20 protein-coding genes and 1 pseudogene are annotated in these 40,987 nt (G+C 74.6%); 8 read left to right on the plus strand and 13 right to left on the minus strand.

Annotated features, from left to right (window positions below; genetic code table 11):
• From AC559T_RS28255 to AC559T_RS28275, 5 genes are all read left to right on the plus strand, one after another.
• On the plus strand, positions 1 to 2,660 hold a 2,660-nt coding region (locus AC559T_RS28255; protein ID WP_498870649.1), incomplete at its 5' end, for an SDR family NAD(P)-dependent oxidoreductase.
• Positions 2,657 to 12,007, plus strand: a complete 9,351-nt coding sequence (locus AC559T_RS28260) for a type I polyketide synthase (RefSeq protein ID WP_498870650.1) — start codon at positions 2,657 to 2,659, stop codon at positions 12,005 to 12,007. The genes AC559T_RS28255 and AC559T_RS28260, both read left to right, overlap by 4 nt.
• Positions 12,007 to 16,425 (plus strand): type I polyketide synthase, encoded by a 4,419-nt coding sequence (locus tag AC559T_RS28265; RefSeq protein WP_498870651.1) that lies wholly within the window; start codon positions 12,007 to 12,009, stop codon positions 16,423 to 16,425. Before AC559T_RS28260 ends, AC559T_RS28265 begins: the two co-directional genes overlap by 1 nt.
• A gap of 95 nt (positions 16,426 to 16,520) precedes the next feature.
• Positions 16,521 to 17,744, plus strand: coding sequence for a crotonyl-CoA carboxylase/reductase (gene ccrA / locus AC559T_RS28270; RefSeq protein WP_498870652.1), 1,224 nt, complete (start codon positions 16,521 to 16,523; stop codon positions 17,742 to 17,744).
• A gap of 88 nt (positions 17,745 to 17,832) precedes the next feature.
• Complete coding sequence (locus AC559T_RS28275; protein ID WP_368951990.1) at positions 17,833 to 18,714, plus strand: TIGR03621 family F420-dependent LLM class oxidoreductase; 882 nt, start codon at positions 17,833 to 17,835, stop codon at positions 18,712 to 18,714.
• A 125-nt stretch (positions 18,715 to 18,839) separates the two neighbouring features.
• Here the strand turns inward: AC559T_RS28275 and AC559T_RS28280 are convergent, their stop codons facing one another.
• Complete coding sequence (locus tag AC559T_RS28280; protein WP_498870653.1) at positions 18,840 to 19,736, minus strand: TetR/AcrR family transcriptional regulator; 897 nt, start codon at positions 19,734 to 19,736, stop codon at positions 18,840 to 18,842.
• A 135-nt stretch (positions 19,737 to 19,871) separates the two neighbouring features.
• On the opposite strand from AC559T_RS28280, the gene AC559T_RS28285 reads away from it, so the two are divergent.
• Entirely contained in the window at positions 19,872 to 21,371 is a 1,500-nt protein-coding gene (locus AC559T_RS28285; RefSeq protein ID WP_498870654.1) for an MFS transporter, read from the plus strand.
• 52 nt (positions 21,372 to 21,423) lie between these two features.
• On the opposite strand, the gene AC559T_RS28290 is transcribed toward AC559T_RS28285, so the two are convergent.
• The 7 genes from AC559T_RS28290 to AC559T_RS28320 all read right to left on the minus strand — a co-directional run bounded on the left by AC559T_RS28290 (position 21,424) and on the right by AC559T_RS28320 (position 33,010).
• A complete protein-coding gene (locus tag AC559T_RS28290) occupies positions 21,424 to 24,402 on the minus strand; it encodes a helix-turn-helix transcriptional regulator (RefSeq protein WP_498870655.1) in 2,979 nt (992 codons plus the stop codon).
• A 484-nt stretch (positions 24,403 to 24,886) separates the two neighbouring features.
• A complete protein-coding gene (locus AC559T_RS28295) occupies positions 24,887 to 26,830 on the minus strand; it encodes a dipeptide ABC transporter ATP-binding protein (protein WP_498870656.1) in 1,944 nt (647 codons plus the stop codon).
• Positions 26,827 to 27,708 (minus strand): ABC transporter permease, encoded by an 882-nt coding sequence (locus tag AC559T_RS28300; protein WP_235013545.1) that lies wholly within the window; start codon positions 27,706 to 27,708, stop codon positions 26,827 to 26,829. The genes AC559T_RS28295 and AC559T_RS28300 overlap by 4 nt, the downstream gene beginning before the upstream one ends.
• Positions 27,709 to 27,733: 25 nt before the next feature.
• Complete coding sequence (locus AC559T_RS28305; protein ID WP_112104591.1) at positions 27,734 to 28,681, minus strand: ABC transporter permease; 948 nt, start codon at positions 28,679 to 28,681, stop codon at positions 27,734 to 27,736.
• Between the two features lie 2 nt (positions 28,682 to 28,683).
• Positions 28,684 to 30,204: an ABC transporter substrate-binding protein gene (locus tag AC559T_RS28310; protein ID WP_498870657.1), complete on the minus strand. Its 1,521-nt coding sequence runs from the start codon at positions 30,202 to 30,204 to the stop codon at positions 28,684 to 28,686.
• A 234-nt stretch (positions 30,205 to 30,438) separates the two neighbouring features.
• Complete coding sequence (locus AC559T_RS28315) at positions 30,439 to 31,728, minus strand: LLM class flavin-dependent oxidoreductase (RefSeq protein ID WP_498870658.1); 1,290 nt, start codon at positions 31,726 to 31,728, stop codon at positions 30,439 to 30,441.
• 37 nt (positions 31,729 to 31,765) lie between these two features.
• Entirely contained in the window at positions 31,766 to 33,010 is a 1,245-nt protein-coding gene (locus AC559T_RS28320) for an LLM class flavin-dependent oxidoreductase (protein WP_498870659.1), read from the minus strand.
• A 286-nt stretch (positions 33,011 to 33,296) separates the two neighbouring features.
• Between AC559T_RS28320 and AC559T_RS28325 the strand changes: the two genes are divergently transcribed.
• Positions 33,297 to 34,160 carry an alpha/beta fold hydrolase gene (locus tag AC559T_RS28325; RefSeq protein WP_498870660.1) on the plus strand — a complete coding sequence of 288 codons (864 nt, stop codon included), beginning with the start codon at positions 33,297 to 33,299 and terminating at the stop codon, positions 34,158 to 34,160.
• Between the two features lie 31 nt (positions 34,161 to 34,191).
• On the opposite strand, the gene AC559T_RS28330 is transcribed toward AC559T_RS28325, so the two are convergent.
• The 5 genes and pseudogenes from AC559T_RS28330 to AC559T_RS28350 all read right to left on the minus strand — a co-directional run bounded on the left by AC559T_RS28330 (position 34,192) and on the right by AC559T_RS28350 (position 39,617).
• Positions 34,192 to 34,830 carry a GntR family transcriptional regulator gene (locus tag AC559T_RS28330; RefSeq protein ID WP_498870661.1) on the minus strand — a complete coding sequence of 213 codons (639 nt, stop codon included), beginning with the start codon at positions 34,828 to 34,830 and terminating at the stop codon, positions 34,192 to 34,194.
• Between the two features lie 286 nt (positions 34,831 to 35,116).
• Positions 35,117 to 35,491 (minus strand): annotated as a pseudogene (locus AC559T_RS28335) (LLM class oxidoreductase); the annotation flags it as partial.
• 38 nt (positions 35,492 to 35,529) lie between these two features.
• A complete protein-coding gene (locus tag AC559T_RS28340; RefSeq protein WP_498870662.1) occupies positions 35,530 to 37,182 on the minus strand; it encodes an IS1182 family transposase in 1,653 nt (550 codons plus the stop codon).
• Between the two features lie 32 nt (positions 37,183 to 37,214).
• Positions 37,215 to 38,702: a thiamine pyrophosphate-binding protein gene (locus tag AC559T_RS28345; RefSeq protein WP_498870663.1), complete on the minus strand. Its 1,488-nt coding sequence runs from the start codon at positions 38,700 to 38,702 to the stop codon at positions 37,215 to 37,217.
• 171 nt (positions 38,703 to 38,873) lie between these two features.
• On the minus strand, positions 38,874 to 39,617 hold the full coding sequence (locus AC559T_RS28350) for an NIPSNAP family containing protein (RefSeq protein WP_498870664.1): 744 nt from the start codon (positions 39,615 to 39,617) through the stop codon (positions 38,874 to 38,876).
• 213 nt (positions 39,618 to 39,830) lie between these two features.
• Here AC559T_RS28350 and AC559T_RS28355 point away from each other — a divergent pair, with 213 nt between their 5' ends.
• Positions 39,831 to 40,940: an acyl-CoA dehydrogenase family protein gene (locus AC559T_RS28355; RefSeq protein WP_498870665.1), complete on the plus strand. Its 1,110-nt coding sequence runs from the start codon at positions 39,831 to 39,833 to the stop codon at positions 40,938 to 40,940.
• Positions 40,941 to 40,987: the final 47 nt, after the last annotated feature.

Raw genomic sequence — 40,987 nt, forward strand, 5'->3', positions numbered from 1 at the left:
GTGCGGGCCATCCGGACGGCCCCCGGGACGGCGCGGGAACCGACCCCGACGAGGAGCGCACGGCCGCCGCCCCGGTGGTGATCCCGCTCCTGCGCCGGGACCGCTCCGGCACCACGACCTTCGCGACCGCGCTGGCCACCCTGCACGCCCACGGCCACCCGGTCGACTGGAACCTTCACCCGGCGCCCGCCGAAACGACCGCCGCCGACGCGGACGCCGCCTCCGGTGCCGACACGGGCGAGGCGACGCCCACGGCTGACGCCGCGTTCCCCGCGCCGCCGGTGGCCCTGCCCACCTACCCCTTCCAACGCCAGCGGTACTGGGTGAGCACACCGACGACCGCCGCGGACGCCGGCGCGGCCGCGGATGGCCCGGCGGGTGACAGCGGAACCTTCTGGGCGGCCGTCGAACGCGGCGACCTGACCGGCCTCACCGACGAACTGGGTCTCGACGCGCCCGAACGGGCCGCGGCGCTGGAGGCCGTCCTGCCGGACCTCGCCACCTGGTGGACGAACCACAAGACCACCGCGACCGCCGACTCCTGGCGGTACCGGTCGGTGTGGCGCCCGCTCGCGAGCGACCAGGGTGCCCGGCCGGCGAACCGTTCCCTCGCCGCGGCGGACACGGCGAGCGGCCGGTGGCTGGTGGCCGTACCCGCCGGCGCGGACCTCGACCGGCATCGCCCCGCCTGGCTCGACGCGGTACTCGCGGAGCTGCGCGCCCGCGGTGCCGACACCACGCTGGTCGAGGTCGACCGGAGCGCGGCGGAACGCGGTCGTCTCACCGACCTGCTGCGAACAGCGGTGTCCGGCGGGCCGTCCCCGCTCAGCGGGGTGCTCTCGCTGCTCGCCCTGACCCGCGGCGCGACACATCCCGACCACGGCTCACTGCCGTGGGGTCTGGGCGCCACGACCGCGCTCGTCCAGGCCCTGGGCGAGGCCGAGGTGGACGCGCCGTTGTGGTGCGTCACCCGCGGCGCGGTGTCGACCGGGTCGGGCGATCCGGTGGCCGACCCGGACGGCGCGCTGGTCTGGGGTCTCGGCACAATCGTCGCCGCCGAGCACCCGGGCCGCTGGGGCGGCCTGGTCGACGTGCCCGAGACGGCCGGTGACGCCGTCGCGGCGCGGCTCGTCGCAGCGCTGCACGGCGGCGGGGAGTCGCCGGGCGAGTCGGAGCTCGCCGTGCGCGGATCCGGGCTGCTCGCCCGGCGGCTGGTGCGGGCCCCGCGGATCCCCGCCCAGCCGAGGACCGAATCCGCGGCCGCGACGCGGGGTTGGCAGCCTGGCACCGAGACGGGCACGGTGCTCGTCACCGGCGGGACGGGTGCCCTGGCCGGCCATGTCGCCGGCTGGCTGGCCCGCCGCGGCGTGCGCCACCTGCTGCTGGTCAGCCGGCGCGGTGCGGACGCGCCGGGGGCCGCGGCGCTGGCCACGCGGCTCGGCGAGCTGGGGGCACGGGTGAGTTTCGCGGCGTGCGACGTCGCCGACCGGGCCGCCCTGGCCGAGGTCCTCGCCACCATCCCCGACGACCTCCCCCTGAGCGCGGTGGTGCACACGGCGGCGGTGCTCGACGACGCCCTGCTGGCGAACCTGACGCCCGCCCAGCAGGACCGGGTGCTGCGCGTCAAGGTCGACGGGGCGCGACACCTGCACGAGCTCACCGCCGGCGTGGCGCTCGAGGCCTTCGTGCTGTTCTCCTCGGTGGCGGGCCTCGTCGGCATAGCCGGGCAGGGTAACTACGCCCCCGGCAACGCCTACCTGGACGCGCTGGCCGCGCACCGGCACGCCGCGGGACTGCCCGCCACCTCGATCGCCTGGGGCCACTGGGCCGGCGACGGGATCGCCGAGCCGAGGCTGGCCAGCCAGGGGCGGCGGCACGGTTTCGCGCCGATGGATCCCCAGGTCTGCGTCGCCGCGTTGGAGCGGATCCTCGAACAGGAGGAGACACAGCTCGTCGTGGTCGACGCCGACTGGCCCACCATCCGCCGCGCCCGGCCGTACCGGCTGCTCGACGAACTCGTCCAGGTCCGGGAGGCCGGTGCCGGCTCGGGCGGTACGCCCGGCGCCGGCGGTGCGCCGGGTACCGCCGGGGAGGCGCCCGGTGCGGCGCTGGTCCGGAGCCTGTCCGAGGCGAACGCGGCGGAACGCCGGCGCATCCTGCTCCGCCTGGTCCGCACCGAGGTCGCGGCCGTGCAGGGACATGCGACACCCGACGCGGTGGACACCGCGCGCGGCTTCCGCGAGCAGGGGTTCGACTCGCTCACCGCGGTGGAGCTGCGCAACCGGCTGAACGCGGCGAGTGGGCTGCGGCTGCCAGCCAGCCTGATCTTCGACTATCCGACCCCACGGGTCCTGGCCGACCACCTGGGCGAGCACCTCGTGGCACAGGCGGACGCCGCGGGCGCGGCGAGCACCACGGACACCACGGACACCACGGACACGGCGAACACCACGGTCCTGGCGGACCTCGACCGACTGGAGGCCCGGCTCTCCCGCCTGCCGGCGGGCGGAGACGAGCACCGCCGGGCGGGCGAGCGGATCGCGGCGCTGGCGGCCGCGTGGAGCCGCTCCGAGCCGGGGAACCCGGGCGCGGCGGAGCTCGCCGACGCCTCCGACGACGAACTCATCGACTTCATCGGCAAGGAGCTCGGGATCTCATGAGCGACGACCAGATCCGGCGCCTGCTGAAGCGGGTGACCGCCGAACTGCACGAGACCCGCGGCCGGCTGCGCGACGCCGACGAGGCCGACCGCGAACCGATCGCGATCATCGGGATGGCCTGCCGGTTCCCGGGGGGCGTCGCCTCCCCGGAGGACCTGTGGCGCCTCGTGGCCGACGGTACCGACGCGGTCGGCGACCTCCCCGCCGACCGCGGCTGGGACCTCGACGGTCTGTACCACCCCGACCCGGACCACCACCGCACCTCGTACACCCGTCGAGGTGCCTTCCTGGACGACCCGGGGATGTTCGACGCGGACTTCTTCGGGATCTCGCCGCGGGAGGCGCTGGCCACCGACCCGCAGCACCGGCTGGTGCTGGAGACGGCGTGGGAGGCGTTCGAACGCGCCGGGGTCGACCCCGCCGGGCTGCGCGGCAGCGCCACCGGGGTGTTCGTCGGCACGAACGGCTCCGGATACACCGAGTTCCTCTCCCACGCGCCGCGGGAGGTGGCCGGCTACCTCGGCATCGGCAGCGCCGCCAGCGTGCTCTCCGGCCGGGTGTCCTACTCCTTCGGGTTCGAGGGCCCGGCGGTGACCCTGGACACCGCCTGCTCGTCGTCCCTGGTCGCGCTGCACCTGGCCGCACGGTCGCTGCGCAGTGGCGAGAGCACGCTGGCACTGGCCGGCGGGGTGACGGTGATGACCTCACCGGCGGTGTTCGTCGAGTTCGCCCGCCAGCGCGGGCTGTCGGTGGACGGCCGCTGCAAGGCCTTCGCCGACGCGGCGGACGGCGTCGGCTGGTCCGAGGGCGTGGGCCTGCTCCTGCTCGAGCGCCTGCGCGACGCCCGCCGCCTGGGCCATCCGGTGCTGGCCGTCGTGCGGGGTTCCGCGGTGAACTCCGACGGTGCCTCGAACGGGCTCACCGCCCCGAACGGGCCCTCCCAGCAACGGGTGATCCGGGCGGCGCTCGCCGACGCCCGGATCTCCCCCGACGAGGTCGACGCGGTCGAGGCGCACGGGACGGGGACCCGGCTCGGTGACCCCATCGAGGCCCAGGCGCTGCTCGCCGTCTACGGCCAGGACCGGCCCGCCGAACAACCGCTGTGGCTGGGCTCGCTCAAGTCGAACATCGCCCACACGCAGGCCGCGGCGGGCGTCGCCGGGGTCATCAAGACGGTGCTGGCGATCCGCCACGGCGTGCTGCCGCGGACGCTGCACGTCGACGCGCCCACCTCCCAGGTGGACTGGTCGGCCGGCGCGGTGCGGCTGCTCACCGAGGAACGGACCTGGCCTCGCACGGGACGTCCGCGCCGGGCCGGGGTGAGCTCGTTCGGGGTGAGTGGCACCAACGCCCACGTCCTGCTGGAACAGGCCGAGGCGTCGGACGAGGCGTCGGACGGGCCGTCGGACGGGCAGTCGCCCGATCCCCGGGCCGGGACCGGCCCGGCTCGTCCCGTTCCCTGGGTGCTGTCCGCCCGCACGCCCGCCGCGCTGCACGCGCAGGCCGACAACCTCGCCCGGTTCGTCGGTGGCCGCGACGAACCGGCGCCCGCGCTGATCGGGCACGCACTGGCGACCAGCCGCTCGGCGCTGGAGGAACGCGCGGTGCTCGTCGCCACCGGGCGGGCCGAACTGCTGGCCGGCCTGGCCGCCCTGGCCCACGACGAACCCCATCCCGCGCTCGTCCGCCGGCCCCGGGCGCCAGGGGCCGGCCCGACGGCGGCCGGGGGTTCCGACCACCAGGTGGTCTTCGTGTTCCCGGGTCAGGGGTCGCAGTGGGTCGGCATGGCCGGCGACCTGCTGTCCTCGGCGCCGGTGTTCGCCGAGCGGATCGCGGCCTGCGAGCGGGCGCTGGCCCCGCACGTCGACTGGTCGCTGACCGACGTGCTCGCCGGCGCCGAGGGGGCCCCCTCACTGGAACGGGTCGACGTCGTACAGCCGGCGCTGTGGGCGGTGATGGTGTCGCTGGCCGCGCTGTGGCAGGCCCACGGGGTGCATCCGGACGCCGTCGTCGGGCACAGCCAGGGGGAGATCGCCGCCGCCTGCGTCGCCGGAGCACTCTCGCTGGAGGACGGCGCGGCGGTGGTGGCGCTGCGCAGCAGGGCCATCGCGGCGCTGTCCGGGGCCGGCGGCATGCTCTCGGTGGCGGCGACGCCCGCCGAGGTCGAGACCCGCCTGGCCGGCTGGGGAACACGGCTGTCGCTGGCCGCGGTCAACGGCCCGGGGGCGGTCGTGGTCTCGGGCGAGCCCGCCGCGCTGGACGAGCTCGCCGCGGCCTGCCGGGCCGACGAGGTGCGGGTGCGCCGCATCCCGGTGGACTACGCCTCGCACTCGGCGCAGGTGGAGGGCATCCGCGCGCAGGTGCTCGGCGCACTGGCCTCGATCCGGCCGCGGGCCGGTGACGTGCCGCTGGCGTCCACGGTCACCGGCGACTGGCTGGACCCGGCGACGATGGACGCCGAGTACTGGTACACCAACCTGCGCCGGACGGTGCTGTTCGAACCGGCCGTCCAGACGCTGCTCGCGTCCGACCACACCGTGTTCGTCGAGGTCAGCCCGCATCCGGTGCTGACGACGGCGATCACGGAGACGATCGAGGGCCGGGCGCTGTCCGGGGTGGTCACCGGATCGCTGCGCCGCGACGGCGACGGCGTCGAGCAGTTCCTGCGGGGGCTGGCGACGGTGCACGTCTCCGGGGTGACGGTGGACTGGGCCCCGGCGTTCGCCGGCGTCACCGCGCACCGCGTCGACCTTCCCACCTACCCGTTCCAGCGGGAACGCTTCTGGTTGACACCGCCGGCCGTGGGCACCGATCCGCGTGCGCTGGGCCTGACCGGCGCGGCGCATCCGCTGCTCGGCGCGGTCGTGGCCCTGGCCGACGGCGACGGCCTGCTGCTCACCGGGACGCTCTCGGTACGTGACCAGCCGTGGCTCGTCGACCACGCGGTGCGCGGCGTGGTGCTGGTACCCGGCACGGCGTTCGTGGAGCTGGCGATCCGGGCCGGCGACGAGGTCGGCCTGGACGTCCTGGACGAGCTGGTCCTCGAAGCCCCGCTGGCACTGCCCGCCGACGGGGCGGTGACGGTTCAGGTCGTCGTCGGGGGCCCGGAGGGCGAGGACCCCGCCGCGGAGTCCGGCGGCGGGGTCGCGGACGGCGGGGTGACGGACGACCGGGTGACGGACGGCGGGCGACAACGAGCGGTGCAGGTGTTCGCCCGCCCGCTGGACGGCCCCGAGGCGGAGGGCGGCTGGACCCGCCACGCCAGGGGGACACTGCGTCGCTCGGACACCGTGCCGGGCGGGGAGCGCTGGGAGCACGACACCTGGCCTCCGCGGGACGCGCGGCCGGTGGACGTGACGGACCTCTACGACCGGCTCGCCGAGTCCGGTCTGGAGTACGGCCCCGTCTTCGCCGGGCTCCGGGCGGCGTGGCGGCGCGGGCCGGACGGACTCGGCGGGGAGCTGTTCGCCGAGATCGCGCTGCCCGAGGGCGACCACGGCGAGGCGGCGGCGTTCGGGGCGCACCCGGCGCTGCTCGACGCGGCCCTGCACGGCTCGGCGCTGCTGACCGGGCCGGACCCCCAGCCGGACAGGGGTGACCGCGGCGCGGCGCTCCCGTTCGCCTGGACGGGGGTCCGGCTGCACGCCTCCGGTGCGTCCAGCCTGCGGGTGCGGCTCGTCGCCACCGGACGCGACGCGATCTCGGTGCGCGCCCTCGACGGTTCCGGAGCCCCGGTCGCGTCGATCGACTCGGTGGTGGCCCGCCGGATCTCCGCCGACCAGCTGCGCGCCGTGGAGGCGGGCGTGGGTTCGGCCGGAACCTCGGGCACGCCGCGGGACGCCCTGTTCGGGGTGGACTGGATCGAGCTGCCCACCGCGGCGTCCCACGACGAGGTGCGGGCCACGGTGGCGATCCTGGGCGACGACCCGTTCGCGGTCGCGGCCGGGCTGCGCGCGGCCGGACACGCCACCACGGTGGCGCCCGACCTCGCCCGGCTGGGTGGTCCGCCGGACCGGGAGGGGACCGATCCGGCGGAGCTCGGGGACCTCCCCGACCTGGTGCTGCTCTCGGTGCCGTCACCGGCCGCCGCCTCCCCCGGTCCCGGGAGCGACCCGGCGTCGCCGGTGGCCGGTGCCCACGCCCTGGCCGGGCAGGCCCTGGGCTGGGTACAGGAGTGGCTGGGACGGCGCGACCTCGACGGCGCCCGTCTCGTCGTCCTCACCCGCGGGGCGGTGGCCGCCGCGGCGGGCGAGGCCCCGGACCTGGCCGCTTCGGTCGTCTGGGGCCTGTTGCGCACCGCCCAGTCGGAGCATCCCGACCGATTCCTGCTCGTGGACGTCGACGGCGAACCCGCCTCGGGCGCCGCGCTGCCGGGCGTGCTCGCCACGGCCGCCGCCACCGGCGAACCCCAGGTCGCGCTGCGGGGCGGGCACGCCCGGGTACCGCGACTGGTCCGGGTGACAGCCCCTGCCGCACCCCCCGCCCCGGTGCGCGGAGCGGACAGCACGTCCGGACCCGTCAGCACCGCCGGACCCGTCGGCACGGCCGGACCCGTCGGCACGGCCGGACCCGTCGGCACGGCCGGACCCGTCGGCACGGCCGGACCCGTCGGCACGGCCGGACCCGTCGGCACGGCCGGACCCGTCGGCACGGCCGGACCTCTCAGCACGTTCCGACCGGAGGGCACGGTGCTGATCACCGGCGGTCTCGGCCGGCTGGGTGTGCTGGTGGCGCGGCATCTGGTGACCGACCACGGCGTGCGCCACCTGCTCCTGGTCGGACGGCGGGGCAGCGCGACCCCGGGCGCCGAGCAGGTCGCCGGACTGACCGAGCTCGGCGCGCACGTGACGGTGGCGGCGGCCGACGTGACCGACCGGGCGGCGCTCGCGGGCGTCCTGGCCGCGATCCCGGCCGAGCATCCGCTGACCGGGGTGGTGCACGCCGCGGGCGCCCTCGACGACGGGGCGCTCGCCTCGCTCACGCCCGGGCGCCTCGGGCCGGTGCTGCGCCCGAAGGTGGACGCGGCCTGGCACCTGCACGAGCTGACCCGCGGGCTGGACCTGGCCGCGTTCGTGCTGTTCTCCTCGGCCAGCGCCACCTTCGGCAACGCCGGCCAGGCCAACTACGCGGCGGCGAACGCCTTCCTGGACGCACTCGCCGCCCACCGCCAGGCCCGCGGGCTGCCCGCGCAGTCCCTCGCCTGGGGCCTGTGGGCCGACAGCAGTGAGCTCACCGCCCACCTGGGCCAGGCCGATCTCGCCCGCTTCGCCCGCGCCGCGGTCCGCCCCCTCGCCACGACCGAGGGCCTCGCGCTGTTCGACGAGGCCCGCCGGCTGACGCACCCGCTGCTGGTGGCGGTCCCGCTCGACCTGGCCGCGCGGGACGGGCGGATCCCGGTCCTGCTGCGCGGGCTGATCCCGCCAAGGCGGCGCGCCGCCGCGGCGGGAGGCCCGGGCGGGACCGCGGCCACCGGCCGTCCGGCGACCGCGGCGACGGGACTCGCCGCGCGGCTGCGCGCCCTGCCGGTCGATGAGCGGCTGGGCGCGGTCACCCAGCTCGTCGGCACTGAGGCGGCCACCGTGCTCGGCCGCACCGGGCCCGGAGGCGTCGACCCGAACCGGGCTTTCAAGGACCTCGGGTTCGACTCGCTGACCTCGGTCGACCTGCGCAACCGGGTGGCCGAGGCAGCCGGGCTCCGCCTGCCGGCGACGGTGGTGTTCGACTTCCCGAGCCCGGCGGCACTCGCCGCGCACCTGTTGGCCGAGATCATCGGCACGGACGGCGACGAGGCGACCGGACGGACCTCTCCGGCGGCGGGCCACACCGCCCGATCGGGGTATGCCTCCGGCGCCGGGACCACCGACGACCCGATCGTGATCATCGGGATGGCCTGCCGGTTCCCCGGCGGGGTGACGACGCCTGAGCAGCTGTGGGAACTGGTCGCCGACGGCCGCGACGCGGTGGGCGCCTGGCCCGACAACCGCGGCTGGGACGTCGACGGGCTCTACGACCCCGACCCGGACCAGCCGGGCAAGTCCTCGACCCGGCACGGCGGGTTCCTCTACGACGCCGCCGACTTCGACGCCGAGTTCTTCGGGATCTCCCCGCGCGAGGCGCTGGCCACCGACCCGCAGCAGCGCCTGCTGCTGGAAACCGCCTGGGAGGCCCTCGAACGGGCCGGCATCGACCCGACCACCCTGCGCGGCAGCGCCACCGGGGTCTTCACCGGCGTCATGTACAACGACTACGCGATGCGGCTGCGGGAGATCCCCGCGGAGCTCGAGGGCTACATCCACAACGGCAGCGCGGCGAGCGTCGCGTCCGGGCGCATCGCCTACACCCTCGGGCTCGAGGGCCCGACCGTCACGGTGGACACCGCCTGCTCGTCGTCACTGGTCGCCCTGCACCTGGCCGCGCAGGCGCTGCGCTCGGGCGAGGCCGACCTGGCGCTGGCCGGCGGGGTGGCGGTGATGGCGTCGCCGGCCGGCATGGTGGCGATCTCCCGACAGCGCGCGCTGTCCCCCGACGGCCGCTGCCGCGCGTTCGACGAGGCGGCCGACGGCACGGGCTGGTCGGAGGGCGTGGGGCTGCTCGCCCTCGAGCGGCTCTCCGACGCGCGCCGGCTCGGTCACCGGGTCCTCGCCGTCGTGCGCGGCTCGGCGGTCAACTCCGACGGCGCGTCCAACGGGCTGACCGCGCCCAACGGGCAGGCGCAGCAGCGGGTGATCCGCACCGCCCTGGCCGGCGCCGGGCTGGGCCCGGGCGACGTCGACGCGGTGGAGGCGCACGGCACCGGCACGAAGCTCGGCGACCCGATCGAGGCGAGCGCACTGCTGGCCACCTACGGACGGGACCGCCCCGCCGACCGGCCGCTGTGGCTCGGCTCGCTCAAGTCGAACATCGCGCACACCCAGGCCGCGGCCGGCGTCGCCGGGATCATCAAGATGGTCGAGGCGATCCGGCACGGCCGGCTGCCGCGCACCCTGCACGTCGACACCCCCAATCCGCATGTGGACTGGTCCAGCGGCGAGGTCCGGCTGCTGGTCTCCGAACAGCCGTGGCCGGCCCTCGACCGTCCCCGGCGGGCCGGCGTCTCGTCGTTCGGGGTCAGCGGGACGAACGCCCACGTCATCATCGAGCAGGCACCCGCCGAGCCCGACCGGGGCGGGCCGGCTGCGTCCGCGGTCGTGCCGTGGGTGCTCTCGGCGCGGTCACCGGCGGCCCTGCGGGCCCAGGCCGCCCGGTTGCGCGTCGCGCTGACCGACCGGCCCGCCGCCGGTCCGGCATCGCCGTCCGAGCCACGGCCGTCCGAGCAGCGACCCTCCGAGCAACGGCCCTCCGACGTCGCGGCCGCGCTGCTGCGGACCCGCACCCGGTTCGAGCACGTCGCGGCGGTGGTGGGCACCGGGACCGGCGAGCTGCTGGCAGGGCTGGACGCCGTGGCCGCCGGCGAACCGGCCGACCACGCGGTCCTCGGCGTCGCGAACGTGACACCGAGAGTGGTGTTCGTCTTCCCCGGCCACGGGGCCCAGTGGGTGGGGATGGCCGAGCGGCTGCTGGCCGACTCCCCCGTGTTCGCGGCGGCGATCGACGAGTGTGCGCGGACGCTGGCCCCGTTCGTCGACTGGTCCCTGCCCGACGTCCTGCGCGGCGCGACGGCCGGCTCGGCCGACGTTCCCTCCTTCGACCGGCCGGACGTGGCCCAGCCGGCGCTGTGGGCGGTGATGGTCGCCCTGGCCGAGCTGTGGCGCTCGTTCGGCGTACGGCCCGACGCGGTGGTCGGTCACAGCCAGGGCGAGGTCACCGCGGCGACCGTGGCGGGAGCGCTGTCACTGTCGGACGCCGCGCGCATCGTCACCCTGCGCAGCCGGCTGCTGGTGGGCCTGACCGGTCGGGGTGCCATGGCCTCCGTCGCGCTGCCGCTCGCGGAGATCACCCGCCGGCTGGAGACCCGGGCCGGCCGGCTGTCCGTGGCCACCGTCAACGGGCCCGCCGCGGTGGTGGTGACCGGCGACGAGGAGCCGCTCGACGAGCTGCTCGCCGAGCTGGCCGAGGAGGGCGTGCGGGTGCGCCGGCTGCGGGGCGCGGTCGTGGCCGGCCACTCCCCGGTGATCGACGACCTGCGGGACGCCGTCCTCGACGGGCTCGCCGAGATCACCCCGCGCGCCGGTGAGGTGCCGCTGCTGTCAACGGTGACCGCCGACTGGCTCGACACCGCGACCATGGACGCCGCGCACTGGTTCCGCAACCTGCGCCAGACGGTGCTGTTCGAACCGGCGATCCGCGCGCTGGCCGAGCAGGGCCACACGGTCTTCGTCGAGGTCAGCCCCCATCCGGTGCTGGGAGTGGCGCTGGCCGAGACCCTGGACGCCCTCGGCGGGCCGGCGACGGTCGTGACCGAGACGCTGCGCCGCCAGCACGGCGGCCTGGACCGCTTCGCCGTCTCGCTCTCCAGGCTGGCCACCCGCGGGGTGCCCGTCGACTGGTCGCCGCTGGTTCCCGGGACGGACGCCCGCCCGGTGGACCTGCCCACCTACCCCTTCCAGCGACGCCGCTACTGGCTCGACGGCGGCGGCGCACTGGCCGTCGGCTACGCGGTGGACGGCCTGGACGCGCTGGGCCTGACAGCGCAGGAGGGCGGCGCCGCGGCCGGCGGGAACGGATTGCTGACCCGGCTGGCCGGCGTCGAGGAGGCCGAGCGCGGGGAGCTGCTGCTGACACTGGTCCGGACGCAGGCCGCGACGGTGCTGGGGCACGACCCGGAGACGGTGGGCGCCGACCGGGCCTTCAAGGAGCTGGGCTTCGAGTCGCTCACCGCCGTCGACCTGCGCAACCGGCTGAACGCGGTCACGGGCCTGACCCTGCCGGCGACGCTGGTCTTCGACTTCCCGACACCGGCGGCGATCGCGGCGGAGCTCGCCGACCGGCTGGCGGACCGGCTTGCCGCTCTGGGCGACCTGACCGCCGGCCCCGACCCCGCCCACACCGCCCACGGCGCCGACGGCGTCGTTCCCGCCGCGGACCGCACCGGCGGGAACGGCTCGCGTCGTGCGGGGTCCGGGCTCTCCGCCGCGGCCAGCCTCGACCTGCTCGAGGCCGCGCTGCCCCGGCTCACGTCCGGGGCGGACCGGGTGCGGGTGCTGGCCCGCCTGCGCACGCTGGCCGCGTCGTGGGCCGACGGCGTCGAGACGGGCCCGGTCGACCTGGACGGCGAGCGGTCCGTCGGCACCGCCGCGGCCGGAGCCGGCGAAGCGGCGAGCCGGGCGCACCTCGACACGATCGACCTGGCCGCCGCCACCGACGAGGAGCTGTTCGCCCTGATGGACGACGCCGAAGGACAAGCCTGATGCCAGACGACGACAAGCTGCGGGAGTACCTGCGCCGGGCGCTCGGCGACGCGCAGGCCGCACGCAGGCGGGTCCACAGCCTCGAGGCGCGTGCCCGTGAACCACTCGCGATCATCGCCATGGCCTGCCGTTTCCCCGGCGGGGTTCACTCCCCGGAGGACCTGTGGGAGCTGGTCGAGCAGGGCCGCGACGCGGTGGGGCCGTGGCCGACGAACCGCGGCTGGGACGTGGAGGCGCTCTACGACCCGGACCCGGACCGGCCGGGCACCTCGTACACGCGCAGCGGGGGGTTCCTCCACGACGCCGGCGAGTTCGACGCGGCGTTCTTCGGGATCTCCCCGCGCGAGGCGCTGGCCACCGACCCGCAGCAGCGCCTGCTCCTGGAGACCGCCTGGGAGGTGCTGGAACGGGCCGGTGTCGACCCGACGTCGCTGCGAGGGAGCGCGACCGCGGTGTTCGCGGGGCTGGCGAACCAGGACTACCTGATCGGCATCGGCGAGATCCCCGCCGAGCTGGAGGGCCACGTCGCCGTCGGCAACCTCGGCAGCGTCGCGTCCGGCCGGATCGCCTACACCTTCGGCTTCGAGGGCCCGGCGGTCACCGTCGACACCGCCTGCTCCTCGTCCCTGGTCGCGCTGCACCTGGCCGGGCAGGCTCTGCGCGGGCGCGAATGCGACCTGGCGCTGGCCGGCGGGGTGACAGTGATGGCCACCCCCACCGGTTTCGTGGAGTTCTCCCGCCAGCGCGGGCTGGCCACGGACGGACGCTGCAAGGCGTTCGCCGGCGCGGCGGACGGCACCGGCTGGTCGGAGGGCGTCGGGCTGGTCGCGCTCGAGCGGCTCTCCGACGCCCAACGGCTCGGCCACCGGGTGCTGGCCGTCGTGCGGGGCTCGGCGGTCAACTCCGACGGCGCGTCCAACGGCCTGACCGCACCCAACGGGCCCGCGCAGCAGCGGGTGATCCGCGCGGCGCTGGCGGCGGCGCGTCTCGCCCCGTCCGACGTCGACCTGGTGGAGGCGCACGGCACCGGCACGACGCTGGGTGACCCGATCGAGGCGGGCGCCGTGCAGGCGGTGTACGGCCGGGACAGGCCCGCCGACCGGCCGTTGTGGCTGGGGGCGCTCAAGTCGAACATCGCGCACACCGCCGCGGCCTCCGGGGTGGCGGGTGTGATCAAGACGGTGATGGCCATCCGCGCCGGGGTGCTGCCGAAGACCCTGCACGTCGACACCCCGACGCCGCACGTCGACTGGGGCGACGGCGACGTCCGCCTGCTCACCGAGGCCCGGCCGTGGCCGAGCACAGGTGCTCCGCGCCGGGCCGGGGTGTCGTCGTTCGGCGTGAGTGGCACGAACGCCCACCTGATCCTGGAGCAGGCCCCCGAGAACCCCCCCGCCGCCACGGCGACGGGTTCGGGCGTGCCGGGCGAGGACGCCCGACCCGCGCGGCGGCCACCGGCACTGCCCTGGGTGATCTCCGCCTCGACGGTGCGGGCGCTGCCCGCCCAGGCACGGGCCCTCGCCGCGTGGCTGCGGACCGGCGTGGACGCCGACCCGCTCGACGTCGGGTACTCACTGGTGACCACCCGCGCCCGGCTGGCCCACCGGGCGGTCGTGGTGGCCGCTGACCGCGACGGCTACCTGGCCGCTCTGGACGCGCTGGCCGAGGGCCGCGCGACCACGGCCGTGGCGCGGGGCCTCGCACGCCGGGGCCCGACCGGCGCCGGGCCGGCCGCCGGGCCCGGGGGGCGCCTCGCGTTCCTGTTCACCGGGCAGGGCAGCCAGCGGGTCGGCATGGGGCGCGAGCTGTACTCGTGGTCGACGGTTTTCGCGCGGGCGTTCGACGAGGCCGCCGCGGAGCTCGACCGCCAGTTGGCGGACCACCACGAGGGGACCGCGCCGAAGCCGCTCGCCGAGGTCGTGTTCGGCGCCGGTCATCCCGGCCGGGTGGACGCCGACGCCGGGTCGGCGACCGGGCCGGCCGGTCTGCTGGACCAGACCGTGTACACCCAGGCCGGGCTGTTCGCGGTGGAAGTCGCCCTCTTCCGCCTGATGGAGAGCTGGGGGCTGCGGCCCGACTTCGTCGCCGGGCACTCGATCGGCGGGATCGCCGCCGCGCACGCCGCCGGGGTGCTGACCCTGCCCGACGCCGCGGCGCTGGTGGCGGCACGGGGCCGGCTGATGCAGGCCTGCCCGCCCGGCGGGGCGATGGTCGCGGTCGAGGCGAGCGAGGACGAGGTCCTCGCGGCACTCGCCGACCTGCCGGACGCCGGTGAGGACGTGGGCGGGTCGGGCGCCGGGGCGGGCGTGGGCATCGCCGCCGTCAACGGCCCGGACGCCGTCGTGCTCTCCGGCGACGAGGCGCCCGCCCTCGCGTTGGCCGCGGTGTTCGCGGACCGGGGTCGACGGACCCGCCGGCTGCGGGTCAGCCACGCGTTCCACTCGCATCGTCTCGACGGCATGATCGAGGAGTTCCACCGGATCGCCGACAAGATCGTTCTCTCCGAGCCCTCGGTGCCGGTCGTCTCCGACCTGACCGGGGAGCTGGCGGGCCCCGGGGAGCTGACGTCGGCGCGCTACTGGGCGGACCACGTGCGCCGACCGGTCCGGTTCGGGGCGGTCCTGGCCCGGCTGCGTGCCGCCGGGGTCACCCGCTTCCTCGAGGTGGGCCCGGACGGCGTCCTCACCGGGATGGCGCACGCCGCGCTGTCCCCGCGACCGGACTCCGCCGCGGACACAGGCGCCCGGGAGGTGGTGCTGGCTCCGGCGCTGCGCCGGGACCGGCCGGAGACGGCGACCCTGCTGGGCGGCGTCGGCCGCCTGTACGCGCACGGTGTCGCCGTGAACTGGCCGGCCCTGTTCGACGCGCTCACGGTCGCGGGCCCGGCCGCCGACGCCCCGCTCGGGCCACGACCGCGCACGCTCGACCTGCCCACCTATGCGTTCCAGCGGCGGCACTTCTGGCTGGCGGGCACAGCCGTCCGGTCCGCGCCCGCCGTCGGCGGCCCGCCCCTGGCGTCCGGGTCCGGCGACGCCGGGGACGACGCCGATGACGGTGCCGTCACCGACGTCGAGGTGTGGAGGGCCCGGCTGGCCGCGGTGGCGGGGCCGGACCGAGAGCTGCTGCTGCTGGAGCTCGTGGTCGGCGAGACGGCCGCCGCCCTCGGGCACGACACCCCCGAGGACGTCGAACCCGACCTGGCGTTCACCGAGCTGGGCCTGGACTCGCTGACCGGGCTGGAACTGCGCGACCGGCTGAGCGCGATCACCGGGCTGACGCTGCCCGGCGCCGCCGTCATCCACCATCCCACGCCGCGGGCCCTGGCCGAGGCCCTCGGCCGCCGGCTCGACGAGAGCGCGGCCGGCGCGCGGGCCGGCGGCACATCGGTGTTCGGAGCTCCCGCACCTCCCACCGCGGACGGGGCGGCGGCCGTCCCCGATCCCAGGTCCGGCGCGGTGGCTGCCGACGGCGCCGCGGTCCGCACCGCCGGGACGCCGGCGCCGACACCGACGCCGACGCCGACGCCGACGACAGGAGACGCCCGACCCAGCGCGCTCGCCGAGGTGTACCTCGGGCTGTGCGCGGCGGACCGAACGAACCAGGCGGCGGCGGTGCTGGTCGCGGCGTCGTCGGTCCGCGAACGCTTCGGCCGTGACGAGCGCGCCTCGCACGCCGGCGCGCCGGTCCGGCTCGCGCGGGGACCGGCCCGTCCCGGTCTTGTCTGCCTGCCCTCGCTGAGCGCGCTGTCCGGACCGCACGAGTACCTGCGCTTCGGCCGCTCCTTCCAGGGCACCCGTGACGTCTTCGTCGTGCCCGCACCGGGCTTCACCGACGGCACCCTGCTGCCCGACGCGTTGGACACGTTCGTGGACCTGCTGGTCGACGCGGTGGTGGCCGAGGTCGGCGGGGAGCCGTTTGCCGTGGTCGGCCGCTCCCTCGGCGGCTGCGTGGCGCACGCGGTGACGGCCGGCCTGGAGGATCGGGGCCTGCGCCCGGCGGGGCTCGTCATGGTCGACACCTATCCGACGGACGCCGCCGCGACCCCGGGCATGGAGTGGTGGCTGCCGTCCCTGATCCGCGGGATGCTCGCCCGCTCCGGGCAGTTCGACCTCTCGCTCAACGACACCAACCTGACAGCCATGGGCGGCTATCTGGAGGTGTTCGGGCCGTGGCAGCCACGTTCCGTCGCGACGCCGACGCTGCTGCTGCGCACCACCGAACCACTGCCCGGAATGCTGCCCGATTCCGACGACGACGCCACCGGCCCTGCCGGTTCCGCCCCGCGCCGGGACTGGCGTGCGTACTGGCCCCTGCCGCACGACGCGGTCGACGTCCCCGGCAATCACTTCTCGGTGCTGGAGGAGCACTCGGAGACGACCGCCGAGGCGGTACGCGCCTGGCTGGATCCGCTCGGCTGACCCGGCCCGCCCCCGGCCGCCCGCGGCCGGCCCGACGACCGACGACCGACCCATCCGACGACGAGAACGGCAGGCACACGATGGCCCACACGAGAGTGAAGGAACTGTACGAGCCCGGCACGCTCCCGCCCGCCGGCTCCGTACCCGAGCTGATGTACGCAGCGGTCATCCGTCAGGACCGCCTCGGCCCGCCCGACAAGGCGATCCGCACCGAGGTCGTGCCGGTGCCCGAGGTCGGCCGCGGCCAGGTCCTCGTCCACGTGATGGCCGCCGGCATCAACTACAACAACGTCTGGGCCTCCCTCGGCCGGCCCGTCGACGTGATCGCCGCACGGATGCGGCTCGGGGACCCGGTCGACTACCACATCGGCGGCTCCGAGGGTGCCGGCATCGTGTGGGCGGTCGGCGAGGGTGTCCGGCACGTCAAGGTCGGGGACGAGGTCGTGCTGACCAGCGCGCAGTGGGACGAGACCTCACCCGACATCCGGCTCGGCACCGACCCGATGGCGTCGTCGACCCAGCTCGCCTGGGGCTACGAGAGCAACTTCGGGACGTTCGCCCAGTACGCGCTGGCCGACGAGTACCAGTGCCTGCCCAAGCCCGCGGGGTTGGACTGGGTGGACGCCGCCAGCCTGATGTGCACCGGCGCGACCTCGTACCGGCAGCTGTGCGGCTGGCCCCCGCACGTGGTCGAGCCCGGGGACCCGGTGCTGATCTGGGGCGGCGCGGGCGGGCTGGGCTCGATGGCGATCCAGATCGTGCGCTACCGGGGCGGGCGCCCCGTCGCGGTGGTCTCCGACGAGGCGCGCGCCGAGCACTGCCGCCGCCTCGGCGCCGTCGGCACGATCAACCGCCGCGACTTCGACCACTGGGGCCGGCTGCCCTCGGTGGACGACACCGAGGCCTACCGCGGGTGGCTCGACGGCGCCAAGCGGTTCGGCGCGCAGATCTGGGAAGCGCTCGGTGAACGCCGCGCGCCCCGGCTGGTACTGGAGCACTCGGGTCAGGACACCCTGCCGACCTCGATGTACGTGTGCGCCACGGGGGGCATGGTGGCGATCTGCGGCGGCACGTCCGGCTACAACGGGGACCTGGACCTGCGCTACCTGTGGATGCGTCAGAAGCGCCTGCAGGGCTCGCACTTCGCCAGCCTGCGCGAGTGCCGGCAGGTCGTCGGTCTGGTCGCCGAGGGCGTCCTCGACCCCTGCCGGACCGTGATCGGCACGCTCGACGACGTCGGATACGCCCACCAGCTGCTGCACGACAACCGGCAGCCGCCCGGGAACCTCGTGGTCCGGATCAACTCCCTTCCCGACTGATCGGCGCCCCCGCGGCCCCTGACCGGGCCGCGATCCGCACCTGACCCCATCCCCTCACCTGTTGTACTCACCGCCTACGGAGGCAGACGTGACGCTCCCCTTCCGCTTCGGCACCGGCCTGCTGGAGATCCCGCGTGGCGAGGCGTGGACGACGACCGCGCGCCGCGCCGAGGAACTCGGCTACGACGTGCTGCTCGTGCCCGACCACATCGGGAACACGGCCCCGCTGCCCGCGCTGGTGGCGGCCGCGGCCGTCACCAAGCTGCGGCTGGGAACGCTCGTACTGAACACCGGCTTCTACAACCCCGTGCTGCTCGCCCGCGAGGTGGCGACCACCGACCAGGTCACCGGCGGACGCCTCGAACTGGGCCTGGGCACCGGTTACGTGCGCGAGGAGTTCGAGGCCCTCGGCCTGGAGCTGGGAACCGCCAGGGAACGCGTCGACCAGCTCGAGCGGACGCTCGCCACTCTGCGGACGGTTCTGGACAACCCCGAGTCCGTCCCGGCGCCCGCGCAGGAGCGCGTCCCGCTGCTGGTGGCCGGCAACGGCAACCGGGTGCTGCGGCTGGCCGCCGAACACGCCGACATCGTCGGCTTCCTGGGGATGGCCTTCTCCCCGGAGTCGCCCGGCGGGCTGCGGCTGATCTCGAACGCGACCTTCGCCGAGCGGGTGGCCTACTTCGCCGACGTGGTGGGCGAGCGGGACGCGCAGGTCGAACGCAACCTGCTGATCCAGGCAGTGATCATCACCGACGACCGGGATGCCGCCCTGCGGCACCTGCAGGCCACCCAGCTCCCCGTTCCACTGGAGGACCTGGACGACTCGCCGCTGCTGCTGATCGGTGACCTCGAGCAGGTCACCGACCGGGTCCGCGAGCTGCGGGACCGTTTCGGCATCTCCTACCTCACGGTGATCGAGCACTACCAGGAGGCCTTCGCCCCCGTGGTCGAGGCCCTGCGCGGGACCTGACCCCAGGACACCACCCTCCCGCCGCGGACCCGGCACACCTCGGATCCCGCGAGAGCCACACTTGCCGACGACAACCAAAGTTGTCATCGGCAGGCGTGGCGGCGCTCGCGGCCGGCGGCGGAAACCTAGGTTGTCGATGGTGCCGCGGGAAGGGGGGTGGACAGGCCGGGCCAGCGCTTGCGGGCCGCCTGCCGACTGATCCCGACCGCCCGGCCCACCTCGCCATAGGACGCACCGGCCGCGAGGGCCTCGCGAGCGACCCGCTCGACCCGGTCGGCGGTCTGCCGCCGCGCGGACTCGGCCGCCGCCAGCCGGGAAAGCCAGGCCTGCGCCGGCTCCGCCGCCCCACCGGCCGGCGGAGGAGACCCGGCGGCCGTCCCGGCCCCGGCGCCCACCAGCCCCTCCCCCGCCGTGTCCGCGCCGTCCGCCGGGCCGGTCACCAGGGGCTGCAGGCAGGGACCGAGCAGGCTGACCAGCCGGTCGACCGAGACCCGCTCGACCTCGGGGATGCGCAGCAGGTACCGGGTGACCAGCAGGCCGATCAGGACGGTCACGACCAGACCCGCCCGCAGCTCCACCTCCTCGCCGGTGAGCACGCCGGCGAGGAGGTCTCCCTTGGGATGGGCGAAGGCGCAGCGCACCGCCTCGGCGGCGGGGGCATGGGTCAGCATCGAGCGCAGGGCGGCGAGATTGGCCTCGGGGGCGTGCTCGATCTCGGCGATCATCACGGCCAGCATGCGCTCACCGAGGCCCTCCAACGGGCCCAGGACCGCCGCGCCGAACCCGACGTCGATCTCGGAGGCGACCTCGAAGAGCCCGGCCTTGGAGCCGAAGTGCTGCATGACAAGCGCGGGGTCCACCCCGGCACGCTGAGCCACCGCGCGGATCGTCGTCTGCTCGTAACCGTGCTCGGCGAACAACCCGCGCGCGGCGTCGAGGATGGCCAGCCTGGTGCGGGCGCGGCGGTCCCCGCGCCCCGTCGCCTGATCGGGGTCGACGACAAGCTCTGTGTCGGACGTCACAACGAACCTTTGCTCCACGGTCGTTGACCCATGTGTTGAGATCTATCTACGGTCTGTGAGTCTACAGGCGTCGAGCGAAAGTCTTCCCGGACAGCCTCGACCTGACCCAACACACCACCCCAGGAGACCCACGACATGCCATCCACGGAACCGGCCGCCCGGCCGGCCGGCGCCACCTCCCGGCGCCGCGCGCCCGCATGGCTCGTGGTGAGCGTGCTTGCCGCCGCCCAGTTCATGATCGCCGTCGACGCGACCATCGTGAACGTGCCGCTGCCGCAGATCGCCGCCGCCCTCGACATCACGAAGGAATCCGACCTGCAGTGGGTGGTGAACGCCTACCTGCTGGCGTTCGGGGGCTTCCTGCTGCTCGGCGGCAAGGCCGCCGACCGCTACGGCCGGCGCGCGGTCTTCACCCTCGGCGTCGGGTTGTTCGGAGTGGCCAGCCTGGTGGGCGGCCTGGCCCAGACCCCCGGCCTGCTCATCGCCGCCCGCGCCGCGCAGGGGCTCGGCGGGGCGCTCATGACACCCGCCGCGCTGAGCCTGCTGACCATCTCGTTCCCGGAGGGCGAGGAGCGGAACCGGGCGCTGGCCATCTTCGCGGCGGTGGCCGGCAGCGGTGGCGCCCTCGGCCTCGTACTCGGCGGCGTCCTCACCGACGGACTCGACTGGCGGTGGGTCTTCTTCGCGAACGCCCCGATCGCCGCGGTGGTGATCCTCCTGGCGCTGCGAGCCGTCGGCGAGAGCAGGGACGACGAGGCGGGCAGCTTCGACCTGGCCGGAGCAGTCACGGTCACCGGCGGCCTGGTCGCACTGGTCTACGCGCTGACCCAGGCCAACGACACGGGGTGGGCCACCGTCCAGACCGTCGGGCTGCTCACGGGGTCGGCGGTCCTGCTCGGCGCGTTCGCCGTGCTCCAGGCGCGAGGGAAGAACCCGATGATGCCGCCCCGGGTCATCGGGCGCCGCAGCGTCGCCGGCGCCGATCTCGGCATGGTCTTCGTCTACACCGCGACGGTCGGGGTGTTCTTCTTCCTCACCCTGTATCTGCAGCAGATCCACGGCTACTCCGCGATCAGGACCGGCTTCGCCTTCCTGCCCCTGTCCGCGGCGACCATGGCGGCCGGTGCCCAGGCACCCCGGCTGATGGCACGGTTCGGAGCGCGCCCGCTCGTCATCGGCGGGCTGCTCCTCATGGCCGCCGGCCTGCTGCTGGAGGCGCGGATCTCCCCCGACGGCGGGTACACGGGCGTCGTGCTGGGCCCGCTCCTGCTGGTCGGGGCCGGCACCGGGTTCGCCTTCGTCGCGATCACGGCGGCCGGAGTGGCCGGGGTCCCGCCGGAGGACGCCGGTATCGCGTCCGCGCTGGTGAACGCCGGCGGCCCACTCGGCGCGGCGCTGAGTCTCGCGATCTTCACCGCGATCGTCAACGCCAGGCTCGACGCGCTGCGCGGGTCGGTGACGGACCCCACCTCGCTGGCAGCGGCAACCACCAGCGGGTGGTCGTGGGCGCTCGTGACCGGGGCGGCCGTGGTCGCGCTGGGCGCGGTCATCTGCGGCCTGCTCATCCCGCGTACCCCGCGGGGTGCCACCACCGAGACCGCACCCGCGGTGACATCACCGGCCGGCGTCGCCTGAGCATGCGGCCATGACCCCGCCGCACACGTCCGGCGACCGCGCGGACCGCGTCTCAGACGTTCAACGAGACCGGCAGGTCCGCCCGGCCCGCCACCCGCAGCTTGCGGTACGTGCGAGTCAGATGCTGCTCGACCGTGCTGACCGTGATGAAGAGCCGACCGGCGATCTCCCGGTTGGTGTGACCGGCCGCGGCCAGGGTCGCCACCTGCAGCTCCGCCGCGCTCAGCACGTCCAGGCCGACACCACCGCCGGTGGCGGCACCGGCCTCGGGCCGGTCCGAGGCGATCCGGTCCGAGGCGAGGACGCCGGCCGTGGCCAGCGGACCGCCGGTGACGATCCGGCCGTCCGGCTCACCGGTGGACGGCTGCCCGTCCCACACGCCGCCGCCCAGCCCCGACTGCTCCGGACGCTCCAGGTGCGGATGTCCCGCGTGCCCCAGGTGCGCCGCGCCACCACCGCCCTGGGCCAGCAGCTGGCGATGCAGTGGAACGGCCTGACAGTCCGCGGCGATCATGGTCGCCCGCCGGGTGACCATGCGCGCCCGGTTCGCCTGCCCGAGCCTGCGGTACACGTTCGCCAGGTCGGCGAGCGCCGCCGCGATCTGCTGGCGGTCGCCGGATGTCTCCAGCATCTCCACGGCCTCGCGCAGCAACGCCATCCGGCGCCGCGGTTCCACCGCCGACGCCAGCGCGCGCAGCGCCATGCCCCTGCTGCGCCGGTGGTCGGACCCGGCCCGGTCCAGGTGTTCCTCCGCGAGCCGCAGCGCCGGCTCACCGCGACCGAGCCGCAGCAGCGCCGTGACCGCCTCCACCCGCCACGGGACGAAGGCGGGCAGGTCGAGCCCCCAGTCGCCCAGCAGGCGGCCGCAGGTCAGCAGATCGTCGAGGGCGGCGTGCGGCCGGCCGGCAGCGAGGTGGACCTGGCCACGCGCGTGGAGGAACTGCGCACCGAAACGAGTCTGGAACATGGCGTCGGGTACCGACATCTCACGGGGGTCGAGCGTGTCGTGCTCGCCCATCGCGGCGCTCGCGGCGAGCAGCACCGACAGGGGTCCGCCGACCGCGACCCCCCAGCTCCAGGCCGGGATGTGTGTCAGCGCGGCCTGTGCGAACCGGCGCGCGGCGGCCAGCTCCCCGCGGCGCAGCGCGACCTCCGCGCGGGCCGCGGCGAACAGCGCCTGCCAGGTCGGGGCGCCGCGCAGTTCGGCCTCCCGCAGCAACGAGTCGCACCACGACCGCGCGAGATCGGCCCGGTCCGCGTAGATCAGGACGTAGAGCGCCGTGTCCAGGGAGCAGAACGTCGCGTCGTCCAGCGGGGCCGCCTGCAGCACCCGCTCGGCGATATCGACCGCATCCGACTCACCGCCGCCGCCGCGCAGCAGTCTCGTCATGGCGGAGGCCACCGCGAGAGCCGGACCGGCGACGACCGACGGCGGGACGGAGCCGTGCGACCAGCCCGAGGGCCGGCCCAGATCCGCGATGACGCCCGGCTGCGTCACGCTGAGCCACTCCCAGGTGAGGTGTAACTCCGAGACCACCGCCGGCGAGAGCCCGGCCGCGGCGTGTTCGACATGACGCAGCACGTCCGCCGCCGTGTCGCAGCGCCCTTCCAGGATCAGGGGGCGGACCAGACCGATCGCCTCCTCGTCCGGAAGCTCACCGGCGCGCAGCGCGTCGACGAGCGGGGCGAGGTGACGGAAGGCAGCGCCGGGATTCGTCCGGAACTCCGCCCGCGCCCGCAGCAGGGTCACCGCCCGTCGCTGAGCCTCGTCCGCGCAGGCGGTCACCGCCAGCCCCAGGCAGGCCGCGGCGAACGCCACGTTGTCCGTGCGCAGGGACTCCTCGGCCGCCTTGCACAGGACGTCCAACGCCCACGGCTCGTCGGCGCGCCCGGCGGCCACCAGGTGGATCGCCAGGATGCCCGCGGCCGCGCCCTCCCGGTAGAGCAGCCGGGCCGCGCGCCGGTGCAGGGCCGCCCGCTCGTCCGTCGCCAGGTCGGCGAGCACCGCGGCCCGCGCGGCCGGATGCCGGAACCGTCCGGCGCACAGCAGGCCGGCCGCGCTCAGCGCGCCGAGGGCCGAGTCGGCCACCTCTGCCTCCGCGGCGACGAGCCGCCGCAACACCGCCGAGGAGTCGGACTCCTCGAGCACGGCCAGCGCCCGGGCGACCGCCAGCATGCGGGTGCCCCGGTGCGCGCAGGTCACGACGGCACGCGCGAAGACGCTGCCCGGCACCGGCTGGTCGGGGCACGTGGCACCCTCGTCGCCGAATCCCCGGGGGACCTGTCTGGACCCCTCCGGGAGCGTGTCCTCCAGCAGCGCCCTGACCAACAGGGGGTTGCCCCCCGAGAGCTCGTGCACCGCCGGGGCCAGCGAGGCGACCAGCTCGGACGGGGCGAGGGCGGCGACGATCCGGGCGACCCCGTCCAGGCTGAGCGGGCCGACCGGGACCTGGCACAGGGCGGGCTGCCGGAGCAGATCGGCGTACCAGGCCGTCCGGCTGCGGTCGATCTCCAGCAGCCCCTCGGACATGGTGAACACCATCAGCACCCTGGCCGAGGCGAGACGACCCGCCAGGTACAGCAGGCAGTCACGGGACGCGGCATCGACGAACTGCAGGTCGTCGACCGCGATGACGACCGGCGTACGCGCCGAAAGGTCGCGCAGCGTCTCACACAGCAACTGACGGACCTCGATACGCAGGTGGTCCGCCGCAGCCGCCTCGGTCTCACACGCCAGGGCGAGGGCGTCGACACGCAGCTGCGACCGAACGCGGTCGCGGTCGGCGGTCGGCAGCCCGCCGACGATCTGACGGAGCAGACCCAGGGAGTACTCGCTCTCCGCGCACACCCCGGCCCCCTCGAGCACGGTCGCACCGCTCGCGGTCGCGCGCGCCACGAAGGCGTGCAGAAGTTCCGTCTTCCCGACCCCGACCGGTCCCCCGATGACCGCGATGCCGCCGCCGCGTTCCTGGCAGTTGTCGACGAGCCGACCAAGCCGAGCCAGCTGCCCGGCACGCTCAACCAATGTCATGGAGACCCTCTGCGCTCTCGTCCGGCCTGACGATGAAGCCCCTGGCGAGGCACCGGAGGGGCTCCCGGTCCAGGAAAGGTCACGCCATACGCATCCGGCATTCCTCCATGTCGCGCCGGGACGATTACCCACTTCACCGATCGAAAAGCGTGGTCCCGTTCAGCATAATGACCCGAAGGTGGGCTCGATGTGCCTCCGTTGGGATCGACGATTCGGCAACGGCGCACAGGCGGCAACCCGCACCTTCGCACCACGGCGCATCGGTTCCACCCGGCGCAGGGCCAGGAGCTGGTATTTCCGTGGAAGGTAGCTGGACGGTCCGATGTTCGACCGCATCCGCGGAACACCGGCTCCGACACCTACGTGCCGGGAATCACACGCATCGTCGGTGCCCTCGCGGGCGTTCCCGATGCCCGCCCGGCCGCCGCGGCAGCAGGGACGATCACGGCCGAAGGCAGCCGGGCGCCGGCCAGCCGGAGGTGGCTCAGACCTCCGGGAGCGTGGCCGGGGGCAGGGAGACCGAACCGCGGCCGGGGACGGCGGCGAGCAACGCACGGGTATAGGGATGGTCGGGAGCGCGGAACACCGCTTCGGCGTCACCCGCCTCGACGATCCGGCCGTCCTTCATCACCAACAGTCGATCACTCACATGGTGGATGACGCCGAGATCGTGGGAAATGAACATCAGGGCCACGCCGAGATCCCGGCGCAGCGTCGTCAGCAGGTCGAGGATCTGCGCCTGGATTGAGACGTCGAGCGCGGAGACCGGCTCGTCGCAGACCAGCACCCGCGGCGACGGCGCGAGCGCACGAGCGATCGCGACCCGTTGCCGCTGCCCACCGGAAAGCTCGCGCGGACGCCGGGCGACCATCGCCGCGGGCAGACCGACCTGGTCGAGCAGCTCGGCGACGCGCGCGCGGCGCGCCTGGCCGCGGGGCACCCCCGCGACCTCCACGGCCTCACCCAGGATGCGCCCGACGGTGTGCCGGGGATCGAACGACCCGAGCGGGTCCTGGTAGACGGCCTGGATCTGGCGGCGCCGGTCCCGCCGCTCCCGCTCGGGCACGCCGCTCCACGGCAGGCCGCCGAACGTCACCACGCCCTCGTCCGGCTGCTGGAAGCCGAGCACGATGCGCGCCAGCGTGGTCTTGCCCGAACCGGACTCGCCGACCACGCCGACCGCCTCGCCCACCCGCAGCTGCAGGCTCGCCGCCAGCACGGCGTCCCGCCAGCCCCCGTCGGGCCGCCGGAAGCGCTTCGAGACCCCGGCCACGTCCAGCAGAAGCTCCCCCGGCTCCACGGCCCGCCAGCCGGGCACGGCGTCCGGGACGGGCCTGTCCGCGCGGACCGCGGCCGCCGGCACGGCGGCGCCGGACGCCGTGCCGGGCCCGGCGGTGTCGAAGGGATGCCAGCACAAGGCGAGATGGCCGCCGAGATCAGCCTCGGGAACGGGCAGCCGTTCACGGCACCGGTCGTCGCCCCGCGCGCACGACGCGGCGTAGGGGCAGCCGAGCGGCCCGGCGCCGGGGCGCCCGACCACAGCGGGCGACAGGCGTGCCCCCCTGGGGTGCAACGCGGGCACGGCCGCGAGCAGCGCCCGGGTGTAGGGGTGACGCGGCCGGTCGAGCACCGCCGTCGCCGGGCCGCTTTCCACGACAAGACCGGCGTACATCACCACGATGTGATCGGCCAGGCCGGCCACCACGGCCAGGTCGTGGCTGATCAGCAGAATGGCCGTGCCGTCGCCACGCAGCCGGTCGAGCAGCGCGAGGATCTGCCGCTGGACGGTGGCGTCGAGGGCCGTGGTCGGCTCGTCGGCCAGCAGCAGCCGCGGCCGGGCCGCGATCGCGGAGGCGATCAGGGCCCGTTGACGCAGGCCGCCGGAGAGCTGGTGCGGGTACTGGCCCACCCGCTGCCCGGGGTCGGGGACACCCACGTCGGCCAGCAGCGAGAGCACCCGCTCGGCCCGCCGGGACGGCTCGACGGTGCGGTGGGTCCGCAGCACCTCCCCGATCTCGGCGCCCACCCGGCGCAGCGGATCCAGCGAGACCAGGGCGTCCTGCAGGACCAGTCCGATGCCGGCGCCGCGCACCGCGCGCCAACGGCTCTCGGTCAACGCGGTGAGATCCAGCCCGTCGAAGGTCAGCGCGCGGGCCGTCACCCGCGATCGTGCCCCGGTCAGGCCGACGAGCGTACGGGCCGTGACGCTCTTGCCCGACCCGGACTCGCCGACGATCGCCAGGCACTGCCCGGCGGCCAGGGTGAACGAGGCGCCGCGCACGGCGCGCAACGGCTCGCCCTCGCCGGTGAAGGTGACGTCGAGGCCGTCGACGACGAGCAGCGGGGCCGGGTCCTTCTCCCGCGACCGCGTGGCACCGGCCGGAGCCGACAGGGCCGGTGCCACGGACGGAGGTTCGACCGCGCTCATGACCCGGACCTGCCCGCGAAACGGGTGCGCGCGTAGCCGCCGAGCACGTTGACCGCGAAGACCACCACCGTCAGCGTCGCGCCGGGGAAGACGGCGATCCACCATGCCGTGGAGAGGAAGTCACGGCCTTCGGCGAGCATCGAGCCCCATTCCGGATCGGGCGGCTCGGTGCCCAGGCCGAGGAAGCTGAGCACCGACGAGGAGACCAGCGCCGCACCGAAGCCGACGGTGGCCAGCACCAGCAGGGGGGTCAGGGTGTTCGGCACGACGTGCCGACGGATCAGCGTCGCGCGGGGCAGGCCGAGCCCGAGAGCCGCCTCGACGTAGCCGGAACGCCGCACGCCCAGCGCCTCCGCGCGCACCAGCCTGGCGTAGGGCGGCACCGAGGCGATCGCCACGGCCAGCGCCACGTTGCCGGTGCCCGCGCCGAGCACCGCCACGACGAGCAGCGCCAGCAGCAGGGCGGGCACCGCGAGCAGGACGTCGACGAGGCGCATGAGGACCCCGTCCGCGATCCGGCCGCCCAGCGCGGCGGTGAGCCCGAGCACGGCGCCGCCGCCGGCACCGAGCACCGTCGCGAACAGGCCGAGCAGCAGCGCGGGACGGGTGCCGTAGAGCACCCGGGTGTAGATGTCGCGCCCGAGTTGGTCGGTGCCGAACCAGTGGCCGCCGCCCGGGCCGAGCAGGGCGTCGACCGGAGCGGTGTCGTTGGGGGCATGCCCGGTGAACAGTCCCGGGGCGACGGCCACGGCGACGACCAACGCGACGACGACCGCCGCGGCGAGCACCACGGGACGCCCGGCGCGGCGCCGCCGGGCGCGGGCCGGCGCGAGCACGCCGAACCCGCCCGCCGCGGCGGAGGCGTCCAGCGCCGTCACGGCGCACCCGACACGGCGGACACGGTCATACGACGGCCTCCACGGTCCGGAGCCGGGGGTCGATGACCAGGTACAGCAGATCGACCACGGCGGAGATGATCACGAAGACGAACGCGGAGAGGACCACGACCGCCATCACCACGGGCATGTCGGCCGTGGTCACCGCCCGCAGCAGCAGCGAACCGACGCCGGGCCGGCCGAAGACCGTCTCGATCGGCACCACGCCGCCGATCAGCGTGCCCGTCAGCCAGCCGGTGAGGGTGACCGCGGGCACCGCCGCGTGCCGCAGCACGTGACGCAGCCGCACCGCGGTCTGGCTGAGGCCACGGGCCCGGGCGGTGACCACGAACGGCTGGGTGAGCGCGGCCTCCATGCCCTCGCGCAGCACCTGGGCCAGCATCCCGGCGATGGCCAGCGCGAGGGTGAGGGCCGGCAGGACGAGCGAGGACAGGTCCTGCGCCCCGGCGACCGGGAAGATCTGGAGCTGGAACGAGAACAGGGCGAGCAGCACGATCCCGACCCAGAAGCCCGGGGTGGAGACCGCGGTGAGCTCACCGGCCCAGGCCAGCGCCCGCAGCCAGGGCCAGCGCCCGGCTGTCGCCACCGCCGAGACCACCGCGAGGACCACGGCGATCCCGAGGGCGGCCAGCGCGAGCTGCACCGTCGGCCAGAGCTGGTCGCCGATCAGCCGGGAGACCGGCTGCTGCGACTGGTAGGACTCGCCGAGGTCCCCGCGTGCCAGCCCGCCGATGTAGCGCAGGTACTGCACGATCACAGGCCGGTCGAACCCGTAGTCCGCGCGGATGCGCGCCCGGACCTCCTCCGGGGCCTGGGACATCGGGCCGAGCAGGCGCTGCACGGGGTCTCCGGGCAGCGCCTGCAGGGCCGCGAAGGCGAGGGTGGCCGCGCCGAGCATCACCGCGACGGCCGCGAGCAGTCGCGCCACGATCGCGCGGGCCACCCGGCGCGGCATGCTCACGCCCGGTCCCGCCAGGCGTCGTACCAGCTCACCCAGGTGTTCGGGTCGAAGTCCAGACCGTTGATCCGGTCGGCGACCCCGAGCAGCGTGCTCGACACGTACAGCGGGACCGTCAGCGCCAGGTCGATCACCCGCTGCTGGGCCTGCCCGTAGACGTCGTCGCGCACGGCCTTGTCGAGGGTCGTGGCCCCGGTGTTCGTCCACTCGTCGAGCCGCGGGTCGGAGATGAACGACGCGTTCTGGCCGGCCGGGGGCAGGCTCGCGGTGTTGAAGAACAGCCGCAGCACGTCGGGCTCGAAGCGGGCCCACTGGAAGTCGAGGACGTGGTACGCGCCTTCCAGCGACTTGGTCTGCGACTCCCCGACCTCGATGACCGGGTGCGCCAGCTCGATCCCGACCTTCTTCAGGTCAGCCTGGATGGCCTGACCGAGCACGTCCCGCTGCTCGCGCACGTACTGGGCGGGCAGCGCCGGCCAGAGCACGGAGAGCCGCTGGCCGCCCTTGGTCCGGTACCCGTCGGCGTCCCGTCCGGTCCAGCCGGCCTCGTCCAGCAGGGAGTTGGCCTTGTCCTGGTCGAACGGCCAGGAGTTCTCCAGCTTGGCGTTGTACGAGGGGGTCGTCGGCGACAGCGGGCTCCAGGCCCGGTCGTACTCCCCGAAGTAGACGGTCTTGACGTCGGTCTCGATGTCGATCGCGAGCTGGAACGCCTGGCGGACGCGCAGGTCGTCGAACGGGGCCTTCCGGCTGTTGAGGTAGAGCGAGTACGGGGCTCCGGCGGCCTGCTGGCTGATCACCTCGAGCCCGGGTGTGCGGCGCACGGCCGCGACGTTCGTCGGCGCGATCGAGCGGGCCGCGTCGACCTGGCCACTGGTCAGGGCGCCAAGGCGGGTGGAGGCCTCCGGCAGCAGCCGGATCTCCAGGCGGTCCAGGTAGGCGGGGCCGCGATGCGCCGCAGTCTCCGGAGCCCAGTCGTAGTCCGGGTTCTTCACCAGGGTCAGGCCCTGGTTCTGGGTGATGGACTGAACGCTGAACGGACCGGTGCCCACCAGCGCCGGACCGCCGCCGCAGAACTTGTCCACGCTGTCGGCAAGCGCCTTCGGCGAGTAGAAGCCCAGGTACGCGGTGCTCGCCGCCTGCAGGAACGGAGCGAAGGGCTTCGAGAAGGAGATCTTCACCGTCAGCGGGTCGACCACCTCGACGCCCTTGTAGGGGCCGAGCAGGGCGATGGCGAACTGCGACTTGGTGTCCGCCGAGACGATGTGGTCGAAGTTGGCCTTGACCGCCTCGGCGTCGAACCGCGTGCCGTCGGTGAACGTCACGCCTTCGCGCAGGTGGAAGGTGTAGCTGGTCAGGTCATCCGCGACCTCCCATCGCGTGGCCAGCCACGGGTGGAACTTGCCGTCGATGTCCTCGAACACGAGCGAGTCGAAGACACCGCGCTGGATCTCTCCGGTGATGTCCTGGGGGCTGACGTGGATGTCGAAGCAGGCGGGGAACGTGTCGACGGCGTACGTCACGGTTCCACCCGCGACGGGCGTCGCCGAATCGTTACTCTCCGCATCTCCACCTGAACCGCAGGCGGTCAACAGGAGCGCGCCGCAGGCCGCGCCCGCGGCGAGGATCCGTACCGGTCCGAAAAAACGCATGAAGGTGCTCCGAGAGGAATTCCGAAAGAACGCGAACGGCTGGATGACGTGCGACGAACGACGGGAACCGGCGGTGGCCGGTGGCCGGGGTGACGGCCGGGTGACTCAGGCGGTGGCGGCGCCCGCCGTGACCTCTCTCGTGAGGGCCGCCGCGGGCCCGCGCGCGCCGCCCGAGGGCACCGGGGGCAGTCCCAGCCGCGTGCGCAGCGTCGTCCCGGCGGGGTCTGTGCGCAGGGCGCCCGCGGCACGCAGCGCGGGAGCGACGCTGTCGACGAACTGCGTGAGGCCGTCGAGGAGGCCCGCGGCCGCCGCGCCGGCCGCGCCGGCCAGGCGTACCGGCGGCACCAGGAGGAACCCGTCGGCGGCGCCGGCCCACACATCCCCGGCGATGTCGCGGGCGATGGTCTCGGCGGCGCCGACGAACGCGAATGTTCCGCCCGCTGACCCGTCGGCGGCCGCGGCACCGGCCGCACCCGCGCCGAGCACGAAGGACACCGCGGGCAGGACGAGCAGGTCCCCGGGAACCCGCCCGTGCAGCGCGAGGCGTTCGTGCAGGTCCGCGCGGAAGGCGATGCCGGCGTCGGGGCCCGCGTACGGGGTGATCACGACGTCCGCGACGGCGGCGGCGAGATCGCGCTGACGGCGGGCGTCCTCGCCGTCCCCCGCGGCGGCGACGAGCAGGACCGGCGGGCGGCCCTGCGGCGAGCGCGGGACGTTGAACCGACCGTCGATGTCGAAGTGCCGGCCGCGGTAGGTGAAGGATCCGGCCCGTGGGTCGGCGAGGAACGTGCCCGCGGCGGGATCCACCACCAGGTCCTCGTCGGCCCAGGAGCCGAACAGGCTCGCGGCGGCCGCCAGGAACTCGCGGGTGCGCTCGGCCCGGTCGACACCGAGAAGGCCGGGGCCGTGCCGGAAGTTCGCACCGGCCCGCTCGTCCAGGGTGGTGACGACGTTCCAGGCGGCCCGGCCCCCGGAGAGATGGTCGAGCGTCGCCAGCCTGCGGGCCACCGCGTAGGGCTCGCCGAACGTCGTGGTGGCCGTGGCTGCCAGGCCGAGTCCGTCGGTGACCGAGGCGAGCGCGGCCAGCAGCGTGAGCGGGTCCGGCCGGCCGGCGGCACCGGCCTGCTCCGTGTCGGGGTCGCCGGGCGTGGCAACCTCGTCGGCGGCGGGCAGCCGCAGGTCCTCCCCCAGCAGCAGGAAGTCGAACCCGCCCCGTTGCGCGGTCTGGGCGAACTGGACGTAGGTCCGGAAGTCGACAAGATCGCGCGCGCGCAGGGCGGCGGTCGGGGCGCCTGCGCCGGAGCTGGTCGGCGGGGCCGCGCTCAGGTCGGCGCTCGCGTGTACCGGGGCCGGGAACGCGACGGCGAGGTGTATCGGCGGGCGGGGCTGGGTCATCGGGATCTCCTCGCGGGTCAGGCCGGGCGGACCTCGGTCATGCGGCGACGAACCGGTTGGCCGGGTGCGGCAGGCCGAGCAGCCCGCGCAGCGTGTCGGCCTCGTAGGCCGAGCGGAACGCCCCCCGCCGCCGCAGCTCGGGGACGAGCAGGCGGGAGATGCCCTCGACGTCCGCGGCCGCGACGCCCGGGCGCAGGCGGAACCCGGTCAGCCCCGCGTCCCGCCATGCGAGCAGGAGGTCCGCGAGCTCGCCGGCCGTGCCGGCGAAGACCCGCGCGTCGGAGACCAGCGGGGTGCCCGCCAGGTCGTCCAGGCGCGCCTTGCGGTCGGCGGCGCGGGCCCCGTCCGCGTCGAGGAAGACGATCAGATCCCCGAAGATGTGCAGGGTCTGGTCACCGCGGCCGGCGGCGTCCTGCTCGAACCGGATCTCGTCGATGATCGGTCGGATGTGCTCGACCTCGTGCGGCGTCACGAAGACCACGTCGTAGGCACGGGCCGCCAGTCGGTAGGGAATCGTGACGTGTGCGAGCCCGACGACCACCGGTTGGCCCTGCGGCGGGCGCGGGACGGTCGCCGGACCCCGCACCCGCCAGTGCGAACCTTCCAGGTCGACGGGGTGCGTCCTGTTCCGGTCGATGTGGCGCCGGTCGAGGTGAGTCCCACCCCCGCCCGGGTCGGACCGGCGGCCGGCCGGGACCGCGCGGATCTCGGCGTCGTCCTCCACGCTGTCCCACAGCCGCCGCGCGGCCTCCACGAACTCGGCGGCCTCGTCGAAGACGTCCTTCATGAGCGCGAGGACCTCGGGGGCCTCGAGGTCGGCGACGGACAGCGGCGGGATCTCCCGGCGCCCGAAGTGACCGGCTTCGTGGTTGCGGCCGGCGCCCTGGGCGCGCCAGCCCGCTCGACCCGACGTGATGTGGTCCAGCGTCGCGATCGCGCTCGCGACCGCGAACGGCTCGGAGTGGGTGATCACGGTGCTCGGCGCGAGCCCGATGTGGCGCGTGTGCGGGGCGACCCGAGCGGCGAGCAGCACCGCGTCCAACCGCCCGCGGACCAGGTCCGTCCGGTCATCATGGCTGTGGAACTGCGTGGACTGCAGGATGAAGGCGTCCTCGAAGGTCACGAGGTCCAGCAGCCCTCGCTCGGCCTCACGGACGAGGTCGATCCAGTACCCGGCGGTGAACAGGCTGGCCGCCTGTGACTCGGGTGCCCGCCACGCCGCGGGATGCCAGCCGGCGCCGTCGAGCGCCACGGCCAGGTGCAGGGGTGGCGGTGCGGGCATGGGACCTCTTCCTGTGGGTGGCGCTGTTCCACCTACGCCCGGAGCTCTCTCCGGAACGCGCCGTCAGGATGATCATCCTTGCGTCGCCGACCGCCCCGGTACACCCGGCATCGCGCCCCCTACGACCCCTGTTTCCGGAGGTCGGGCCACTGCGCCCCCGTACCCGGTTTCACCGGGCCGGCCGCTCGGCGGGTTCGGGAACAGCCCCCGGCGGCCGGACCACGAGGATCCGGTCCGCCGGGGTGAACGGTTTCCCCGGCCGCGCGCCGCCGCTACTGTCCGGTTGGTGGCATACGCGAACGTCGACGGCCTTCGAATCGGCTACGACCTGATCGGCGACGGTGAGCGGACCTGGGTGCTGACGCCGGGTGGTCGCTTCCCCAAGGAGACCCCGGGTCTGCCGGAACTCGCCCGGGCACTCGCCGCTGACGGCAATCGGGTCCTGCTGTGGGACCGGCCGAACAGCGGCGGGTCCGATCTGCGCTTCACGGGTCCGAGCGAGCCGCGGATGCAGGCCGACACCCTCGCCGCGCTCCTGACGGAGCTCGACCTCGGGCCGGCGGTGCTCGCCGGCGCGACCGTGGGCTCCCACATCTCGCTACTCACCGCCGCGCATCACCCGGAGGTGGTCTCCGGCCTGTCCCTGTGGTGGATCAGTGGCGGCGTGATGGGCCTCATGATCCTCGCGAACGTCTACTACACGCCGGCCATCACGGCCGCGTGGACGACCGGCATGGACGCGGTGGCGGCGCTGCCCGACTGGGCCCCGCTGCTCGACCGGAACGAGCGGAACCGACGCCAGGTCCTTGATCAGGACAGGGAGGCCTTCCTCGCCACCATGCAGCGGTGGATGGCCGCCTACTGCCCGCGGCCCGGCGAGCAGGTGCAGGGCCTGCCCGACGAGCTCGCGCGCGCCATCACCGTCCCCGCCCTCGTGTTCCGCGGCGGCGCGAGTGATCCCTTCCACCCGCGGGCGACGTCGGAGGCGCTGGCCGGCCTGCTGCCGAACGCCCGGCTGGTCGAGCCCCCCTGGGGCGACCGCGAGTACCTCGACCGCCAGGCCGAACGGGAGAGCGCCGGCGGTCTGTTCGTCCGCTGGCCGCTGCTGGCCCCGGCACTGCGGGACTGGGCCCGCGAGGCTCTCGGCTGAGCCGGGGCCGGGAGTCAGGCGGGGCCGGGAGTCAGGACGTCGCGGCCTCGTCGGGGACCCAGAGGATGTTGCGGGCCCGGAGCAGGTCGACGACGCGCTCACCGTGCTGCTGGAGGAGCGAGACGAACGCGGCGTTGGCGCGCTCCCCGTCGCGCGCCCGCACGGCTCGGGAGACCGCCGTGATCCCCTTCTTCTGCGGGTCGATCGTGCCCGGCACCAGCTCGAAGAAGTTGCCGGGGATGATGCCGTTCATCTGCCGGCTCATCGCCTTCAGCCGCGACGACCGCGCGAGCGCGAAGATCTGGCGCAGGAACACCTCGTTCGCGTCCCGGACGGCGGTGGGATCGGTCGCGGCCCGCAACGCGCGCTCGGCTGTCTGCAGCCGGGCCAGCCCGTCGTCGTCGCCGCGTTCGGTGGCGCGCTGCGCGGCGTAGCCGTAGAGCAGGCCGATGAGCCCGTAGTGGTCGCGGACGGAGTTCTCGTCCAGGCCGTGGACGAACGCGCCGCGGTGCAGCTCGTTCGTCACCCAGCCCTCCTGGTCGAGGACGATGATGGCCTCGCGGACGGGAATCCGGCTCACCCCGAGATCCTCCGCGATCTCGTCCTGCCGGACATGGTCGCCCTGACACAGCTCACCGGAGAAGATCAGGTTCCGGATGTAGTCCGCCACCTGGGCGCCGCTGCTGCGCCGGTCGATCGCGGCACGCCGCTGCGTCGCGGTCGTGGTCGACGCGGCTCGACCTTGGGGAGGTATTGCGGGCTCCTTCGACGCGGCGGCGCCGCTGAAGGAGACACCTCCACCGCGTCACCCGGCGCCGAGGCGGCCGCAGCCCGTCGATCGTATCGATCGATCGGGGGCGCGGGCGAACCGCCCACCCGGCCCGCATGGCGAACCGGGTGGCCTGGCCAGTGCCTGGACCAGGGAGAACGGGTCGGGCAGCCGGGCGGCCGCCGGCCTACCGGAGCGCGGGAGCGAGCCGGCGCCACTGCTCGCGTGGAAAGGCCTTCGGGTCGGCGGTGAGAACCTGGACGCAGACGTGGTCGGCACCGGCGGCCCGGTGTTCGTCGACCCGGCGCCGGATCGCGTCCTCGTCCCCCCAGGCGATCAGGGCGTCGAAGAGCCGGTCGCTGGCGTCCGCGACGTCGTCGGTGAAGCCGAGCCTGCGGATGTTGTTCGCGTAGTTCGGCAGCCCCAGGTACCCGCGCAACCAGTCCCGGCCGATCGCGTGGGCCTCGTCGGCGTCGGTGGTGAGGATCACCGTCTGCTCGGGGAGCACGAGGGGCCCGGCTCCCAGGCTCTCGCGTGCCTGCCGGGTGTGCTCGGGCTTGACGTCCTCCCCGGTCTGAAGGACTCCGTTGCCCAATTTGGTCATGCGGCGAGTGCGGAGGTGAGGGCGTTGAAGTGGCTGGTTCGGGTTCGTCCGATCGGGGTGTCGGTCCACCAGCCGTGGAGGCGGACGAGGTTGATCGCGGTCGCGGCGAAGACGTGGGCGAGATGGTTCTTGGGCAGGCCGTGGTAGCGGGCGTGGCGGATACCGGTGGTGGCGGTGGCCTGGTGCATGGTTCCCTCGACGCCGGCCCGGAGGTCGTAGCGCTTCTTCCACGCGTCGGTGGCCTGCTCGGCGCGGAGCCGTTCAAGCAGTTCGTGCTGGTCGCGGGGACGCAGGGTGAGCTTGCGGGCCGCGGTCGCCGAGGAGGTGCAGCGGGCGCGCAGCGAGCAGGGCAGGCAGTCCACCCTGCGGAAATCGACCTTCAGGACGGGTTTCCCTCGGGCCTTCTCGGTTCGCCAGGTGCTGCTGGCGGCGCCGTTCGGGCAGGTGGCCTGCTGTCGGTCCCAGTCGATGGTGAAGTCGGTGTGATCGAAGGCGCCGGGGGTGCGTGCCTGCCAGGAGGTGTTCACTCCGAGCGGGCCGACCAGTTCGACGCCATGCTCGGCCGCGCTGGTCAGGAACAGATCGGTGGAGGTGTAGCCGGTGTCGACGGCGTGTTCGGCGGGCAGCAGACCACGGCTGGCGAGGTGGGCGTGCACGACAGGGGTCGTCTCCTGGTCGGTGACGGTGGCGTCGGTGGTCTCCACGTTGGTGATCATGTGTGGGGTGTCGTCGTCGCAGGTCTCGGTGAGGTGGACCTTGTAGCCGACCCAGCCAGACCCGCGTTTGATCCCGTAGCGTGCGTCAAGGTCATAGGGAGAGGCCAGCCGGCGTCTGCCCGGCGGGAGGTCCTTGTCCTCCCGCCAGGCCACCTCCGTCCCGGTGCGGTGGTACTGCTGGACCCACGCGACGCGCAGGACGTCGATCGCGGGGATCTCGCGCAGCCAGGCCGGCGCGTCGGGAGCGCCGACTGCCGTGAGCAGGGTGAACCCGTCCCGGCCGATCATGACGGCCAGCTCGGCGCGGCCCGACGCCGACCCCGGCAGCCGGTAGGACTCCACCCGCGCCGCATAGCGACGGTCCCAACCGGGCTCGACGACCCCGGCCAGCCAGCCAGGGGCCGCCGCGGCCAGCGCCTCAAGCGCCCCACGCATCGTCTCACCGACGAACTCGAGCCGGTTGAGCGAGCGCACCGCGGCCAGCACATGGGTGGAATCGGTGCGGGCCCGCCCGCCCGCGCGCAGCAGCCCGAGGTCCGACAGCCGCGCGAGCAGCAGGTCCAGAACCTTCTCCTCCAGACCATGTTCCACGAGCCGGACCCGGAACCCGCTCAGCACGGAGAAGTCGAAACCCGGGTCGTCGAGACCGAGGCCAAGCGCGTACTTCCAGTCGATCCGCCCCCGGACCTGCTCCGCAGCCTGCCGGTCAGTGAGGTTCTCGGCGAACTGCAACACCGAGACCAGCGCCAACTGGCCCGGCGAACAGCCCGGCCGGCCCCGGGTCGCGAACGCCGACACGAACTCCTCGTCGCCGAACAACTCCCCGATCTCGTCGCGCACCCGGATCGCCAGAGCACCCCGCGGGAACGCCGCCCGCGCGACCCGCGCGGTCATCTCGGGAACCTCCGGCCACGGCTGTGGCTGCAACGACACCGCACACCTCACCAGACAGACAGGGACATCGCCTACCGTGCAGCCATCATCGCCCACAGCGAGGAACGCATTGGGCAACGGAGTCCTGAAGGACGGGGCCTGCGCGCCACGTTTTCCCGGTCACCGATTCTCGCGCGTGGCGCTCCCCCCGGCCAGGCGACGAGCGGACCGCACACGTCGACCAGCGCGGCCGTCGGGGCGAAGTCCACGGGCACCTCGATCACGTGGACACCCGGCCGGGCCAGCGCGGTGGCAAGGTGGTCGCGGTGCTGCGCGGCCGACCGCGGGGCGCCGCCGTCGCCCCACACCTCGACCACCAGGGTGCCGACGAGGCGCGACGCCCACTCGACCAGGGCGGCGACGGCCCCGTCCCGGGGCGGGGTGTCGACGACGGCCACCCCGACGCCGCCCGTGCGCAGGACGGCGCCGAGCGCCCCGGCGACCGCGACGCCCGCGCTGCCGGCCGCGGGGACCCGCGCGCTACCGAGCCGCGTCGTCGGCAGCGCGCGCGCCAGCCACATCGCGGCCCTCCCGGGCTCGGTCCAGACCGCCGCTTCCCCGGGGAGGACCGCCGCGACGTCGGCCGCCGCGCGGGCCGGGTTGAGCGGGGCGTCCTCGCGCCCGTACAGCGGCTGGACCACCGCCGCGAGCTCGCGGTAGAGCCGCGGTCGCGCAGCGCCCACCGCGGTCCTGGAGCGAACGCCGACCGCCCCCCGGACGAGGTCGTCCAGGCCCAGGTGGAGCAGTTGTTCCGGGCGCACGCCGGCCGCGCGCAGCAGGGCTTCGGGGCACTCGTCTGCGTCCACGCCGACGGCGGCCACGAGGCCCGTCGCCACCGCCCCAGCCCCGGCCCCGGCCCCGGCCAGGGCCAGGTCCCGTTCCTGCAGGCATCCGGTACCCAGGTGGAACGGGCTGTCCCAGCGGAAGAGCCCCTTGGCCGTGAAGGTGTTGAGGACCCCCAGGCCGGTCGCTTCGGCGAAGGAGCGCAGCGCGTCCTGCGCCCCTGCCCGGACGACGCCGCGGCCGGCCAGGACGAGGTCGACGTCGAATCGGCCGGCACCGGGCGCCGGGGGCGCGGTGTCGCCGTCGAACGTGGCCAGGCGGGCCGCCAGGGACGGGTCACACCCGGCACCGGCGGGCGTGGCGGACCCGTCCGCCCCGTCCGCCACTGCCGGCGTGACCGGCGCGGCCGGGTCGAACCCGAGCCGGACGCTCAGGGTCCCCCGGCCGCGCCGGCGGGCGTCCCTCACCAGGGTCTCCAGGTCGGCGGGAGCCCCTGCCGGCACGGGCTCCCGCCTGGCGGCCGGGACGGGCCGGGAGACGAGGGTGAGCACGTCCCGGTCGAGAACCGCGCCGAGCCCGCCGCCCATCGTCCCCTCGGCCTCGGCGACGAGCCGGGCGCTGGCGAGGTCGGGTGCCACATGGAGCCGAATCCCGGGAACGTCGCCGGCCGTCGGGCCGGTGGGTGGGCAGAGCAGGTACCCGACGCCGAGGCGTCGCAGCAGGTCCCCCAGCGACATCCCAACTCCCGCGACACTGCTAGGATAATTTATACAAAATCATAGAAGGTTGATGTCGGGCCGTCGACCACCGCTACCGGTGGCTGTCACAGCGACGGCCGGCCACGCGATCCCGGCGGCCACCGGGGCCCGCGGACACGGAAGGGAGGGCGGATCCCGTGGACGACCGCCTCAGAGATCACTCCAGCCCTCGTGCCGGTCGGCCCTCGCCGGCTGCCGGCCGAGACGCAGCGGAGAGAGCGGAGCGTCGCGCATGAGCAGACGGCTCGACGACTCGCTGACCTCCCAGAGCCGCCGCCGCCACCGGTTGGCGGCCGATCCGGGCATGTCCAGCGCCTTCTCCAGATCGGCCCAGGCCACCCAGTTCGGGATCGCCCAGACGAGCACACACTCCGAATCGTCGGCCAACGCAGTCCTGAATGCGCCGACGAGCTGCCAGCCATGCCCCGCATAGACGGGAACCGCTTCCTCCGCGATGATCGACAGAAAACTTGCCGCCGTACCGCGCGGTACCCTGACCATCTCATGGGCGTAGACCTCGCCCCGCACACCCGCCACGCAAAGCTCCGAGATCGTCCGGGACCACGGGGCGGGAATCAGTACACGGTCGAGTCCGCCGGAGCGGTACTCAGCGGCCTCCTGCCACCATTTCTCCAGCTTTGGATCCTGGAACGACGCGCTCGATGTCTCGTGCCGCAGACCCGCTGCCAGCCCGTCGAAACCGTCCTCCTCCCAGAGGTTGACGACCTGTGGCCACCGGCCGGTCGTCCCCACGACTCCCCATACCCCATAGCACAGCTGGTTGCGCTCCTCCTGTGCTATCGGACTCCAGTTCGCCGTCATATGGTGGACGTAGTTCGCGCGGTTCGCGCCTTTGATGTCGATGAACTCATGCGTGTAAACCTTGGTGTTCACGGCCAGCAACCCTCCGGCGCCTTCTCGGCAATGTCGGATGCGTGGGCGCCGTTTTCAGCAGTACCATATAGAGCGGAACCGATCAACACCATGAATTCGCCGCCAGTCGTGCGCACCGGGCCGACCCCAGAGGAAGCAGCGGCCGCCACGGAACATGTTTTCAGCCCCGCTGGCGGCCCCGGCGGACCGCCGTCCGAACATTCGGGAGGTTCGATGAGCTCGCCGTTCACCGAGGAGCGCGAGGAACTGCGCGCGGCCGTACGCTCCTTCCTCGAGGACTCGTCGTCGGAGCACGCGGTACGCACCCAGATGGAGACCACCTCCGGCTATGACCCCGCGGTGTGGGCCGTGTTGGCGCAGCAACTCGGCCTGCCGGGTCTGGCCATTCCCGAGGAGTACGGCGGGGCCGGGTTCGGCTTCGCGGAGCTGGCGGTCGTCTTCGAGGAGATGTGCCGCGTCCTGTTCTGCGGGCCCTTCCTCGCCACGGTGACGGCAGGCCAGGCCATCCTCGCCACGGGTGACACCGCCGCCTGCGCCGATCTGCTCCCCGGCATCGCCGGCGGCCGGCGGATCGCCACGCTCGCCGTCACCGAGGCGGACGGCCGCTGGGAGGAGGACGCCCTGCGGACCCGGGCGACACGGGCCGGCGAGAGCTGGCGCCTGGACGGCACCAAGATGTTCGTGCTCGACGGGTGCTCCACCGACCTGCTCGTGATCGCGGCCCGCACACCGGCCGGGACAGGCCTGTTCGCGGTCGACGCGACGGCGGCCGGGCTTCGGCGCACGCCGCTCGCGACGCTGGACCAGACCCGCCGGCAGGCCCGGTTGGACCTCGACGCGGTGGACGCCCGGTTGCTCGGCTCGGACGGCGCGGGCTGGGCCGCCGTGGAGCAGGGCTTCCAGCGTGCCCTCGTCGCCCTCGCGGCGGAGCAGACGGGGGGCGCCGCCCGGGTGCTGGAGATGGCTGTCGGGTACGCGCGGTCGAGGATGCAGTTCGGCCGCCCGATCGGGTCCTTCCAGGCCGTCAAGCACAAGTGCGCCGATGTGCTGATCGAGGTCGAGTCCGCCCGGTCCGCCGCGTATGAGGCCGCGGCGGCCGCGGCGGGCGACCCCGAGCTGCCACTCGTCGCCAGCCTCGCGGCGGCCTACTGCTCCGACGCCTACCTGCATGCCGCGGCGGAGAACATCCAGATCCACGGCGGGATCGGCTTCACCTGGGAGCACCCGGCCCATCTGTACTTCAAGCGGGCGTCCAGCGCCCGGCTGATGTTCGGCGACCCGGCGCAGCACCGCGAACGGGTCGCGCGGCTCCTCCCGGTCTAGAAGGCTTGGGCGGGCGAAGCCGCGAAGGATGGGTCAAGTTCGGGGCG

Origin of the sequence: Frankia sp. Hr75.2 (assembly GCF_949319125.1) — a bacterium.
GTDB classification, from domain to species: domain Bacteria; phylum Actinomycetota; class Actinomycetes; order Frankiales; family Frankiaceae; genus Parafrankia; species Parafrankia soli.

Bases quoted from the DNA above. Each gene is read 5' to 3' on its own strand.
- AC559T_RS28260 (WP_498870650.1), top strand. From the start codon at position 2,657: ATGAGCGACGACCAGATCCGGCGCCTGCTGAAGCGGGTGACCGCCGAA.
- AC559T_RS28345 (WP_498870663.1), bottom strand. From the start codon at position 38,702: ATGTCGCTGGGGGACCTGCTGCGACGCCTCGGCGTCGGGTACCTGCTC.
- AC559T_RS28265 (WP_498870651.1), top strand. From the start codon at position 12,007: ATGCCAGACGACGACAAGCTGCGGGAGTACCTGCGCCGGGCGCTCGGC.
- AC559T_RS28315 (WP_498870658.1), bottom strand. From the start codon at position 31,728: ATGACCCAGCCCCGCCCGCCGATACACCTCGCCGTCGCGTTCCCGGCC.
- AC559T_RS28320 (WP_498870659.1), bottom strand. From the start codon at position 33,010: ATGCCCGCACCGCCACCCCTGCACCTGGCCGTGGCGCTCGACGGCGCC.
- AC559T_RS28285 (WP_498870654.1), top strand. From the start codon at position 19,872: ATGCCATCCACGGAACCGGCCGCCCGGCCGGCCGGCGCCACCTCCCGG.
- AC559T_RS28295 (WP_498870656.1), bottom strand. From the start codon at position 26,830: ATGAGCGCGGTCGAACCTCCGTCCGTGGCACCGGCCCTGTCGGCTCCG.
- AC559T_RS28290 (WP_498870655.1), bottom strand. From the start codon at position 24,402: ATGACATTGGTTGAGCGTGCCGGGCAGCTGGCTCGGCTTGGTCGGCTC.
- AC559T_RS28305 (WP_112104591.1), bottom strand. From the start codon at position 28,681: ATGCCGCGCCGGGTGGCCCGCGCGATCGTGGCGCGACTGCTCGCGGCC.
- AC559T_RS28355 (WP_498870665.1), top strand. From the start codon at position 39,831: ATGAGCTCGCCGTTCACCGAGGAGCGCGAGGAACTGCGCGCGGCCGTA.